The following is a 44,126-nucleotide window of genomic DNA, read 5'->3' as shown; positions in this document are numbered from 1 at the left end:
AATAGTGCATTACATATTTACATATTGTGAAAACTTGTCACAATAATCTTGATTTTTCATGATGCTTCTGCCTATAGTATAAAAAGATTTTGAATTAAAATCGTAGAGAGGAGGTTTGGGCGATGGCAACACACAAGAAAGATGAGAAACCTTGGGATTTTCTTGAGGCTTATAGGGGTAAGCAGTTCAAAGGGACATGGCCTACTGTGGTGGAGATGTTCGAAATCTCAGTAGAACGATTTCCCGATAACAAGTGTTTTACCGCCTTCGTTCCAAAACCAGAGACATTCACATACAAGGAAGTACACGAATATGTCTTATCGGTTGCAGACTATCTTGCTTCCAAGGGTGTGAAGAAAGATGACAAGATTGCCGTAATCGGAAAGAACAGCCCTGAATGGGCTATTGCATATCTGGGGATTCTCTTTGCTGGTGCTATTGTGGTACCACTGGACAACACCTTGAGCAACAAGGATATGTTCACATTCATGAAGTTTGCTGAAGTAAAAATTCTCTTTGCAGATGCTGACCGCGTGAAGGTGTTTGATGCGGAGAACAAGCTCGGTTTAATTGACCGCATTAGCTTGGAGCCGGAAGGAACACTGCCCTTTGTTCTGGATATCAAGGCGGAGCCACAGAATCGTCACAAGGCAGAGAGTGAGGACACCGCCGCAATTCTTTTTACCAGTGGAACCACGGGTACTCCAAAGGGTGTTATGCTGAGCCACCGCAACATGGTTGCAGACTGTTACCTTGCACAGGGTAATATGAAGTTGTATCCCACTGATGTGTTCTATGCGATTCTACCAATCCACCACTCATACACCATGATGGCAGTCTTCTTTGAGGCCATAAGCACAGGTGCTTCCATTGTTTTTGGCAAGAAATTGGTGATTAGCCAAATGTTGAAGGAGCTGAAGGAAGGCAAGGTCACGATGTTCCTTGCTGTTCCGATGCTTTTCAACAAAATGATTGCCGCTTTGATGAATGGCGTGAGAGAGAAGGGCATTGTACTGTATGGAATCATACGGTTCCTGATGGGGATCTCCGGTGTATTGAAGAAGGTTTTCAAGGTGAATGTCGGTAAGAAGATGTTTGGTTTCCTCCTCAAGAACCTCTCCCTTGATACAAACCGTATCTGCATTAGTGGTGGCGGTCCGCTTCCTGCCTCCACCTTCAAGATGTTCAACCAGCTCGGAATTGATTTCGTGCAGGGCTATGGTCTTACTGAGACCAGTCCGATCACACACCTCAATCCCGTGGAAGCGTACATTGAGAGTTCAGTAGGAAAGAAACTACCCCAGACAGAGGTCAAGATTGTGGACCCGGATGCTGATGGCAACGGAATAATCTATATCAAGGGACCCATGGTCATGCAGGGGTATTACAACAACCCTGAAGCAACAGCTGAGGTGCTTGAGGATGGTTGGCTCAATACCGGTGATGTTGGTTACCAGGATGCAAAAGGGTATCTCTACTTGACCGGTAGGGCAAAGAACCTCATCGTAACCGAGGGAGGCAAGAATGTGTTCCCTGAGGAGATTGAGGACCACTTCCAGCTCTACAGCGAGATTGACACCATCTGTGTGCTTGGGTACCTCATTGACAAGAAGAGCAAGAGTGAAGGGATTAGGGCTCTCATTTATCCTGATGAAGGGTACCGTAACACTATGCAGAAGGAGCATGGTGATTCAGCCAAGGAGAAAATCGAAGAGCGGATGCAGCAGATTGTAAACGAGGTGAACAAGGGGTTGCAGTCCTACAAGAAGATTACTCGTGTTACCGTGGTTGATGAGCCGATCGAGATGACCAGTACCAAAAAAATAAAGCGTTTCGTAGTTGCACAAAAGTACAAGGACTAGGTATAGTACTTGCTATGAATAGCAGTGTTAGAAATTTCCTTCGGTCGCAAGCACACTCCCTGAAGCCCATTGTCATGGTGGGCAAGGATGGTGCTGACGACCGTGTAGTGTCCGCTCTGAACGAGGCTTTATCCAGTCATGAACTGGTGAAAGTTAAATTTCAGGCGCACAAGGATGAGATGCGAGCTCTCTGTGAGTTGTTGGCTCAGAAGACGGACAGTGATTTGATCAGCAATATCGGCTTCATTGCTACGTTTTACCGCGATAGCGAGGGGCATCTCATGCATATTCCCAAGGAGCTTTCCCGAAAGGGTGAGTAGATTGGGTATCGTACTCGAAGGCAAGGCTGTTTCCCTGGGAAGCAGCCTTCTTTGATATGGAAAGAAAAAGCAGGCCCGCATTCCAACGGAAGCAAAGCCTGCACTAGAGAAAATCCACCAGAAGGTGGTACCCTATTGGTATCACAGCTTTCTGGTGGAAAGCAAGTGGTCAGGCAACAGGACCTCGATAACAATTGATTGATAGAGCATCACAAACCTTATACAGCAAGGGAATTCTATTCAGTGTTGATTCTTGATTCTGTGGGTTCCATAAACGTTCAGCCAATACCATCAACCGAGGGAAGAGCAAGTATTCTGCTTGCTTTCCACTGGTGATCTTCTCGGTCCATAGATTTCCTTGACTTCCCAGTACACGCCCTCGAGCAGTTTCGTCCTGCAGTCCTGCAAGGGGATCGAACTGAGCTACCTGGGAGATACTGCTAACCCCAAGATTGCCCATCTCTTCCTCATTGTCAGTATGTTGGTAATCAAAATAACATCCATCGGTATTTGGGCACATGATTACCTCATGGCCACGCCCACTCGCCTCGATACCTCCTGCAACCCCACGCCATGACATGACGATCAAGTCCTGTGGGAGGCCGAGAGATTCGGTGCCTTCAAGGACCTCATCCCAGCCGATTGGACGCTTATCTGCCTTGCTTACCATCGCGCAAATGTTACTGGTCATCCAACTCTGCAGTTCCTTTTCGTTCTTTAAGCCTGCTTCTTGCATTCGTTTTTGGCATTTGGGGCAGGATTCCCAGGCAGTATGAGGACATTCATCACCCCCAATGTGGATATAGGGGTCACTGAAGAGCGCAGCCATCTGTGTAATGGCATCCTCCAGAAATTCCAGAACCTTGTCATTCCCTGCACAAAGTACTTCATCAAATATGCCCCAGCGATCCTGGACTTCGTAGGGGCCTCCACTGCATCCAAATTGGGGATATGCTGCAAGCAGAGAGGAGACATGACCTGGGGTCTCTATTTCGGGAACAACCACCATATAGCGAGCATGGGCATAGGCTTGGATGTCCAGGATCTCCTCCTTGGTATACAATCGACCGTAATTTCTTCCATCGGTGTACTGCAACAAGGTCCGTTTGCTTGCAACCTTCTCCAATTCCGGCCAACCCTCGAGAGGGATTCTCCACCCTTGGTCGTCACTCAGGTGCCAATGGAAACGATTGAGATGATACAGTGAGGCAATATCAATCAGTTTCTTTAGGAATGTTGGGCTGAAGTAGTGCCTGCTGCAATCAATCATAAACCCCCGCCAAGAAAAAGAAGGAGAATCCTCAATGAAACAACAGGGAATCCTGTGATCTGATGTGTAGGAGAGGTTTCTGAGTGTGGAGAGGCCGCGGAAGGCTCCCGTCTCCTCACTTGCCTTGATTACTACCTGAGTTTTCCCAATGGAGAGGCTATATCCTTCACTTGAAAAACCTTCTGCCTGCTTGACCAGGATATCTTCACCACCAAGGCGTATTTGCAGGAGGGTTGTAGCGGTATTGAGCAGATTCTTGAATACTGAGTCGACAGCGATGGTAATTCCATCGTGGAAGCGAAAGAAGCCTTCATGGTCTTCTACAGTTCGTGGCATGGGGAACAGAAGTTCACTTGCTTTAGGGGTATGTGTTTTTACCATGACTTTGTCCTACCATGGCTCGAGGCTCAAGTCAAGTACAAAGCTTGTACAAACTAACTGAATTATTGCTTGACAGCAGGAATAGGCGGTGGTACGCTTAGTTTGTACAGAGAGCGAACAAACAAAAACAGAAAGCTTACATACGTGGAGTATACAAAACCAGCATGAGAATCAACAACAACAATTTTCAGAAAAACGCAAATACTTCCTTGGTTGCTCAGTTGATCTGGAAAAGTCCAGGCATCAGCAGGGTTGATATTGCAAGAGAACTAAACCTTTATCGCTCTACCGTTACCAATATCATCAGTGCACTTATTGATGATGAGGTAGTCTATGAAGGAGAAGAAGGAAGTGGGGTGAGCAGGGGAGGAAGGAAGCCGATTCGCTTGAAGCTTAATGAACGTTTTGGCTGTGTCGTTGGTTTCGATATCCAGCCTTCGCACTATCGGGCAGTCATTCTGGACATAACCGGGGGTTTGCTCTATCAAAGCAAAGGTAAATTGCCGGAAGTTGGATTTGATGAAATACTTACTTTCTTGATGGATCTAGTTCTAAAGGAAATTAAAAGACTCTCCATTCCATTGCTTGCTGTTATTGCTGGAATTCCAGGTATTGTGAATGCTGAGGATGGCATTATCCTCTATGCAGAACCCTTTGGGCTTAAGAATTATGATTTCTACGATTTCTTTGCAAAACGCTATGATGTACTTGTGTTTGTAGAGAATGATGCAAACTGTACTGCTTGGCTGGAGATGACAATCAATAGAAACGTGAATCTTGGTGATTTCATGTGCATGATTGCAGATTACCATGAAGGTAACTACCAGTTTGGTGACCGTGCGGGTATCGGCGTTGGTATTGGACTCTCTATTGGGGGCAAAGTATACCACGGTTCGCATCATAGCAGTGGTGAGATTTGTACGCTGAGCTGGAGAGGGCACAACAAGGGGCAAACTGGTTTGCCTGAGGACCTCTTGATCAAGTCGGTCTCTGACGAAACAGCTTGGAAGACCTTCATGAAGGATCTTTTCAGCTCCCTCGTCCCCATTCTTTCTGTACTCGATCCTCGGGTCTTTTTCGTTCATGGAAAACCATTCAGTGATGAAACCAGGATCAGAGAATTTCTCAAGGAGGAGTGTCCGCAGTTCCTTGCTGTCATGGACAAGATTGGATGTAAACTGCTTTTCGATACGAAAGATGAATTTGTGGTGGCAAAAGGAGCTGCGACCATGTTCCTGCAGAAGTTGTTTGCAGTACCAGAGCTTTCAGAAATAGAGAGTCGTACTCATTTTGATTGGGAGGATGTCATCGACCAAGCCTATCCTATGAAAAAAACGTATGAAAAACCAAGAATGGAGGTTATACATGCCTAAAGCACATACGCTGGCAGATGCGAAACGGGAGCAGAGAAGGGCCTACTGGACCTTGGTGCTTCCTGGTTTTCTCGTCTACATTTCAGTTATGGCATTCCCCACGATTTTTTCAATTTTTCTTAGTTTGAGTGATTATAGCGGCGGTAAGCTTTTCGGTGGCAAACCGGTACATCTGGTAGGATTCAAGTGGTATCAGAACCTTTTCGCCGATGAATATTTCTATCTGGCATTGAAGAACAACATGTGGATTGTCCTGGTCTCTGTATTCGGCCAAATCCCCCTTGGATTCTTTCTTGCCTATGTATTATACCGTGGAATTGTGAAATTCGCGGATTTCTTCCAGACCATGATCTATCTGCCTACCGTCATATCGACTGTTGTCATTGGTATTCTCTGGAAATCCTTCTTTGCCCCCTATGGTGCATTCCCTGAACTGGTACGACTCTTCAATCCTCAGTATGAATATGGGATAAGCAACCATCCAATGCTACCGGTTCTCTTTGTGATACTCTGGATGTATACCGGTATGTACCTGATTATTTTTATTGCAAATCTTCAGAAAATTGATAGCGCAGTCATTGAAGCAGCTCGTATTGATGGTGCGACTGAAGGGCAGACGCTTCGTTACATTATTCTTCCTGCACTTTCAGGGGTATTGGTAACCACGGCAATTCTCGCAATCAGCGGATCGTTGAAGAGTTTCGATCTGATTTTCGTCATGACCGCTGGAGGGCCGGCCAACCGTACCAGTGTACTTTCCATCTACATGTTCGATAAAGCCTTCAAGGGAGCTCCGAGATATCCCTTGGCCAATGCGATCAGTACTGTGATGGTAATCATCAGTTTTGTTCTTATCGGCCTGACCAAGTGGGCTGAGAGTAAGTTTGGGGGGAGAGAATAATCATGCGAGATGTCAAAGATACCCGCTCAACCCGAGCTAAAATCAACTTGGGATTAACCTATGCCGTTATGATTTTCTTTACCGTCATGGCAATCTATCCCCTGCTTTGGCTGGCGATGAACTCCTTTAAAACCACTACCGAGTTCCAGTTGAACAAGCTAGGGATACCCAGGGATTGGGTCTTGGTCAACTACAAAGATGCCTGGGTCAGAGGAAAGTTTCCCATTTTGATTCTCAACAGCATCATCTACACCGGTATTACCACGGTGGCAACACTGATATTCTCCTTTATGGCTGGATTTGCCTTTGCAAAGATTCCCAACAAGGCAACCAAGTATATTCATGGTTCCTTTGTTATTGGGCTGTTGCTTACCCTGCAGTCCATCATGGTACCGCTCTTTTTGATCATCAACTGGGTGGGGTTATACAACTCTCGTCTTGGTGTTCTCATCCCCTATATTGGTATAGCGATGCCGATGGGCATTTATTTGGGGACTGAATATATTAAGGCCATTCCTACGGCATTGGTTGAGTCTGCACGTATCGATGGGGCAACCTACATGAAGATATTCATATCAATCATCGTTCCCATGGCGGCTCCGGTCGGTGTGACCGTTGCCATCCTCACGGTCACTGGAACTTGGAATGAGTTCATGTTGATCAACATCCTCACCAGCAGTGATGCGCTGAAGAGCCTGCCGGTTGGCGTACAGAAGTTTGCAGGAGCACTGAGCAGTGACTTTGGAAAGCAATTCGCTGCATTGATGATTGGATTGATTCCAATGTTGCTTTTCTATATGTTCTTCCGCAAGGAAATTACCAAAGGGGTAGCCGCAGGCGCGGTGAAAGGCTGACAGATGGATTTGTTTGACAGCTGTCGATAGTGATGGTACCATTAGTTTGTACAAAGTATGAACTAAAGAATAGTGGTTGCTCCACATCTAGATTATGGTGTGGTGAAACAAGAACCGAGCGGGAGGAGAGACCTGCCGCAGGAAAGTAGGAAAAGTCATTAGGAGGTAGAAATGACTGGTTTAAAGAAAATTTCCGTATTGGCGCTTGCGCTGCTGATGGTAGTAACATCAGTTTTTGCACAAGGTACCAGGGAAGATGCATCCGCATCTGGGAAAGTAGAGCTTACCGTATTGAACTACATTGACATGTCTGAACCAAACAGTGCCAATGAGATCAAGATGGTTTGGGACAAATTCGAGGAAGAGAATCCAGACATCAAATTGGTACGTGAGGATCTGTTCAACGAGCCTTTCCATCAGAAGACTGAGGCCTATGTTGCGAGTGGCCAACTTCCTGATGTTCTGTACATGTGGCCCAGTGGTCGTTCCACCAGCTTGCATACCACACACAGCGTGAAGGACTTGATGCCGTTCCTTGAGAAGGATGGTTTGGTTGACGATTACAACCCGGCAACTATTGCTCCCCAGTTCGCAGGATATCTTGCGGAGCTTCCCAACGGTATCACCACTACACACATGCTCTATGTGAATGCAAAGGTGCTTCGTGAGAATGGTTTTGATATTCCCAAGAGCTATGACGAGATGAAGGCAATGGTAAAGCCGTTGAAGGCAAAAGGTATCGATCTGATCGCCATGGACAACATGGATGCTTGGGTGATGCAGAGCTGTCTCTTCTCCATGGTAGTCGGACGCTATGGTGGTGTTGATTGGTATGATCAGCTCTCTTCGGGTAAAATCGATTTCACTGACGACTGGTTCGTAAAGTCTCTTGCATTGATTGACGATATGTACCGCTCTGGAATGATCAACAGAAACAGCTTGAGCAGCCCCTATGGCTCCTCACGTGGTAGTTTCGCAAGCGGAAAAGCTGCCTTCTACATTGATGGCGATTGGTCCACTGCATCCTTCCAGACTGATATCACCACTGGCAAGGCGCTTATCAGCCCAGAGTCCCAGCAGAAAGATTTTGAGCTCATGGTCATTCCCAACCTTCCTGGTGAAGTTATCAAGAACTCCAACAGTGGTGTTGTAGGAACTGGCTGGGGCATGAGTGCAAACATTCCTGCTGGCTCTGCCAAGGAAGCTGCCGCCTGGAGATTGATCAAATACTTGCAGGGTGAGTATGTCCAGACCTACCGCCTGACCACTGGTGCTTCCTTCCCCTCCAACCTTAAGGTTGATGTTGAAAAGGTTGTAGAAGAGAGGAATCTTGAACCGTTCATTGCCAAGAGAGCTGCGTACTATGCTGCATACACGCCGATTACCCCGGTTATCGATGGTGTCTTGCATAGTGATGTCTACAATGTTATCAATACTGGTTTGCAGGAAATCGGTCTTGGAGACAAGAGTCCTACACAGGTTGCATCTGAAGTCCAGAAGGCTTGGGACAGCTGGAAGAAAAACCAGTAAGTTTCTTAAGCATACAATGTAATGGGGGAGCCGTGAGGCTCCCCTGTTGTTACATCATCCCTGCTGTATTTTCTATGTGGCTCGAGTATGAATATGGTAGAGATCAACGGTGAAGTAAATCATACCCCTGCTTTTCAGCAGGGGTGAAAAGGGTTTTAGTGACTGCTGCTCCAGAGGTCATAGATTTTCAGTTTTTTCTTGAATTCTTCCAGAGTGACTTCACCCCGTGTCTTGAACGTTACAATCTTCTGTGCAGTAGGACGGATTGCGAACAGGTTGTCGCTGAATACACCGCTGATGCCCTCAGCCTCCAGGGCTACCTCGAAAGCAGGATAGGTGCAGCGTACCGTGACAGAAAAACCTCCAGCTGTTTTGGTTACTTCCTTCTTAATCTCAGGATTCCTCAGGTTGCTTCGTTTTGGCTTTTCTAGCATCAGTTGGTTTTCGATGTAAAGCTCATCGCTTTTGAGCTTGAGATAGATGAAGGTATTCTCCCTGTCTATATTCCGTTTTTTGTGGAGGTTGATGGTACACATATGCGTGCTGCTTTTTGCCTTGCAATCCATACGGTATTCCATCTTGCTCAGTTTCTTCCCTTCATAGGTACAGAACTTAACCGAGAGTTTTGCATCCTTGATCTCTTTCGGCCCATCATTTACCACGTAGACCTCTACTATGCCATCTTCCTTCATGAAGGCGATGGGGAGGGCAGGACTGTAGAATCGTTTTGCTGCATAGTGGAGCAGTTTCCAATTTCCCCAATAATCTATTGAGGACCAAGAGGCAACAGGCCAATTGTCATTCAGTTGCCAGTACAGCGCTCCCATGCAGTGGGGCATGGTGGTTCTCCAATACTCGATCGCCATCTTCATCGCTTTTGCCTGCTGTACCTGTGAGAGGTAGAGCATTTGGGCGAAGGAAGAAGGGAAGCGGTAGTACCTGGTGAAGTTTTCCATAATGATGGAGTTGCCCCGCGGGTTTTTCTGGTGGTGTTCCATTACCTTGCTGGTAAGATTACACATCTCTTCTGTGGCATAACTCTTTATGGTATCCAGGAGCGGGAAGCTCTGGAAGCCGAATTCACTTACAAAGCGTGGGTTGATGGAGTAGTACTCCTCAAAGCTTTTTCCTTCATGCCAAACTGACCAGAAGTGCATATCTCCCTTGCTGTCATCATGCCAATTGTCCGAGTAGTCATTTTCTCCTGCACTCGGACTGCTCGGCCACCACTGCCTCTGGGGATCGAGTTCTTTGATAACCCTTCCTACCACTCCCTCATTGAGGCGGTCGTAATCGATGACGTAGCGAACATGGTTCTTGCGGGACTCCTCGTACCAGGAGATGGCACCGAGGTCCTCATTGTTTCCACACCAGAGGGCAAGGCTTGGATGATCCTTCAGTCTTGGCACCTGATAGCGGAGCTCTGCTTCTACACTGGCAAGAAATTCCGGGTTAGAAGGGTACATCGAACAGCTGAACATGCAGTCCTGCCAAACAAGAAGTCCCTTCTCATCACAAAGGTTATAGAACACATCCTTTTCATACAGCCCTCCGCCCCAGACGCGGATCATGTTCATGTTTGCATCAACACAGGACTGCAACAAATACTCATAGCGGTCGGCTGTCAAACGGCTCGGAAGAGCATCGAGAGGAATCCAGTTGGTACCTTTAGCAAAGATATCGCGTCCGTTGACGTTGAATACCATTGGCTTGCCACCATCTCGTTCTGTTTCAGTCCTTACCTGCAAGGTTCTGAACCCAATTCGTTTTTCTACCTTTTGAGTCCCAATCTTCAATTGCAGGGGGTAAAGCGTTGCCTTCCCTTCACCATTAGGCCACCATTGTTTCACCTGCTTACATTGAAGGCGGAACTCTATCCTGTTGAGACCTTGCTTCATCTTGGCTTTCCCTGTTTGTTCCACACCAGCAAGCGTGGCACTGCATGGGAGGCTTTGCTCCTGTTTTGCGTTGTAGATGACTCTCACTACTGCGTCCCATTGGTCTGTTCCCCGTTTATTGGTTTCACAGTTCACCTGTTCGATGATTCCTTCATCAATGAAGGAGAGTTCAATCGGTTCGTAGACACCCATGGCAAGAATGCAAGGACCCCAGTCCCAACCACTGTGGCACTGACTCTTGCGTACCAGGTTTCGGTGCTTGGCACTGACCGGATACTCAGAGTAGGGAATTGGGTAGGGGAGTGTTTCTGCCACCTCCGTGGCTTTCTTCTCCGCACTGGTGAAGGTCAGATTAAGGGTGTTCTCTCCTGCCTTGAGTTTTCCTCCCAGATCAAAACGCCAACGACGGAACTGGTTGTCAGTGCTGCCGACTTCTTCCCCATTGAGATGAAGAGTGATGATGGTGTCTGCCATCTTGAGGGTAAGAATGGGACTTCCCTCAGCAAGTACTGACTTCTCTATGAAAAATGTCTTGCTCAGTACCCAGTCGTGTTGTCCAACCCACTGTATGTCCAGTTCCTGCTGGCCAACATAGGGGTCTGCTATTACATCAGCGTCCAGAAGGGCTGAGTGAATGTCGCCAGGGAGCGTACAAGGAATATATTCATGCTCTGTAAAATACGAGCAATGTGGGGCAATTGCTTTGCTATCCAAGGGGCTCAAACGCCAGATTCCATTCAAATTGAGTGTTTGCATGTTGGGTAAACCTCCAGAGCTGAGTATAGCACAGTCGTATTGTGAGTGGGGCGGAATTGTTGCCTTCTTCTCTTGTGGCTTGCAAATAAGGATCCTATACTGCAAGAAGAAATTCTAAGTTTGCCCAAGTGGAACGATTTCTTGAGGGAGTATGAATGCTGGATATGAAGGCTAATGCAAAGTTGCAATGGAGTTTAAAGGCTTTTGCACTGGCAGCTCTTCTGACCCTGCTCTTATTGCTTACTACCTATGGGCTCTACTCTAGTTGGAAGTCACAGTACATTGAAGAGCGAAAGCAACGTGCCCAGGCAGAACTTCTAAACCTACGTAAGAATTTGTTTCTGCTGCTTGGAAACCAGGAGATGTTCACTACCCTCTATGGTCTGCGACTTGAGGAGAGCTTGCGCGAGGGGACTGTGCCAAATCTGGAAGATTTTAGTTCGTATCTCACTGTATTGGAAGCAGAGAAACAGTCCTTTAGCTTTGCCACCCTCGCAATGGATGGTCTTATCATAGATCAATATCCAGAGGGAGGTGGGCGTCACGTTGGATTCGACCTGAAAACCCTTCCCCTGTATCGCCAGCATGTTGAACACCCCATGAGACAAGGCTCAGTTACCATAGACGGTCCCCTGTATCTGGATGATGGGAAACCCTATCTCGTATTTCGCTACCCACTCATGGTAGAGAACAAGCAAGCTTGGGGACTATTGAGCTTATATTTTGACATGGAGTCATTCCTCCTTGGTGCAGGTCTTGAAGACCTCTCTGAGCAATACCAATATCATTTCTCATTCTCCCACCTTGGAGGGGATGAGAATTACACATGGGGTGTTGAGAGCTTACAGGAGAACAATCCGGTTTCCATGATGTTCTCCTACTCGCTGTTGACTTGGAATATGGAAATTGCCCCTGTAGATTCATGGTACAGCGGTGAAACACTCCTTTTCCTGTATACGATTCTGGGTACCTTGGTTTCCCTGGGTGCAGGAGTATTGAGCTATCTCAGGCAAATCCGTCTGCAGACATTCATGCATCGTTCCCATACAGACAGCCTTACCGGTCTTCTGAACAAACGGGAGCTCCTCGTTCAATTGCAGAATGAATTGAAGGGGGGGAAACCCTTTGCACTTGCACTACTTGATATCGATAATTTCAAACAGCTCAATGATACCCATGGCCACCTCATTGGCGACAAGGCACTGCTTACCCTGGTTTCCAAGTTGAAAGAGCACCTGAGACGTGACGACCTGATAGGCCGTTTTGGAGGGGATGAGTTCATCATCATACTTAGGGGGTGCACCCAATATGAAACCTGTGTCCGCATGCATGAATCCATTTCCCATATTTCTGTTCCCTTGAACGATTGTAGTCTTGCCTTTGCCCTGAGTATGGGAGTCGCTTTCTCCCCTGATGATGGCATTACCAGCGAGGGATTGTTGGAAGCGGCAGACAAGCGACTTTACCAGGCAAAGAGTGAGGGGAAGGGAAGAATTCGTTGCATTGACTGAAAAGAAAAAAACCGGATCACCACATGGCAATCCGGGGTAACCTTGTATTGTTGGATAGGTTACCTAGTCTGTTCCAATGCGAGGGTAACCGTGGTGAGGTCGCAGACCTCTGCCGGGCCGAAGTACTGTACTGCACCTGGGTAGGTGTAACAGGTCTCGCGGGCCCACTTATCACGATGCTCAGCAAAGTACTGGAAAGGCTTACCGTCAAGTTCCACCAAGGCTTTCTTGATAACAGGCTTGTCCTCTCCATGACGTACTTCCATGTTCATCATCATGGTGATGGGGATACCACCGGCCTTCCATTCTTCGGCAGGTGCTGCAAGGTTGGTAACTGATGAGAGATACCCAGAGAGACCACTGCCGATCAACAGGAAAGCATTGTATCCAAGGCTGTAGCAGTAGTCTGCATCAAAGTTGGTCGGGAATGCGCAACGGCCTTCATATCCAAAGAAGTGGGTCATGGAACTGAATTTGCCTGTATAGGTGCCTTCCTTCTTCATGCCTGAAAGCTTCTCTTCCACCATTTGTGCAAGCAATTTGTCAGTCTCTATCCTGGAGACCTGTACGTTCCCATGCGGGTCTCGGTCCATCAAGAGCTGTTTCTGAATTTCTTCCGGAAGAATAGTGAATACCTTGGCTGTTTCCTTGCTGAGTCGCTCTGCAACAAAGGCAATGCGTTCACTGCCGTCAGCAATCTTGTTGAATGCTTTCTCTTCCTTTGCAAGGAGATTGTTGATCTGGCTGATCAGGACCTTGATCTCAGGAATGAATTCAATCAATCCCTCAGGAATAAGAGCCACACCAAAGTTGTTTCCATCTTCTGCACGCTCTGCAACAATCTTCGCAATGTAATCCACAATGCTCACAAGGCTCTGCTCCTTGGCCTCAACTTCCTCGCTAATCAAGCAGACGTTGGGCTGGGTCTCCAGCGCACACTCCAGGGCAATATGACTTGCAGAACGGCCCATAAGCTTTATAAAATGCCAGTACTTCTTTGCACTGTTGGCATCTCGCTCAATGTTGCCGATCAATTCGCTGTAGGTTTTGGTAGCGGTATCGAATCCAAAGGAAATTTCAATGGATTCGTTCTTCAGATCCCCGTCGATGGTCTTGGGACAGCCAATTACCTGGATGCCGTGGCCCTTTGCAAGGAAGTACTCAGCCAAGACTGCTGCATTGGTGTTTGAGTCATCTCCACCGATGATGACCAATGCATCAATCTCATGGTTTTTGCATACCTGTGCGCAGACTTCAAACTGCTCTTCAGTCTCAAGTTTGGTTCTCCCGCTTCCAATAATGTCAAACCCACCGGTGTTGCGGAATGCAGCAAGATATTCTTCATCGATAATACGGTAGGAGTCTTCCAGAATACCGGAAGGCCCACCCTTGAACCCATACAATGTGTTCTCCCTATTGGCTGCCTTCAGTGCATCGAAAATGCCACTGATGACATTATGTCCACCAGGAGCCTGCCCACCGCTGAGGATTACTCCCACGTTCCGCTTCTTGCTGATATCCGTATTCACTCCGGACAAGAACGAAACTCTGGGAAGTCCGTATGTGTTGGGAAAGAGTGCCTTGATCCGATCTGCATCAGACTGTGCACTGGTAGCTTCTCCCTTCTGGGGGGCTACCTTGGTGATGCTCTCCCTCAAAATTGCGGGTAGCTTGGGTTGATAGGCATAACGTACTCTCTGCAAAGGGGAAATATCCATGCTGAACTCCTCTCTCATTTGGTCTCTGGATTTCTTAACCATAGAACAAAAGGGCTCTCAGTTTCAAGCATTGGCGCTTGCTTGGGTCCATTTGCCCTGCTATGCAGAGGTGATGAGGCATAAAATGCATCAGGAATATCCCATCAATGAACGTTGGCTGTTTCATCAGAGCTTCAGTAACACGACAATCGCATAAAAATAGAAATGTCTGGTAGTACGCACAAAAAAAACTTGGGAAATAAGCGGCTTACGCATTGAGCTGATTTGCCTTGTGTTTGTTGCTGTAAACCAGGGGAAAGGAATCCCACGTTCTATTCTGACTACGAATTCCTTTTGAGCTCTTTGAAGATACGGGTATCCTGTGAGCGGCTAGCAGACATGGGTGGTACTTTTTTCAAACAGCAACCGTTTTACTGTGGTGGGTTTGGAGAAAAGCGGTATGGGGCATTGCCGTAAATTCTATTTTTTAAGGTTGACGATTAAAATTTCATGTCCTACAATAAAAACAGGAAGGTCGGTATGTTATGAAGAAGAAACAAAGCAAAACAAAGATTATTGTTACCGCTTTTGAATTGTTTGTAACTGAGGGTTATCGCGTTGGTATTAACCGTATCATCGATAAAGCCGGTGTTTCCCGTGGTGCGCTCTATCATTACTTCAATAGTAAAGAGGATTTGTTTGAGGAGGTGGTGAAAACCTATTTCTTCAAGCAATTCCAAGAGTTGCCGGATATTGTATCGGGTCCTGGAAATTTTCAATCAAAAATCCAGAAAATCATGTACCTTCCACTTTCACCACTGTATGAAGTGGATCAGTGCGGTAATTATCAGCATACTGGTGCTGAGGGATATCTGACTATTGTTTCTGCCATACATCAGAATAAGCGTCTGCTGCAACTTCAGGATGATTATAACAAGTTGTGGGTTGAATCCCTAAAAACAGTGGTGCAGCAAGGCATAAAAGAAGGACAATTAACTCCCCGCCAAACTATAGCGGGCTTGGTAGATGCAATTCGTCTTATTGTAGATGGTGCACTGCTTAATGCCTATAACACCTCGTTGGAAGAGGCAAAGCATAAGCTGCAGCGTTCTGTATCCTATCTTCTTTCCATTAATTTCAAACCTGAAGTCGCTGTTATGAAGCAATAAATTTACTCTTAAGGAGGGTTTTATGAATAATTCAAGAGCTGCCAAAATGGTAACACGGTTGGCCGTTTCAAACAAAATTGTTCAAAAGCAGGTTGTTAAAAAGCTTGACAGCATGTTTTATGAGTCGATTGTAGCAAGCGGTGAAGATGACATTCCTGCTGTAGCGTACAAGAGATATGAGTGGGCTTCTTCATTGTTGTCTAGGGCAGTTGAGAACATCAACAAGGGGTATATCTCAAAGCATGTGATTGATCGTCTGTCTGTGGCTTTGATCGATGGTGCTTTCGCTACTGGACGAAGGGAAGCACGGGAGAAAAAAGTTGCCGAGTATCGAAAAACATATCAGACAAATCCACCAAGCTTTGCCGTCATTTCGCCGACTCAGCGTTGCAACCTGAACTGTGAAGGGTGTTATGCTTCCAGTAACGGAGCTTCTACTCCATCATTGCCGTTTGAGACTGTAGACCAAATTGTTACTGAGCTGGAACAAGATGCAGGCAATCGCTTCGTTGTTATCAGCGGAGGTGAGCCGTTGATGTATGAAGACAAGGGGAAGACGCTTCTCGATCTCTTCGAGAGTCATCCGGACACCTTCTTCATGTTCTACACAAACGGCGTACTTATTGATGATGAAATGGCAAAAAAACTAGAAAAGCTTGGAAATGGAGTACCTGCAATATCCGTCGAAGGATTTGAGAAAGAGACCGATGAGCGTCGAGGAAGAGGAGTATACAAGAAAATTCTTTCTGCCATGGAATCCCTGAGGAATGTGGGTATGCCGTTTATCGTCTCTGTCACCAGTACGAGCAAAAATGCTGATCTCCTTCTTACTGATGAGTTTTATGAAACCTATTTTGACAAGCTGGGAGCCTCATTTATGTGGCAGTTCCAGCTTATGCCGATAGGACGCGGAAAAGAGGTTTTCGAGCTTATGCCTGATCCGGAAACACGTGTCAAACTCTACCGCAAATGGGAATCCTTGATGGCGAAAAAACGCTATCCGATGGCCGATTTCTGGAATAGTGGAGTGCTCACACGGGGATGCATTGCGTACGGGCGAGAAGGCGGTTATCTCTACATTAATTGGAATGGAGATATCATGCCATGTGTTTTCGTACCCTATACCATTGACAACGTAAAACGACTTTTTGCTGAAGGTAAGCATGTCGGAGATGCCCTCATGTCTGACATGATGCGTCGCGGCAGATCCTGGCAAAAAGGTAGCCAGCTAACAGATGCAAAGAATGTTGATAACCTGCTCATGCCCTGTTCCATACGTGACCATTATGCAAATTTCCGAGCAAATATCCTAACCAGTGATGCGCATGGCGAGAATAAAACAGCAGAGGATATTCTCTCAGATGAAACCTATTATAGGGAACTTGTGGCATACGATGAACGGCTTAGTGAACTTACTGAGCCAATCTGGAGAAAGGAGTATATGGAGAGTGCAACTGAGCAACAGCCTCCTGAAAAGTTAGCCAGAGCAAAGTAGAACCTATAGTAATGAAGGCGTCCTTCTCGAGGACGTCTTCATTATGTTCGGTGTGCAAATCGAATTTCACCTAGAATACCAAGAACTGCCTTATTCCCCAACGGAGCGAGAGGAAAGGAATCAGCAGGAAGGTTCCTCTCTGGAGCGAGTGCCGGGAAAGCAAGGTGAGATACCTCGTCCCTTGGGGCGGAAAAGGAGGCAACGCCTCTTGAGTCCGGGGTATTGATACCTTTCATTGGAACTTTACCATGGCCTTGAGTAACCTTATGGGAGGCAAGGAGAACCTTCTGTCCACCTCCTTCCCGATTGTATGAGCATTAGCTTGGAGGAATCGACCTTCGATATGGTCATTGTTCGGGTGGAAGTGAAAAAGGAAGGCAACTGCTTCTCTTGCCTTATATATACGAATTCCTCTCTGTCTCTGTTTCCGGAGTTACACTCCTTCGCAGATGAACACCATAGCCTGTAGTGCAGGCGGGGTAGCTGTGACGGTTTCTTCTCCCGTGGGTGACAAAACCCTGCATTTTGCGGTAGGCTGGAGGCATGTTCACCCTTTATGTAGATGCAGACTCCTGTCCGCGAAACCTAAGACAGATTATTCTCAAGGCAGTAGTTCGACGAAACCTCTCGGTCTACTTTGTTGCAGACCGTGTACTCAAGGATGTGGAGCAAGCCTACCAACAGCACACCAATGCCTTGCGTTATGAGGCTAAGAAACAAGGATTAGATGATCAATCGTCTCTTAGGGAAATAAAGAGCTCCATCAACCAGGTACAGGTGGAGAAGGGTGATGATAGTGCAGATGACTGGATCGTCGACCATGCTGAACCACCCGCCATTGCCATTACCCACGACATTCCTCTTGCTGGTCGCTTGGTAGAGAAGGGCATTACTGTGCTTGATGACAGGGGGAACACCTATACCAAAGAGAATATGGCAGAGCGACTCTCCATCCGAAATACCATGACGGAGTTTAGGGAATTGGGTATTTTCAGTGAACAACACTCCAGAATGAATGGGAAGCAGACCAAGGCTTTCAGTGATTCGTTCGATGCATTGCTTACCAGTATGCTGAAGCAATATTCCTGATGTCTCTTCTTAGGAGAACATGAACCATGAAACAATCTTGCTCTACCATAATACGTTTGAACGGGAAAGAATGCTTAGTAGGCTCGCCAGTTATCCGCAGCTGAGACTGCAAGTGTACCATCTTGGTGCGGTCCCCGCAGGCAATGAGAGCAGAAACTATATTTGTTACTGCTCTGATCTTCCTTCAGCTGTACAAATGAAACGAAGACTTTCATCCCAGAATCTTCTTATCTTCTGTCCAAAACCGATGAAAATGATGTGTTCCTTGCTGGAGGACCAGAGTACAATTGTGCTCTCCCTTACTTGCAGTGAACCGCTCCTTGAGATGATGCTGGGCAGGTTTCTCTCTGGTCCGCATCCCAATGATGGAGTCAATGAACACCCTGTTGTTCTGACCAAGAGAGAAAATCAGGTGCTCACGTTGATGGTGAGTGGGCAGGACACCCGTCAGATTGCTTCTGTCTTGGGGATCAAAATGTCGACAGTCATCGCCCACAAGAAGCATCTGTTTCTCAAGAGTGGTGTCCACACCACCAGTCAATTGATCGTCTGGGCCTTGTTTTCTCTGTATCATTAGAAAAGGCGGCTTGAAGCCGCCTTGAGGTTAGAAGTCCGCCAGTTTGGGAGCCCTAGGATACGGAATGACGTCCCGTATGTTTGCAATACCGGTGACGTACTGTACCAAGCGCTCGAATCCAAGTCCGAAACCGGCGTGAGGCACGGTGCCAAATCTTCTCAGATCGAGATACCACCAATAATCATCAAGATTGAGGCCGAGCTCCTCCATTCGTTTGGTCAATGTGGCAAGATCGGATTCACGTTCACTACCGCCGATAATCTCCCCGAGGCGGGGAACCAGGACATCCATACCACGAACAGTCTTTCCATCCTCATTCAGTTTCATGTAGAAAGCCTTGATCTCCTTGGGGTAGTCAGTCACGATAACAGGTCTCTTGCATACCACTTCGGTAAGGAACTTCTCATGTTCACTCTGCAAGTCACTGCCCCATGAAACAGGAAATTCAAACGTGTCGTTGTGCTTTGAAAGTTCCTCAATCGCCTCAGTGTAGGTCAGGTGGGCAAACGGTGTTTCAACAATGGCCTTGAGTGTTTCCTGTACCCCTGATTGCACAAACTTACTGAAGAAAGCCATATCTTCTGCGCACTCCTCCAACACTGTTTTGAACAAGTATTTAAGGAACGCTTCAGCTACTTCCATATTGCCTTCAAGCGTACAGAATGCCATCTCAGGTTCTACCATCCAGAACTCAGAGAGGTGCCGTTTGGTATTGGAATTCTCTGCTCTGAAGGTAGGGCCGAAGGTATAGATGTTTTTCAGTGCCATTGCATAGGTTTCGCCTTCCAGCTGACCACTTACGGTAAGGAAGGCCTGGCGGCCAAAGAAATCCTTCGAGTAGTCAATCTGACCTTGTTCATTGCGAGGAATGTTGTCCAGATCAAGGGTGGTAACCAGAAATTGTTCGCCTGCTCCCTCACAATCACTTGCTCCGATGATCGGGGTGTTTACATAGGAGAACCCATGTTCCTGGAAAAACGTATGTACAGCATAGCTCAAGGTATTTCTCACACGTGCCACTGCGCCAAACAGGTTGGTTCTTGCCCTGAGGTGAGCAATTTCACGGAGATACTCAATGCTATGGCGTTTTTTCTGGAGCGGATAGGTATCCACCGGACAAGGACCTACTACCTGGACATCGGTGGTTGCCATCTCAACTGCTTGGTTTCCCCCGGCACTTGAAACGATGGGCCCTTTGCAGATGACTGAGCAACCGGTCGTAATCTCGTTGAGTATTGAGGCATCAGAGAGTTGTTCCTTGTCAATGACAACCTGCAGTCCTTTCAGACACGAACCATCATTGACCTCAAGGAAGCATACATTCTTACTATCTCGCTTGGTCCTTACCCAGCCTTCTGCCACAACAAATTCAGCCTGTGGTTCTCTCTTGAGCAATGTAGAAATTCGTTCTTTCATGGGAAAGTCTCTCCTTGTCATATTGCGCCATTATGATTTGTTTCCCCATAAAGAGTCAAGAATCATGACATTTCTGGTTGAATAGGCATCGTTGGGGTGAATTTCTCCACAATACAGGAGAAGGTCTTGTTTATATTTATTCTGACAGATTGACAAATTATGAAAATGTGTATATAAAATAACTAGTACCATACATGGAGGTCATTATGTATAAAACCATACCCCAGATATTTGCAGAGATTGTTACACAGTATCCTGCCTATACTGTCCAGATGAGCAAGGACAAGAACGGCATTTTTCAGTCGATTTCCTATTCTGACTTGTATAGCGAAGTGAACAGTCTTGCTGCCAGCTTGATGAAGCATGGTGTCAAACGCGGAGACTTGGTTGGTTTGATCAGTGACAACCGCCGTGAATGGCTTGCCAGTGACTTGGCCATTCTCAGCCTGGGTGCTGCTGATGTCCCTCGTGGGCGGGATGCAATGCCGTATGAAGTAAGCTTCATTCTCTCTGTAACAGAAGCATCGTTCTGTTTTGTTGAGAACACTGTACAGTTACGTAAGATTCTGAATATTTCCGAGAACCTACCCAAATTACAGCACTTGATCGTCATGGATCGTGAATTTACTCACATCCAACGCGATGAGGCAGCTGCTGCCACCAGGATTGAGATCCTCTGTTACCAGGACCTCGTGGATGAGGGTAGGGCACTGCTGAATAACCGAGCACTTGCCAAACAGGTGGAAAACGAACGAGAGAAAGGAAATAGTGAGGAGATTGCAACGATTATTTTCACCAGTGGTACCACCGGTGATCCAAAGGGAGTTATGCTTACCCATAGCAACTTTGCCTATCAGCTGGAGGCCGTCCCCAAGTTGATTAAGAAGTTAGCCCCTGGCCAGCGGTGGCTCAGTGTGCTTCCCGTTTGGCACTCCTTCGAACGAATCCTGCAGTATGTCATTATCGCCAATGCCTCAACGGTGGCTTACTCCAAACCACTGGGTTCAATCCTACTTGCCGACCTTGTGGTAGTGAATCCTCATTGGATGGGCTCCGTCCCCCGTATCTGGGAAGCCGTCAAGGGAGGAGTGTTTGCCAGCATGAAGAACAAAAGTCCTGTGGCAAAAGGGATGTTCTCCTTCTTTATCAAGATTGCCGGCATGTACAGTAGAAGCAGGGAACTCGTGATGGGCGAAGTTGCAACATTCAAGAAGCATAGCCGTTTCCTTGATGCAGCTGTCGGACTGCTGCCAATGTTGCTGCTCTATCCACTGTATAGGTTGGGAGATCATTTGGTATTTTCCAAAGTCAAACAGAAATTGGGCAAAAATTTCATCGCCGGTGTCAGCGGTGGTGGGTCGCTTAGTGCAGGTGTCGATACCTTCTTCGCTTCAATAGGCGTGAAGTTGCTTGATGGTTATGGATTGACCGAGAGTGCTCCTGTGGTAGCAGTACGTCACTTGATTCATGGGGTGAAACGCACCGTAAGTCCATTGGAAGGAACGGAAGTCCGCATTGTCACAGAACATGGACAGGAAGCCAAACCTGGAGAGAAGGGCGTGGTCATGGTTCGTGGTCCACAAGTGATGCAGGGATATTACAAGCGTCCCGACCTTACCCGGTTGGTGCTGGATGAAAACGGTTGGCTCAATACAGGAGACTTGGGTATCTGGACCCACCGTGGGGAGTTTGCTATCAGCGGAAGAGCGAAGGACACCATTGTCCTGGTAGGTGGAGAAAACCTTGAACCTGTGCCCATTGAAGCAAAACTCTGTGAAAGTGAGTACATTGAACAGGCCATCGTACTGGGACAGGATAAGAAATACTTGGGAGCCTTGATTGTGCTCAACAAGCAACGCATCGAGGAGTACCTCAAAGAGAAGGGCATTCCCTATCTTGCAGACAAAATGTACCAGATGCAGGAAGTCAAAAACCTCATTGAACAAACCATTGGCGATATCATAAACAGCAAGCAGGGGTTCAAGAGTTTCGAACATATTGTGCGCTTCAAACTCCTGGCAAAGAGTTTTGAGGTGGGGAAAGAGTTGAGTGCGAAACAGGAACTGAAGCGATTTGAGATCAACCGCCTCTATCGACGTGAAATCGATGAACTCTTTGTGAGTTGACATATTTCAGCAATCTGTCTGGTTTCTTGCCTTTTTACCCTGTCTACTATACTATGAAGATGTAGTGAGACAACAGGGGAAGGCATGATTCAGATTATCGGAACAAAAAAGTGCAAAGAGACAGCAAAGGCAATCAGGAGTTGCAAGGAGCGCAACCTTGCATTCCAGTTTGTTGACTTGGGACAACGTACACTCTCCGATGGAGAGTGGCGTTCGCTTTTTAGCGCGTATAGCGCAGAAGACCTGCTGGATGAAGCAAGTGCCTACTTTATTAAAGAAGGATATGCCTGGAGAAGTTATGATGCAGCTGAAGAGTTGGTGGCACATCCCCAGCTGTTGAAAACACCGGTGCTTCGATGCAAGGGCAAGGTGCACCTTGGGTATGATCCTGCGGTACTGACAGCATGGGGAGCACTCTGATGGTTCGTTATGCGGTTCTGGGCAGCGGATCCAATGGAAACAGTTATCTTTTTACCGATGGTACGGTCTCTCTCTTGATCGACCAGGGCTACAGCGTCATCGAACTCACCAGACGTCTCCAACGATTCTCTGTGCCACTCTCTTCAGTGCAGGCAGTATTTCTCACCCATCTCCATCCAGACCATGCACGGGGCGTTGGCGTACTCTCCAGAAGACTACCCATACCTGTTTACGCTCACGATGCTATGGTCTCAGAGCAATCTTTGTTGATGGAAAAGCTGGGTATTCCAATGGGAAGACTGCAAACAGTCTGTACCTCAGAGCTTGTTGAAGTCGGCTCCTTCTCCCTGTTCTGTTTTGAAACAAGCCACGACAGTGGGGGGTCTGTGGGGTGGTATATCATGCATCAGAATACCCATTATATGGTATTGACCGATACGGGTGTCACCAGTGAACAGCAAATGTTACTGGCCGGTGATGCCAATATTCTATTTTTAGAAGCAAATTATGATGAGCAGATGTTGAAAACCGGTCCCTATCCTGCAATGTTGAAGCGTAGGATTTCAGGAGATCAGGGACATCTGTCCAATGAACAAGCCTTGCAGTTTCTCTGTACGAGCGGCTTCAAGGGTGAACATGTCTATTTCATCCATCTCTCTGAATGTAACAACGATCCTGCAATCCTAGAGAAGGCAGTCCAGTCTAAAACTGACCTTCCCTTTACGGTGTGCAGGAAGAATCAGTGGTATGGACCAATAAACGAGGTGCAAGTATGAAAAAAAAACAAGCAGAAGTATGGTCCTTGAAGAGAATAAAAAAACTCAAACGCGAAGATGGGCTGACGATGAAGTCCGTTAATAAGTATACAATGGATGCAGTGGTTGATTGTACTGCCAGCCGCAATGGCGGCCGGATTGCCTTACGTACCTACCGTGAGGAAGGCAGTGAGATTACCTATGCCCAGCTGAAGATGATGAAGGATGCCATCTCCATCACGCTCCTGGAAGCGGGATTCTCCCGTGGAGACAAAATTGCGGTAATGGGGGAGAGCTGTCCCACCTGGATGGTTGCATACTTCGGTATTACTTCTATTGGGTGTGTTGCAGTTCCCATCCTCCCGGATTTCTCAACCAAGGAGACCACCCAGATTCTTGAACATGCTGGGGTGAAAGGTGTAGTGGTAAACATCAAGCATTTTGAAAAGGTACAGGGGTATGTCCAAGCCAATGATTCCTATCTGGTAAGGATGGAGGACCTCTTCCACATTCCCTCATATATCGTAAAGGGTCTTGAAGACAAAACGCAATTTGCCGCCGCGCCAGGTAAGGATATCAGCCACCGGAAAATTGATGAGAAAGGAAGGAAGCTACGTGAGGCTTCCCTTGCCCAGGAAGACGACTTGGCATCCCTGATTTATACCAGTGGCACGACTGGTAATAGCAAGGGAGTAATGCTTACACACAAAAACCTTGTATGGAATGCTGACATTTCCACTGATGTCTATGTTGACCTTAATCACAAGTCCAAGGTGCTCTCAATCCTACCGGTGAGCCATGTCTATGAGTTTACTACCGGGCAAATATTGGAGTTGCTCTGTGGTTGTGAGATTGTATTCCTTGGCAAACCCCCTGCCACGTCGATTCTTCTCCCCGCGCTTAAAGAGGTCAAGCCAACGATTGTCATGACTGTCCCCTTGCTTATTGAAAAGATATATCGTAGTGCCGTTCTTCCTGTTACCAAGGGTAATGAGAAGATAAAAAAATGGATGCGCTACTCCTTTACCCGTTCGTTGATCAGCAAGGCTATTGGACGGAAGCTGAAGTTGACCTTTGGTGGGCACCTGAAGTTCTTTGGTATTGGAGGTGCTCCTCTTGACCCAGAGGTTGAACTATTCCTCGCTGATGCAAAGTTCCCGTATGGACAAGGCTATGGGCTGACTGAAACAGCTCCCTTGATTGCGGGAGGCAAGCCCAAGAAGCATCACGTTGGAGTTATCGGGAAATTGGTGGAGCATGTCGATGTCAAACTTGCAGATCCAGATCCGGAAACTGGTGTCGGCGAGATCTTGGTGAAGGGGCCTAATGTCATGCAAGGATATTATGACAATCCTGAGCTGAACAAGGTAAGTTTCACCGAAGATGGTTATTTCAGGACAGGGGACCTTGGTTACCTTGACAAACACGGAAGACTCTCTATCAAGGGACGAATCAAGACCATGATCCTTGGCAGTGGAGGGGAGAATATCTACCCTGAGCTGATTGAGTCGGTAATAAACAATCAGGATTTTGTAACTGAATCGTTGGTCGTTCCAGAGCAAGGTAGCTTGGCTGCTTTGATCAAGATTGATATTGAGGCTTTTGCCACAAAGATGGCTCTGAATGTCAATGAGGCTAAGGATGAAGCCTTGAAATATATCGCAAAAATCCGCGAAGATGTGAATAAGGAATTGAGTGCTTTCAGCCGAATCAGCAGTGCCAAGTTGCAGGAAGAGCCGTTCCAGAGGACTCCAACCCAGAAGATCAAGCGGTTTCTGTACTCCAGAGGCAAGGATGATACGGTAAAGGAATCTGGAAAGGGTTGAGCCTTAACGCGGAGACGTGGTATACCTTCTGAAAGGAATAATCAACATGGCAAACGTAGATATCAGAATAAGGCAGGTTGAACCACTTGCTACGCCGCGGCAGGTCGTTTCCCTGCTGCCGGTTGATGAGAAAACCGCAGAATCCATTCGTCGAAGCCGCCAGACGGTCAACGATATCATCCAGGGAAGGGACCAACGATTGCTTGCAATCATCGGTCCCTGTTCTCTGCATGACCCCGATGCAGCGCTCGAATATGCACAGAAACTCAAGAAGCTTGCAAGCGAAATTGAGGATGAGATGTTTGTAGTGATGCGTACCTACTTTGAAAAACCACGGACTGTAGGTGGTTGGAAGGGATTGATCCTCGATCCAAAAATGGATGGTTCCTATGATATTGGTGGGGGCATTCTGGCTGCCAGATCTCTCTTGCTGGACATAGTCAAGTTGGGATTACCGGTAGGTTGTGAAGTCCTCGATCCCATTATTCCGCAGTATATTGATGAATTGATGAGTTGGTCCTCGATTGGAGCACGAACAACCGAGAGTCAAATCCATCGCAACCTTGCCAGTGGCTTGAGTGTAGCTGTAGGTTTCAAGAACAGCACCAGTGGTGATCTGAATAATGCAATCAACGCCATCAAGAGTGCCCTTCAGCCGGCTTCATTCATTGGTATGGATGGGGAAGGTGCCAGTGCTATTTTCCGGACAACCGGCAATGATTGTTGTCACTTGATTCTTCGTGGTGGGGACCAAAGCCCCAACTACTATGAGGATGATGTGGAGAATGCTAGGTTGTTTATGCAGAAGGAGGGGGTGAATCCTGCAATCATCATCGATTGCAGTCATGCAAACTCCAGGAAGCATTACGAACGACAGAAACGAGTTCTACGCTCGCTCATCGACCAGGTATCCTGGGGAGAAAAAGCAATTCGTGGCTTTATGTTGGAAAGCAATCTGGAACAGGGATGTCAGAAGATTCCTGAAGATTTATCAACCTTGAAATATGGTGTCTCAGTAACCGATGCATGTATCGGTTGGGATGAGACCGAACGAATAGTGCACCATGCTTGCGATCTACTTCGCAAGGCTCGCAGAGAAGGCGGTGTCATTCAACCGCTGTGAAGAATGGAGGTCTTATCATGGTTCCCTCAGTATTGGTAATTTTAGCAGAAGGGTTTGAGGAGGTGGAGGCTGTCACTCCGATTGACCTACTCAGACGGAGTGGTGCAAACGTCACGGTGGCATCCCTTGATACCCTTGCAGTGAAAGGTTCCCACGGTATCGTGGTAAAGGCAGATACCACCCTATCCGCATGCAAGAAGAAACCATTCGATTGCATTGTGCTTCCCGGCGGTGGCCAAGGAGCGAAGAACCTTGCAGCATCTTACGAAGTACTGGAAAAAGTAATTGAAACTGCACAAAGCGGGGTGGTCGGAGCCATCTGTGCAGCACCTGCAGTGGTACTTGGCAAGACCGGTCTGTTGGATGGTAAGCGAGTAACCGGTTACCCTGGGTCCGAAGCAGATTGTCCCGGACTGGTTCTTGAGAACGAGTCATTCATTATTGATGGGTCGTTGGTTACCGGTCAAGGACCTGGAGCTGCCATGCCGTTCTCATTGGCCCTTATTGGTGTACTTTTTGACCAACATACAAAAGAAACCATAGCAGAACAACTGCAATATAAGGGGTAATTAGCGTGCGTGCAATTGGATTTGACAACGAGAAGTATCTAGAGGAGCAACGTCACTATATCCTCGAGCGAGTGAAACAGAGTGATGGGAAGCTCTATCTGGAATGTGGGGGCAAGCTCCTGTTCGACTACCATGCATCGCGCGTGCTTCCCGGATTCGACCCTAATGTGAAGATGCGTGTATTTCAGTCGCTCAAGGAACAGATTGATGTCATTATCTGTATCCATAGTGGAGATATTGAGCGACGAAAAATGCGCAGTGATTTCGGTATCACCTATGATACTGATGTGTTCAAGATGATTGATGATTTCTCAAAGTGGGGATTGAAGGTCTCCCGTGTGGTGATAACCCGATTTGACGAGGAACCTGGCTCGGTCCACTTCAAGAACATTCTTGAGCAACGTGGCATCACCGTCTATACCCATCGCGCCACTCATGGATACCCGAATAATGTAGATCTGATTGTCAGTGATGAAGGATACGGTGCAAATCCCTACATTGAAACCGACCGACCAGTGGTTATCGTAACCGGTCCCGGACCAGGTTCAGGGAAGCTTGGCACCTGCCTCTCCCAGATGTACCATGACTACAGGGCTGGCCGACATAGTGGTTACTCAAAGTTTGAGACTTTTCCCATCTGGAATCTTCCGATTGACCATCCTGTGAATATTGCCTATGAGAGTGCAACTGCTGATATTGGAGACAAGAATCTTATCGACCACTTCCATGCAAGTGCCTACAACCAGATTACCGTCAACTATTCCAGGGATCTGGAAGCCTATCCCCTGCTCAATCGGATATTGAGCAAGATTACCGGCAAGGAGTGTCTCTATAAGAGCCCTACCGACATGGGGGTCAATCGTTGTGGATTTGGCATCATCGATGATGAGGTCGTCAGGAAAGCGGGCGAGCAGGAGATCATCAGACGTTACTATCGGGCGGCCTGTGAATATGTTCAGGGTATCGGTAGCAAGGTTACAGTCGAGCGGAGTCTCTCGATCATGGAGGGGGCCAAGCTGTCGAGTGAAAACCGTAACGTGGTGCCCGCAGCCAAGCATGCTCTCGAGAGAGGTATTGAACGAAACAAGGGCATAAACGGAATAGTTTGTGCTGCGGCTATAGAGTTGCCCGATGGACGGATTGTCACTGGTTGCAACTCACCGTTCCTCCACGCTTCATCAGCCTTGATTCTCAATGCTGTGAAGGTATTAGCGGATATTGATCACGAGATTGATCTCATTTCACCCGCTATTGTGCAATCTGTGACAGCAATGAAGCGTGATGTGCTTAAGGGAAGGGGTGTAAGTCTGAATCTCGATGAGGTGCTCATATGCCTTGCTATGAGCTGTGCAATCAGTGAGAACGCCAAGAAAGCAAGTGATGTACTTCCCCTCCTTCAAGGGTGTGAAGTGCACATGACGCATATTCCAAGTAGTGGGGACTCCTCGGGATTGAGAAAGCTGGTCCTCAATGTCACCAGTGAACCCAGATTTCCTACCTCATCCATGTATAATCCAGCCTAGATACCACCAAAAAGACCGGCTATCAAGGGAAGAACCCCCAGGACCGCCAGGATGCGAAATGTATGCATCAGGACGATTTTGGGGGTCTCTAGTCCCAACTCGTCACTGATTAACCCCATCTCCTGAATTCCTCCTGGAGTGGAAGAGAAGAGACTGGTCGCCCAGTCCAAGTGGCAAATCTTGTGTAGAATTGCCGCAGTGAAAAAAGCCATGAAAAAGAGCTCAATGGTGAGAATCACAGCAGGCAGTAGTAGAATCTTGATGTCAAACAATGTTTGAATGGTAATCCTACTTCCAATGTAGGACCCAGCGGCAATTTGTACCAACATTTTCAAAATTCTTGGGTAGGTTGCCTTGTCACTGGCTAGATTCAAGAGTGCCACCCCAACGATGGAACCGAGGATTGCACCGGCAGGGATTCCTGCAGCATTCAAGAGCAATCCCCCTGCAAATGCACAAGCAATGGTAACAAGGAACCAGTGACTTGGGACAGATTTGGATGATCCAGCACGTGATTTTTCTTTTGCAGGGGAAACTGTTTCATCAATCTTGAGCATCGCCCTGATCATAGGAGGGAATACGATGATTACAGAGACCAAACGGAAGAGTTGCAACAGTGCAACGTGTTCCATCACTGCCCCGAAATCAGTGGCAACAAGCGCCAAATCAGAGACGCCTCCAGGTGCACATGCAAAGAAACTTGTCATGAAACTCAAGCTGGTGAAATGATACATGATGAAGGCGAACAGGAGATTGGTTGTGAGGAGCGTCACCACAAGGATAATGACAGGGAAAACCATGGTTTTCAGCGTTTTGATATCTGCGCGGGTGAATCGGGTGCCTATCACCAATCCACTGAAAATCTGGACAAAGACCCGAAGGTCTTTGGGGTATGTAGTTGCAGTTGACTGAAAACTATTGAGGATCATTACTGCCACAAGGGCTCCGATCAGGGTCCCCGCAGGTATGCGTAACCGCCGTAAGAGTAGTGCTCCTGCCACCCCGGCACCATGCAATATGAGTAATGGAAGTAAATTCATAGGAAATCCTTGATGCATTGCTCCTGCATAGGAGTGTTGTATACCATCTAACTAATGATTATGAGAGCTATTGTAGCACAAATAGGGTGTTTGTTGAACTGTTTGTATACAATTATTGATACCTGTCAGATGCTTGACGTCACGATTACCTACTGATACCTTCTAGATATGAAATTATCGACTAAAGGTAGGTATTCGTTGCAGACCATGGTCTATCTGGCCACTTGCAAGGAGAACTGTAGCATACGCTCAATCAGTGAAGCGACTGGTATCAGCAGTGGATACCTGGAGCAGCTGATGATCCCTCTAAGACGGGCAAAACTCGTCGTTGCAGAACGAGGTGTCCAGGGTGGATACCGAATCGCTCGTAGTGGTATTACTTGCCACGATGTTCTCAGCGCCAGTGAAGGTGACTTTCATCCTGCACCTTGTCAGGATTGTGGGCGATCCGAAGCTTGCAAGACGCACCAGATTTGGTCGTTGCTACAAAATGCTGTAGTAGATTACTCAAAGCAGGTCTATATAGAAGACCTTGCCTCACACTTGGTTGAACAGGAAGTGGGGGGAGGAATATGAAAATATCCACGCGCGGCCGATACGGCTTGAGATTACTTGTAGACTTGGCTGAACATCGGAATGAAGGTCCTGTCGCCCTTTCCCAAGTTGCTCGTCGTCAAGAGCTCAGTGAGAAGTACTTGCAACAGGTGGCACTTATGCTTACTCGTGGTGGGTTCTTGACCTCAGTCAAAGGTTCTGGAGGCGGGTATCAATTGAAGGGCAACCCGGAGAAGATTGCCATCTACGATGTCCTCGATCTTCTGGAAGGAACTATTACCTTTGCAGAAACAGCACCAGGACAAGAATCTGCCATTGAAAGGGTTATCAGGTTGCACTTTTACCAGAATTTGGACCAGGAAGTACGAAAGGTATTTGAAAACATATCGTTAGCCGAAGTGACCAGGGCAGAATGGTTTACCTACATGATTTGATAGCTTGGCCTTGACAAAGGGTTGTGCTTTAAATACTATATAAACTATAATATTACTAGGATATATAGCTAAGGCAATGGAGGTTACCTGATGAGTGGACATATTTACCAGAACATTACAGAGAAAATTGGAAATACTCCTTTGGTCAAGATTCAACGACTGCATGATGGCGATGCAATTGTACTTGCCAAGTTGGAGAGCTTCAACCCGCTTTCCAGTGTCAAGGACCGAGTAGCCCTTGCCATGATTGAGGGAGCCGAACAGCGTGGTTTGCTTACTGCCGATTCCGTCATTATTGAACCCACCAGTGGTAACACCGGGGTAGGCCTTGCCTATGTTGCTGCAGTAAAAGGCTACCGGGTAATTATAACGATGCCTGATACAATGAGTGTTGAGAGAAGAAAACTGCTTTCGGCATTGGGTGCTGAGTTGGTCCTCACTGAAGGTACTCTTGGAATGAAAGGAGCCATTTTGAAGGCGGAAGAACTCGCAGAGCAAATCCCACACGCGTATATTCCAAGCCAGTTTGAGAATCCCGATAATCCAGCTGTCCATTACCGGACCACCGGTGTGGAAATCTGGGAAGATTCCGCGCACCACGTCGATTTGTTTGTTGCTGGTGTCGGTACAGGGGGAACCATTAGTGGGGTAGGAAAGTACCTTAAGGAACAGAATCCCCACGTTAAGATTGTTGCAGTTGAACCCTCCACCAGCCCAGTTTTGAGTGAAGGATATGGTGGCCCCCATAAGATCCAGGGCATTGGAGCAGGATTTGTTCCCAAGAATCTGGACCGCTCGGTTATTGACGAAATTGCGACGGTAGAGGATGCAAAGGCAGGAAAGACTGCACGTTCTCTCGCAAAACAAGAGGGCTTACTGGTTGGTATCTCCAGCGGAGCGGCAATGTATGTTGCACTCCAATATGCTGCAGACCCAGCGTGGAAGGGGAAGACCATTGTTGTACTCCTTCCTGATTCCGGCGAACGGTATCTCTCTACTTGGTTGTTTGAAGACAACTAGAAAAATCAGATGATTGTGGTATAATTACCTATGAGAGCATTGTTCCGATATCCACAAATTGAGGCAGCAAGAACAGCAGCTTCCTACAAGTTGCTCAGTGATGGTGCGCTGTATGCCATGGGGATTGCCTACGTTGAAGAGACCCTTCAGAAGATGGGGTATTCGGTTGTGTTCCGTAGTGGCAGCAGGAACCGATATCCACAGCTCAAGGCGAGAAAGCAAAATGGTAAACTTTGGTGGATTATTGTTGGAGTGGGTATGTACCCCAACCACCCTCACCTTGGTGAGGAGGTGATCAAACAGGTGCTCAAGCATGCACCCGAGGAACAGGCAAAGGTGTATTTTGCTCCTGTGATGTTCATCAACACTCGTTCCCAGAATCTTTCCCTACCGAGCCAAAATGGGTCATTTACGGCCTTGTTCAATGGTTTGGTAGCAGTGACTAACCATTCTCACCCATAAGATAGGTGGGAATGAATCTTCCCTGGCTGTCTCGCTCCAATCCCCAAGCAACTGTAAAAGGTACATCCAGTAGAATTGAAAAAAGATGAGAGAGAAAAAATTCCTCACTGCAGGCAATGCTATGGCATGCATACCGTTTGTCACTATGCTCTGCTTGCTGGAGAAACGGCCGGATATTCTGAAGAAGCTCCAAGAGTTCTTTCTCGGATGATTCATCAATCAATGTTTGTACCAAGGGATCTCCTATGTAGGAAAGCGCTCTTTGCATCAGGTCTTCCTGGGTTTTCCCCAAGGCTAGGATTGTCGTAAAACCGCTTTGATAGTCGATTGCAATCAATGCTTTGCAAATTCCTTTCTTTCCATATTCTATTGCACTATCGAGTACCTGACACTGCTGGGCAAAATCCAGTGTATTATAGACAGCCGATATCTCCGGATAGGCTTGAAGGTGTAGGTCAGCAAAGCTGAACGGGTAGTGCAGTGAAAATGAATCAGCTTCGAGCGTTGCCAGGACCTTTGCAACTGTCTTGATCTGTCCCAGGTCAAAATAAGAGAGAATCGTTCCCTTATTATGGACCATGAATCGATAGCGAGAGCTCAAAATTTCATCGCTTATAGTTGCTCGTATGCCCTGCATTGCTTGATTCATGGAAGGCAGTATAGCACAATGATGCCATAATGGCTAATAGAACTGATGCATACTTTACTTGCAAGATACAAAGAGCTTTGGTATTGTTGCGGCTATGAATGACACCCTCATCAATCTGGAAGCAACGTTGTTCTGCGGACAAACATTTGCCTGGACCAAGGAAGGCAACCGCTATGAAGCGGTGCTGGGAGGGCGTCATGTTATCTTTGAGGAACAGGATTTTTATGCCTTGGTAACTGAAGATGCCATGCTCTCTCACTATTTTGATATGGAATGGGAATACGACGAGGCTGAGCGAGTGCTCAGCGCACGTGATCCGCATCTTGCTGCACGTATCAAACAGTACCGGAGTATCCATATTCTCAATCAGGATCCATGGGAAGTATTGGTCAGCTTCTTGCTGAGCCAGAACAACAATATCAAGCGAATCAGGAGCATGTATCGCTCCCTTTCGGAAGCCTATGGTACCGAGGTTGCCCCTGGTGTGTTTGCCTTTCCCAGGCCCAGTCAGCTTGAAAGTGTCACTGAGGCGGAATTTAGAGCACTGGGAATGGGATTCAGGGCACCGTACCTAGTCAGTACCATCGCTCAATCTGAGTTGCTTGAATCCCTCAATACCTTGGATTATGTATCGGCAAAGGAACAGCTTATAGGTATCAGGGGGGTAGGAGAGAAGGTTGCTTCTTGTATCCTGTTGTTTGGCTACCATCACATGGAGGCATTTCCTCTTGATACCTGGATGCAGAAAGTGATGAAGAAATACTATCCCACAAAAGATAAGACATTTTTTGCACCGTATGCAGCACTGGCACAACAGTATCTGTTCCATGGGGAGCGCCTAGGAGGCAGACTATGATAAGCGTATCGGTTTTGGGAATCCGTTTTGATCAGTTCCCTCCTTCCATCCACACAAAGTTCTCATTCACTGAAGAACAGTTGGCCTCTATTACCATAAAACTCCGTAAGCAAACCCGTAGTGATGCAGTAATCGTACTCTCTACCTGTGACCGTGTGGAACTCTGGTGTGAAAATCCCAAGATTGCAGTCAAAGAACCGTTCTTGAGAGCACTCTCACTTCCAGTGCTCACTTGGTCAGAGCATACCTACAGCATCATAGGGGAGGATGCAATTGACCATCTCTTCTCTTTGACCTGTGGATTGCTCAGTCCACTTTATGGAGAAGATCAGATTATCTCTCAAGTACACACAAGCCTCTTGAGAAGTAGGATACACGGCTGTGCCTCTCCGAGTATGGAGTATCTCTTCAGGGAAGCTATTACCAGCGCCAAAGCGGTACACTCGACAGTGGATCTGCAGATTCCCGATGAGACGGTGGCTATGGCGGTGCTCACGCTCTTGGAGGAGAGGAAGGTGGATAAGCAGGTGCTGCTCATTGGAAGTAGTGCATTGGCACGTTTGGTGGCAAAAATCCTAGCTGAAAAGGGATACCAGGTGACCATGACCTTCAGGGATCTTGAAAAAGCAGATCTCCTGCTTCCAAAAGGTGTGCAGGCACTTGCCTATGAGGAGCGTTTTGATCATTTTGCTTCATTCAGTGTGGTGCTCAGTGCCACAAAGGGAATGGAGTATACCGTTGATCTGGACAGCCCCAGAGTCCCCCAACTTTTTATTGACCTCGCCCCGGTGAGGGATGTCAATCCGTTGCTGGCAGAGCGAAATGGAGTTGAAGTGTTCACCCTGGAAGATTTCTCCGTGCCACTACCCCGTAGGGAGGCAGCAACGGCACAAGCGAAGAGTATGGTCATGGAATACAGGAACCGGGCTGTGCACTATCTCACCTATCGTCATCAGGTGAAAGCAGTGCAGCGTATGGCTGACCAAGCTGCAAATGACCTGATTTTCCGACTCAATGACCTGTTGGCTTCCCAAGATTTACATCTTGATTTCCGTAGGACTCTCTTTGAGACAGCCAGGAAGGCTTTCAGTCATCAGCTCTACCAAGAGCGGAAGCGGGAAGCAACCATGCATCACTATGATCTCTCCAAGCGGTTGGAGAGTGGCCAGGCAAGTTATGCTGGAGACCCCGATACCATCTTGGAACAAGTTCATACCATCGAGAGAGAGGGGTGGAATCTGACAAGGCTCTCTCTTGGCTCCCATACAGGCACCCATATGGACAGTCCAGCCCATCTCTTGAAGACAGGCAAAACACTTGACCAGTACCCAGTATCCAGATTCATTGCCTTGGCGTTTGTGATGGACTGCCGGAATCTTGGAACAATGCAACCAGAAGACCTTCCCGATCTTGATCCTTCCTGTGATGCAGTGTTGTTCTATACTGCAGGAAGCGCCCAACTGAGTGTAGCTTGCGCAAACAGTTTGCTTTCCAGGGGAGTTCGTTTGTTTGGCTTTGACACACCAAACTGTGACCGTAGTGGGGACCTCTCTTTTCCCATACATCACGCACTTTTTGCCAAGGATGCCCTAATTATTGAGAACTTGGTTAATCTTGAAGCGATAGTCTCAACGAAGGTGCAGCTTACCTGTCTCCCCCTCTTCTTCAAGGATGCAGATGGTGCGCCCACGCGGGTAATAGCTACCACAAGGTAGCCTTTTCTCTTTCTTATTCGATGAGGTCACTACACACTTCTCCTTGATATGGTATACTCTAGGTAGTGGAGGAACCTCATATGAGCACAAACACCGTATTTACCATTGGGCGACAGTTTGGAAGCGGCGGACGGCAAGTAGGGAAGAATCTGGCGGAAAAACTGGGAATTCCCTTCTATGACAAAGAACTCATAGCCATCAGTGCACAGGACAGTGGCCTCAGTGAGGCACTCTTCTCCAATGCTGATGAGAAAGCGACCAGCAGTATCTTCTATTCCCTTGTAATGGGCAACTATCCTATGGCCAGCGGGGCCTTGGGTGTTACCGAGATGCCGCTGAATGACCAACTTTTCCTGATTCAGAACAAGACAATCAAGCGGCTTGCATCTGAAGGCCCCTGTGTGATAGTAGGCCGGTGTGCAGACTACGTACTCAGGGAAATGAAGAATACCATCAATATCTTCATTCATGCCGATCTGGAAAATCGAGTAGAACGTGCAATTCGTGTGTATGAGGTTGAAGAAAAGAAAGCTGAGGATGTGTGCCTGAAAACGGACAAGCAAAGAGCGAACTTCTACAACTACTACAGTGATCGCAAGTGGGGTATGTGTCGTACCTATGATTTGAGTCTTGACAGTGGAAAGCTGGGTATTGATGGGTGTGTTGAGCAGATCATCTACTACGAACAGCTTTGGCAGAAAAACAAAGGTAAGGCGATCTGATGCTTGTAGATCTCTTGGATAATCTCGAATGGTATCGTACCCTGCATCCTGCGATGCAGGGTATCATAACCATAATGGATCGCAGTATCCCCTACAATGATGAACCTGGTACCTATACGGTTGATGGCATTTCCTATCAAGTGATGGAGTATGAGAGTGTGCCGAGCGGAGTGTTAGATCAGGCTGAAGGCAACCAGATACACATCCTCTTGGAAGGGGAGGAGCTACTCAGTCTGCAGCGCGGGGCATCAGTAGAGGTGGTGACACAATGCACTACAGGCTTGTTTGTTATGCTTAGGAATGGCGAATCTTTCCGCCATAAGCAGCACCGAATCACACAGACAAAGGTCAAGAAAGTGGTTTTTACCCTTCCTGATCCTGTTTCTTGAATTGATTCCCTACCAAGCGAGTGGGAAGGAATCAGCATGATGGTTCTTGATAGCTGCAACCAGCATTGTATGTTCGTCCAGCCTCTGGATGAAGAGAAAGACCAGTTCCAGATGGAACCGATACTGTAAATCACTGAAAGCTTTTGTACCTGAAAGGGGCTGCGTAAGATATCAGACATGAGATCAATATATCCAAAGAGGGGATGAATACCTAGGGAGTAAAGAAAAGGGCCATGGAATAATTCCACGGCCCGATAAAATCAAAACAATGTACGTTACTTATCAATACCGACGAGTTCAATATCAAAGATAAGCAATGAATTGGGAAGAATGGTATCGGTTCCTGCCTCGCCATAGCCAAGGGATGGGTGGATCCAGGTTCTTACCACACTTCCTGTATTCATGGTCAGAAGCGCTTCAGTAAACCCGTCGATCAAACCATTTACAGGGAAGTGAGCAGTCTCTCCCGTATCATATGAACTTTCAATGACCGTTCCGTCAGCCATTTGCAGCTGGTAGTTAACCTCTACGGTATCGGCCATAGTAGGTTTCTTGCCTTCCGCTGGGGTCAATACCTGATATTGCAAGCCACTGGCTGTGGTGATGACACCATCATTGGTCTTGTTCTGTTCCAGGAAGGCATCAGCTTCTTCAAGATTCGTTACCGCAACTTCAGCAAGCCAAGCATCGTACTCTTTCTCAAGTTTCTGCTGGTACTCGATGAAGGCAGTCTGCATCTCAGCTTCATTCATCAACAACTGATTGCCACTTGCATAGTCCAAGGCTCCACTCGCATAGAGATCGCCATTGACATGGAGGCCTTGGCCGGCCATGTTCAGAGCCAACAGATAACCATAGGTATAGCTGAATGCTTCTGCAATGTTCTCCGGCTTTTTCAGATTTCTGACATCTTCGATGCTGTCATAGGATTTACCGTAATTGGTTTGGGCAAGACCGGTACTCCAGATTTCTGCCTGATACTGCTCAACGTTTGCATACAACTCTTCAAGTGTGTAATAACCGCTTAACGTATCGCTCTGGGAGTCATTATATCCATCCAGGGCGCCCTTTACATAGTATCCTGCATCAAAAAACAATCCCTGATTTGCAAAAGACTGGATCAACATGAATCCATAGGTGTAACTGAAACGATCCTCAAGGCTTTCCAGTGCTGTTGCCTGTGCAGTGCTGATGTTGTAGGGGAGTATACCGGTGGCAACCAAGGGGTTGATGTATCGGATATCTGATGCAATGCCATTATTGACAACTACCTCTAGATAATCCCCACGTGAAATGGATGCAACGGGATATGTTGACTCTGTCATGCTGTTGGTCATGAATACAAAATCCACGTTTTCTAATGTCCTGACAGTAAAAGCTCTCTGGCCTTGCTGGTCGAAAGAGGAAAGTACTCGCACGGTGACGGCATCAGGATGAGCTTCCTTTGCTCCAGCTGCAAACAATGCAGTCGAGATGAGCATCAACACTAACAATGTCACAATAATTCTTGTTCGATTAGGTTTGTTCATAGTAATTCCTTTTTGTATGTTCGTTGCTTTTTACAACTTACTATAATGTACGTGCTCTTTTAAGAAACGTCAATGCAAGAAGATTTCCTACACCATGAAAACCATGCCCTTAGCCATTGTAATGGCACTAGATATGCGTTTCATGAAGTTTTATGTACTTGCATCCGATTGCCAACCAAAGCCGCTCATGATAGGGTAGGAATACAACAAGAGAGGAGCTGAGATGCCTACAATCAAGAGAAGCAAACCCAATAAGCAGGATATAAAGCTGTTGTATGAGACAGTGAGAATTGCCCATCAGGCAAAAGAGAACGGTAATCATCCCTTTGGAGCCTTGCTGGCTGACAAGGATGGAGAGATTCTGCTTGAACAAATGAATGATTATGAGGAAGGCGGGTCTGCCATGCATGCAGAGACCCTGCTGCTCTTCAAGGCAAGCAAACTGTACGATCCAGAGCTCCTTGCAACATGTACGCTATACACCAATGCAGAGCCTTGTGTGATGTGTACCGGTGCAATGTACTGGACTAATGTAAGGAGGCTTGTCTTTGGCATCACGGAGAAGAAACTTCTCGAGTTGACCGGAGCCGACGAGCAGAATCCCACATTCAACCTTCCCAGTCACGATGTCCTCGCCCATGGGCAGAAGGACATGGAGGTGGTAGGGCCAGCAGAGGATGAAGCACTGCTCAAGGCTATCGTGGAAGATCATCGCTCCTTCTGGATACATTGATGATTTCCCTTCCTTATCTCTTGAGGAGTGAGAATATTGTCCGAATAGAGGGGAAACATCTCTTGATCGGGGACAGACGGGTCTACCCGTTTGAGAAACGCTTTGAGCGTTGTTCCTCTGTCCCTGAGATTGCCTCAGCCTTGAAGCGGATGGTTACCCAGGGTGGTGGGCCTTTGGATGTCGCTCTCACTGCCATGGAGTTTGTCTCTAAGCAGATGAAAGAGGGAATCATACAAGAAAATTTTGCTGAGCTCGAGCGTTCAGCTGCATTGCTTATTGCTTCACGGCCAACCAACACTACGATGAAACGGTCCTTGCTTGCGCTTCTTGAAGAGTTGCGAGGGGATCCTGACTTTGTCGCACAAGTGGAGCCTTTGGTGGAAGCCAAGAAAGCTGTTTTTGACCAGCTCTACCACCAGCTTGGGAAAGAAGGCAGTGCTCTCATCCCAGATAAGGCTGGAGTGCTGACCACTTGCTTTGCAGAGCATACCTTCCTCCTCTCCCTTGCGTATGCAAAAGAGGATGGAAAAGATATCACTGTTTTTGTCCCGGAAACAAGACCGTACTTACAAGGAAGCCGGCTTACTGCCCCCTCCCTAGAGGAGATGGGTATCGATGTTCGCGTAATCACCGATGGAATGGGAGCAACCTTCCTTAGTACCGGCGATGCGAATATCTACATGACTGCTGCAGACTTGGTCTGTATGGATGGAACAGTCGTGAACAAGGTGGGGACCCTTGGCAATGCCATTGCGGCACACCGCTACATGGTTCCCTACTATGCCTTCTCTGTCTCTCCTGACCCAACGAAACTGGATGCACGTGACATACAGATGGAGTGGCGTGACGCTGAGGAGGTGACCCAGTGCATGGGAAACCCTACCTCCTCTAATGGAATGCAGGCCCTCTACCCGGCCTTTGACATCATCCCTCCTGATTTGGTAACAGGGGTTGTCACTGGGAAAGGGGTACTAAAACCAGAAGAGATCAAGAGGAATTTTCAATGAAAGCAATTATTGGTGGTACTGGAGTCGATACCTTGGAAGGGATCGATTCAGAGAGACAGGTTGTGAATACTCCCTACGGGGATGTTGCGTTGTTTGTAGGAAAGGGTAAGGATGCTTCCTTGGTCTTTCTTCCCCGCCATGGGTCGGATCACTCCATTCTTCCTCATTTGATCAACTACCGTGCTAATGTGAAAGCGCTTGAGATACTTGGGGTAACTCATGCAATTGGAATATATGCGGTAGGCTCCATTACTGAGAAGCTGGCCCCGGGAAAGGTTGGCTTGGTCAGTGATTTTGTGGATCTTTCCTCCGGGAGGGAACATACCTTCTATACAGGAGGAGAGCGTGGGGTGGTGCACACATCCATGGATGAGGTCTTCGATGCTACGTTGAAAGCCAAAATCTTAAAAGAGGATGAATCCCTCCTCGATTCAGGGGTGTACATCTGTACCAACGGTCCCAGATTGGAAACCCCTGCCGAGATACGCTACCTGCGTTGTATCGGTGGCGATATTGTGGGTATGACCTTGGCAACAGAGGTTTCTCTGCTCCGCGAAGCCAACATATCCACGCTCGCCCTTGCCTACAGTATCAACTGGGCAGCAGGAATCGAGCATGAACACGTTACGTTCATCACCGATGAGCAGATTGCTTCATTGAAGGGAAGTATGACTGAGCTGTGTTGCAATGTACTTCAGTCAAGTTCCTCCAAGTGATAGGGAGTGTTCTGGTAGACATGGTAGTTCAGCCAGTTGTTGAACAAGAGATTTGCATGGCCTCTCCATGTTACCAATATTTCTTGCTCTGGATCATCTCCCTGAAAGTAGTTGACCGGAAGCTGGACATCGGCTCCGGCCGCAATGTCCCTGGTATACTCATCCAGGAGTGTTCTCTCGTCATACTCGCTATGTCCTGTGACAAAGACCTGTCTTCCATTCTGGCTTGCAGCCAAGTAGACTCCCGCTTCCTTGCTGGTGGCTAGGATTTGGATTTCCTTGTGTTTTGCAAGACGCGCTTCATCGAGCGTGGTATGCCGTGAGTGAGGAGCCCAGAATACGTCATCGAACCCTCGAACCAGTGGATGATTCCTGTCTCGCACGGTATGGCTGTAGATGCCTGAGAGTTTTTTGTCCAATACCTGTTTCCCAATGCCGTAGTAATAATAGAGGGCAGCCTGGGCAGCCCAACAGACAAAGAGCGAAGCGAATACATGCTTGTCTGCCCAACGGAGGATTGTCTCCAACTCCTGCCAATAGGCCACCTCTTCGAATGCAAGGGTCTCTACAGGACTCCCTGTGATGATGAGTGCATCATAGTGCTCCTCCTTCACGTGGTCAAAGGTCTTGTAGAATGCTTTCAGATAGGATGAAGGGGTGTTTTTGCTCTGATAGCTTGCAGTGGTCAGAAAGGTAATCTCAACCTGCAAGGCAGTATTGCCAAGTAAACGGAGAAACTGCTCCTCTGTTCTCATTTTGTTTGGCATCAGGTTGAGAATTGCAACCTTGAGCGGGCGGATATCCTGGTGGATTGCGCGCTCAGCAGTCATGAAGAAGATATTCTCTTGTTTGAGGACCTCCCCAGCAGGGAGGTCCTTGGGAATGGTTACTGGCATGATGGATCCTCCCCAAGAGCTTGCGCAAGATCAGCAAGCAGGTCGTCAATGTGTTCACATCCGATTGAAAGACGTACGGTGGTCTCTGTAATTCCCTGGCTTTCCAACTCCTCCCTGGTGAGTTGGGAGTGGGTGGTTGTTCCTGGGTGGATTACCAGCGATTTTACATCCGCTACATTGGCGAGAAGGCTGAAAATCTGCAGTCGGTCAATGAACGCCTTTGCATCTTCCCCAGTCCCCTTGATATCGAAGGTAAAAATCGAGACGCCCCCTTTGGGGAAGTAGTGCTGGTAGAGAGTGTGATAGGGGTTATCCTCCAGACTGGGATGCTGCACCTTGGCAACACGAGGATGACCAGAAAGGAACTCGACCACCTTCAATGTATTCTGAACATGTCTCTCTAGACGTAGGGGAAGGGTTTCCAGCCCTTGGAGGAACAGGAATGCATTCAGTGGGGCAATGCAAGGTCCTGTATCCCTGAGCAGGACCGTACGGGCCTTGGTAATCCAGGCAGCTTTTCCTGCTGCATCCAGAAAACTCAACCCATGGTAACTGTCGTTCGGTTCTGTTACTGAGGGGAACTTTCCGCTCTCTTTCCAATCAAAGTTCCCGCTGTCAATGATGATGCCACCAAGGGACGTGCCATGGCCGCCGATGAACTTTGTTGCCGAGTGAACCACGATATCAGCTCCATGCTCGATAGGACGGAGCAGGTAGGGGGTTGCGAAAGTATTGTCCACCACAAGTGGTATCTTGTGGCGATGAGCAAGTTCAGCCAAGACCTGCAGGTCACACAATGTTGCGTTTGGATTTCCTATGGACTCCACGAACAGGGCCTTGGTGTTTTCTTGGATAGCTTGTTCCACTTCGATGGTGTTTGTAGCATCCACAAAGGTGGTGGTAATCCCCCACTCAGGAAGCGTGTGAGCAAAAAGGTTGTAGGTTCCCCCGTAGATGGTCTTCGCTGAGACAATGTGGTCTTGGTTCTTGGCTAAGTTGAGTATGGTAAGGGTAATGGCAGCCGACCCACTGGCAACAGCCAATGCCCCAATTCCTCCCTCCAGACGAGCCATCCGATTCTCGAATACTTCTTGGGTTGGGTTCCCTAGTCTGGTATAAATGTTTCCGGCCTTGGAGAGGTTGAAAAGCGACTCAGCATCATCACAGTTGTCAAAGACGTAGCTGGTTGTCTGGTATATAGGTACTGCGCGGGATCCAGTTGCGCTATCGGCCTTTTCTTGTCCTGCGTGCAGGGCCAGGGTTTCAAAATGATATGTATTGTTGGTTTGCATGGTAAACTCCTGAATGACGATATTGACCTGGCTACGCCGGGTCTTCTATGTTCTGTTCAGAAGCCTCGCATGTGGTCGGTTACCGACCCACAACGTGGATGTTTAGCATGTTTCATGATGGTTCCTTGAAGGTCTTAGGCGAGTGCGTTTTGGCACATGTCAGATTCAATGCTGTCTTGCATGCTTTGCATCATTGATGTGCCTCCTTCAAGAAATTACCTACCGAATGGCTAGGGATTGAAACTAGTATAGGCAAACTCGGTCATGCGGTCAAGTGGTTATATACAAGAATCATGGAGAGCATAAGAAAACCGGGGGAGTACCCCGGTTTAGCCGCTTAGTCCTCGATGGCCATAAAGGCATCGAACTCCTTGAAAACCTCCTCATCAGGATGTTTCTCAAGCAGACTGAAGATAACCATGCACAGGGAAGCGATGATGAATCCGGGGAGTAACTCATAGACATCAAATAGGCCGCCTGAGAGTTGTTTCCATACAACGACGGTAATACCGCCACCAAGCATGGCTGCAACAGCTCCATTGCGGCTGGCGCGTCTCCAGAAGAGAGATGCAAGGATGACCGGACCAAAGGTCGCCCCGAATCCTGCCCACGCATAACTCACTACATCGAAGATGGAGGAATTTGGATCCAAAGCAAGGAAGATAGCTATGATTGTAATCGCAACTACGGTGATTCTGCTAACCAACAATGTCTCCTTGTCAGAGGCGTCCTTTCTCAGAACTGCCTTGTAGACATCCTTTGAGAAGGCAGAGGAGGCTACCAAGAGCTGGCTGTCAGCAGTGCTCATGCTTGCAGCAAGAATTGCACAGAGGAAGAAACCTGCTATGAAGGTTGGGAAGATTTTCTGCATACTGGCGATGAATACAGCTTCAGCAGCACTCTGGGAGCCATATGCGACTGGAAGCAGGAAGATTTTTCCGACAACACCAACAAGCAATGCTGCTGCCATAGCGATGATAACCCAGACCATTGCAATTCTCCGACTCGTCTTAACCTCATTGTTGCTCCTAATGGACATGAACCGGATGAGGATATGAGGCATGCCGAAGTACCCAAGTCCCCAGGCAAGGGCACTAAGGATTTGCAGGAATCCATAGCTGGTACCAGGAGGGGTAACAAACGGGTTTATGAAGTGCTGGCCGAATTGGCTGAGTTGTTCCAGGGTGTGAGCGGGTCCTCCAATGGTAAAAACTGCAATTATCCCGGTCGTTACCAATGCAAAGAACATCAGGCTTCCTTGCAGAAAGTCTGTTGCGACTACTGCAAGATATCCGCCAAGTAAGGTGTATCCAAGAATGACCAGTACGCCCAAGATGAGTGCAACGTAGTAGTTCATACCAAAAACGGCTGTGAACAGTTTCGCGGACGCTAGGAAGCCACTTGCTGTATATACAATGAAGAACACCAGGATGATAATGGAGCTGATGGTTTGCAACAGCTTGCTCTTATCATGGAAACGATTGGTGAGAAATTCAGGAATGGTAATGGAATCCTTAGCGTGAATGGAATATTTCCTCATCCGCTTTGCAACAAACAACCAGTTGAGGTAGGTGCCTACCAACAATCCAACAGCGGTCCAGAAAGCTTCCTGAAGCCCAGTGAAGTAGGCAAGGCCAGGAAGTCCCATCAGGAGCCATCCAGACATATCA

General features: G+C 47.5%; 40 protein-coding genes (1 of these 40 only partly in view). 29 read left to right on the top strand and 11 right to left on the bottom strand.

Annotated features, from left to right (window positions below; all coding sequences use genetic code 11):
• The first annotated feature begins 122 nt into the window (after positions 1 to 122).
• Positions 123 to 1,862 carry an AMP-dependent synthetase/ligase gene (locus DYP60_RS06395; protein WP_117330061.1) on the top strand — a complete coding sequence of 580 codons (1,740 nt, stop codon included), beginning with the start codon at positions 123 to 125 and terminating at the stop codon, positions 1,860 to 1,862.
• Positions 1,863 to 1,876: 14 nt separating this feature from the next.
• On the top strand, positions 1,877 to 2,182 hold the full coding sequence (locus DYP60_RS06390; protein ID WP_117330060.1) for a YhbY family RNA-binding protein: 306 nt from the start codon (positions 1,877 to 1,879) through the stop codon (positions 2,180 to 2,182).
• 169 nt (positions 2,183 to 2,351) lie between these two features.
• Here the strand turns inward: DYP60_RS06390 and DYP60_RS06385 are convergent, their stop codons facing one another.
• A complete protein-coding gene (locus tag DYP60_RS06385) occupies positions 2,352 to 3,833 on the bottom strand; it encodes a beta-N-acetylhexosaminidase (protein WP_117330059.1) in 1,482 nt (493 codons plus the stop codon).
• Between the two features lie 164 nt (positions 3,834 to 3,997).
• Here DYP60_RS06385 and DYP60_RS06380 point away from each other — a divergent pair, with 164 nt between their 5' ends.
• From DYP60_RS06380 to DYP60_RS06365, 4 genes are all read left to right on the top strand, one after another.
• Complete coding sequence (locus DYP60_RS06380; protein ID WP_117330058.1) at positions 3,998 to 5,206, top strand: ROK family transcriptional regulator; 1,209 nt, start codon at positions 3,998 to 4,000, stop codon at positions 5,204 to 5,206.
• A complete protein-coding gene (locus tag DYP60_RS06375; protein WP_117330057.1) occupies positions 5,199 to 6,107 on the top strand; it encodes a carbohydrate ABC transporter permease in 909 nt (302 codons plus the stop codon). The genes DYP60_RS06380 and DYP60_RS06375 overlap by 8 nt, the downstream gene beginning before the upstream one ends.
• Positions 6,108 to 6,109: 2 nt before the next feature.
• Positions 6,110 to 6,961 carry a carbohydrate ABC transporter permease gene (locus tag DYP60_RS06370; RefSeq protein WP_117330056.1) on the top strand — a complete coding sequence of 284 codons (852 nt, stop codon included), beginning with the start codon at positions 6,110 to 6,112 and terminating at the stop codon, positions 6,959 to 6,961.
• A 171-nt stretch (positions 6,962 to 7,132) separates the two neighbouring features.
• Positions 7,133 to 8,491, top strand: coding sequence for an ABC transporter substrate-binding protein (locus DYP60_RS06365; protein WP_117330055.1), 1,359 nt, complete (start codon positions 7,133 to 7,135; stop codon positions 8,489 to 8,491).
• Positions 8,492 to 8,646: 155 nt separating this feature from the next.
• Here DYP60_RS06365 and DYP60_RS06360 read toward each other — a convergent pair whose 3' ends face one another.
• A complete protein-coding gene (locus tag DYP60_RS06360; protein WP_117330054.1) occupies positions 8,647 to 11,145 on the bottom strand; it encodes a beta-mannosidase in 2,499 nt (832 codons plus the stop codon).
• Positions 11,146 to 11,300: 155 nt separating this feature from the next.
• On the opposite strand from DYP60_RS06360, the gene DYP60_RS06355 reads away from it, so the two are divergent.
• Positions 11,301 to 12,656 (top strand): sensor domain-containing diguanylate cyclase, encoded by a 1,356-nt coding sequence (locus DYP60_RS06355; RefSeq protein ID WP_117330053.1) that lies wholly within the window; start codon positions 11,301 to 11,303, stop codon positions 12,654 to 12,656.
• A 59-nt stretch (positions 12,657 to 12,715) separates the two neighbouring features.
• On the opposite strand, the gene DYP60_RS06350 is transcribed toward DYP60_RS06355, so the two are convergent.
• A complete protein-coding gene (locus tag DYP60_RS06350) occupies positions 12,716 to 14,374 on the bottom strand; it encodes a diphosphate--fructose-6-phosphate 1-phosphotransferase (protein ID WP_117330052.1) in 1,659 nt (552 codons plus the stop codon).
• Between the two features lie 524 nt (positions 14,375 to 14,898).
• Here DYP60_RS06350 and DYP60_RS06340 point away from each other — a divergent pair.
• Positions 14,899 to 15,522, top strand: a complete 624-nt coding sequence (locus DYP60_RS06340) for a TetR/AcrR family transcriptional regulator (protein ID WP_117330050.1) — start codon at positions 14,899 to 14,901, stop codon at positions 15,520 to 15,522.
• 22 nt (positions 15,523 to 15,544) lie between these two features.
• The gene (locus tag DYP60_RS06335; RefSeq protein ID WP_117330049.1) at positions 15,545 to 17,017 is read left to right on the top strand and encodes a radical SAM/SPASM domain-containing protein; all 1,473 of its coding nucleotides are present in this window, start codon (positions 15,545 to 15,547) and stop codon (positions 17,015 to 17,017) included.
• Positions 17,018 to 17,058: 41 nt separating this feature from the next.
• Here DYP60_RS06335 and DYP60_RS06330 read toward each other — a convergent pair whose 3' ends face one another.
• Entirely contained in the window at positions 17,059 to 17,253 is a 195-nt protein-coding gene (locus DYP60_RS06330; RefSeq protein ID WP_117330048.1) for a hypothetical protein, read from the bottom strand.
• A gap of 307 nt (positions 17,254 to 17,560) precedes the next feature.
• On the opposite strand from DYP60_RS06330, the gene DYP60_RS06325 reads away from it, so the two are divergent.
• Positions 17,561 to 18,106, top strand: coding sequence for a YaiI/YqxD family protein (locus DYP60_RS06325; protein WP_117330047.1), 546 nt, complete (start codon positions 17,561 to 17,563; stop codon positions 18,104 to 18,106).
• Between the two features lie 19 nt (positions 18,107 to 18,125).
• Positions 18,126 to 18,683: a LuxR family transcriptional regulator gene (locus tag DYP60_RS06320; RefSeq protein WP_117330046.1), complete on the top strand. Its 558-nt coding sequence runs from the start codon at positions 18,126 to 18,128 to the stop codon at positions 18,681 to 18,683.
• A 27-nt stretch (positions 18,684 to 18,710) separates the two neighbouring features.
• Here the strand turns inward: DYP60_RS06320 and asnS are convergent, their stop codons facing one another.
• The gene (asnS, locus tag DYP60_RS06315; RefSeq protein WP_117330045.1) at positions 18,711 to 20,099 is read right to left on the bottom strand and encodes an asparagine--tRNA ligase; all 1,389 of its coding nucleotides are present in this window, start codon (positions 20,097 to 20,099) and stop codon (positions 18,711 to 18,713) included.
• Between the two features lie 206 nt (positions 20,100 to 20,305).
• Between asnS and DYP60_RS06310 the strand changes: the two genes are divergently transcribed.
• The 7 genes from DYP60_RS06310 (at position 20,306) to DYP60_RS06280 (ending at position 28,441) form a co-directional block, all read left to right on the top strand.
• Entirely contained in the window at positions 20,306 to 22,225 is a 1,920-nt protein-coding gene (locus DYP60_RS06310; protein WP_117330044.1) for an AMP-dependent synthetase/ligase, read from the top strand.
• Between the two features lie 84 nt (positions 22,226 to 22,309).
• Positions 22,310 to 22,645 (top strand): arsenate reductase family protein, encoded by a 336-nt coding sequence (locus DYP60_RS06305; protein WP_117330043.1) that lies wholly within the window; start codon positions 22,310 to 22,312, stop codon positions 22,643 to 22,645.
• Positions 22,645 to 23,421, top strand: a complete 777-nt coding sequence (locus DYP60_RS06300) for an MBL fold metallo-hydrolase (RefSeq protein WP_117330042.1) — start codon at positions 22,645 to 22,647, stop codon at positions 23,419 to 23,421. Before DYP60_RS06305 ends, DYP60_RS06300 begins: the two co-directional genes overlap by 1 nt.
• Positions 23,418 to 25,226 (top strand): AMP-binding protein, encoded by a 1,809-nt coding sequence (locus tag DYP60_RS06295; protein WP_117330041.1) that lies wholly within the window; start codon positions 23,418 to 23,420, stop codon positions 25,224 to 25,226. The genes DYP60_RS06300 and DYP60_RS06295 overlap by 4 nt, the downstream gene beginning before the upstream one ends.
• Positions 25,227 to 25,272: 46 nt before the next feature.
• Complete coding sequence (locus DYP60_RS06290) at positions 25,273 to 26,349, top strand: 3-deoxy-7-phosphoheptulonate synthase (RefSeq protein ID WP_117330040.1); 1,077 nt, start codon at positions 25,273 to 25,275, stop codon at positions 26,347 to 26,349.
• A 17-nt stretch (positions 26,350 to 26,366) separates the two neighbouring features.
• The gene (locus tag DYP60_RS06285; protein ID WP_117330039.1) at positions 26,367 to 26,918 is read left to right on the top strand and encodes a DJ-1 family glyoxalase III; all 552 of its coding nucleotides are present in this window, start codon (positions 26,367 to 26,369) and stop codon (positions 26,916 to 26,918) included.
• Positions 26,919 to 26,923: 5 nt separating this feature from the next.
• Positions 26,924 to 28,441: a DUF1846 domain-containing protein gene (locus DYP60_RS06280; protein WP_117330038.1), complete on the top strand. Its 1,518-nt coding sequence runs from the start codon at positions 26,924 to 26,926 to the stop codon at positions 28,439 to 28,441.
• Here the strand turns inward: DYP60_RS06280 and DYP60_RS06275 are convergent.
• Positions 28,438 to 29,481, bottom strand: a complete 1,044-nt coding sequence (locus DYP60_RS06275) for an AbrB family transcriptional regulator (protein WP_165849522.1) — start codon at positions 29,479 to 29,481, stop codon at positions 28,438 to 28,440. The genes DYP60_RS06280 and DYP60_RS06275 overlap by 4 nt on opposite strands.
• A 168-nt stretch (positions 29,482 to 29,649) precedes the next feature.
• On the opposite strand from DYP60_RS06275, the gene DYP60_RS06270 reads away from it, so the two are divergent.
• From DYP60_RS06270 to DYP60_RS06255, 4 genes are all read left to right on the top strand, one after another.
• Positions 29,650 to 30,057 (top strand): RrF2 family transcriptional regulator, encoded by a 408-nt coding sequence (locus DYP60_RS06270; RefSeq protein WP_117330036.1) that lies wholly within the window; start codon positions 29,650 to 29,652, stop codon positions 30,055 to 30,057.
• On the top strand, positions 30,054 to 30,470 hold the full coding sequence (locus DYP60_RS06265) for an RrF2 family transcriptional regulator (protein ID WP_117330035.1): 417 nt from the start codon (positions 30,054 to 30,056) through the stop codon (positions 30,468 to 30,470). Before DYP60_RS06270 ends, DYP60_RS06265 begins: the two co-directional genes overlap by 4 nt.
• Positions 30,471 to 30,560: 90 nt before the next feature.
• On the top strand, positions 30,561 to 31,490 hold the full coding sequence (gene cysK / locus DYP60_RS06260; protein WP_117330034.1) for a cysteine synthase A: 930 nt from the start codon (positions 30,561 to 30,563) through the stop codon (positions 31,488 to 31,490).
• A gap of 30 nt (positions 31,491 to 31,520) precedes the next feature.
• Positions 31,521 to 31,952 carry a hypothetical protein gene (locus DYP60_RS06255; protein WP_117330033.1) on the top strand — a complete coding sequence of 144 codons (432 nt, stop codon included), beginning with the start codon at positions 31,521 to 31,523 and terminating at the stop codon, positions 31,950 to 31,952.
• Here DYP60_RS06255 and DYP60_RS06250 read toward each other — a convergent pair.
• Positions 31,933 to 32,601: a hypothetical protein gene (locus DYP60_RS06250; protein ID WP_133299302.1), complete on the bottom strand. Its 669-nt coding sequence runs from the start codon at positions 32,599 to 32,601 to the stop codon at positions 31,933 to 31,935. The two genes, DYP60_RS06255 and DYP60_RS06250, sit on opposite strands and share 20 nt — an antisense overlap.
• A gap of 94 nt (positions 32,602 to 32,695) precedes the next feature.
• On the opposite strand from DYP60_RS06250, the gene DYP60_RS06245 reads away from it, so the two are divergent.
• From DYP60_RS06245 to DYP60_RS06230, 4 genes are all read left to right on the top strand, one after another.
• Positions 32,696 to 33,457, top strand: a complete 762-nt coding sequence (locus DYP60_RS06245) for a DNA-3-methyladenine glycosylase family protein (protein WP_117330031.1) — start codon at positions 32,696 to 32,698, stop codon at positions 33,455 to 33,457.
• Positions 33,454 to 35,172, top strand: a complete 1,719-nt coding sequence (locus tag DYP60_RS06240) for a cyclase family protein (RefSeq protein WP_117330030.1) — start codon at positions 33,454 to 33,456, stop codon at positions 35,170 to 35,172. Before DYP60_RS06245 ends, DYP60_RS06240 begins: the two co-directional genes overlap by 4 nt.
• 80 nt (positions 35,173 to 35,252) lie before the next feature.
• Positions 35,253 to 35,894, top strand: a complete 642-nt coding sequence (locus DYP60_RS06235) for a cytidylate kinase-like family protein (protein WP_117330029.1) — start codon at positions 35,253 to 35,255, stop codon at positions 35,892 to 35,894.
• A complete protein-coding gene (locus DYP60_RS06230) occupies positions 35,894 to 36,283 on the top strand; it encodes a NanQ anomerase/TabA/YiaL family protein (RefSeq protein WP_117330028.1) in 390 nt (129 codons plus the stop codon). The genes DYP60_RS06235 and DYP60_RS06230 overlap by 1 nt, the downstream gene beginning before the upstream one ends.
• 275 nt (positions 36,284 to 36,558) lie before the next feature.
• On the opposite strand, the gene DYP60_RS06225 is transcribed toward DYP60_RS06230, so the two are convergent.
• Positions 36,559 to 37,812, bottom strand: a complete 1,254-nt coding sequence (locus DYP60_RS06225; RefSeq protein WP_117330027.1) for an FKBP-type peptidyl-prolyl cis-trans isomerase N-terminal domain-containing protein — start codon at positions 37,810 to 37,812, stop codon at positions 36,559 to 36,561.
• A 223-nt stretch (positions 37,813 to 38,035) separates the two neighbouring features.
• Here DYP60_RS06225 and DYP60_RS06220 point away from each other — a divergent pair, with 223 nt between their 5' ends.
• The 3 genes from DYP60_RS06220 to DYP60_RS06210 are packed head-to-tail and all read left to right on the top strand — an operon-like array spanning position 38,036 to position 40,268.
• Positions 38,036 to 38,545 (top strand): nucleoside deaminase, encoded by a 510-nt coding sequence (locus DYP60_RS06220; RefSeq protein ID WP_117330026.1) that lies wholly within the window; start codon positions 38,036 to 38,038, stop codon positions 38,543 to 38,545.
• Positions 38,545 to 39,552, top strand: a complete 1,008-nt coding sequence (locus DYP60_RS06215; protein WP_117330025.1) for a translation initiation factor eIF-2B alpha/beta/delta subunit family protein — start codon at positions 38,545 to 38,547, stop codon at positions 39,550 to 39,552. Before DYP60_RS06220 ends, DYP60_RS06215 begins: the two co-directional genes overlap by 1 nt.
• The gene (locus DYP60_RS06210) at positions 39,549 to 40,268 is read left to right on the top strand and encodes an MTAP family purine nucleoside phosphorylase (RefSeq protein ID WP_117330024.1); all 720 of its coding nucleotides are present in this window, start codon (positions 39,549 to 39,551) and stop codon (positions 40,266 to 40,268) included. Before DYP60_RS06215 ends, DYP60_RS06210 begins: the two co-directional genes overlap by 4 nt.
• Here DYP60_RS06210 and DYP60_RS06205 read toward each other — a convergent pair.
• The 3 genes from DYP60_RS06205 to putP all read right to left on the bottom strand — a co-directional run.
• Positions 40,247 to 41,164, bottom strand: a complete 918-nt coding sequence (locus DYP60_RS06205; RefSeq protein WP_117330023.1) for a homoserine O-succinyltransferase — start codon at positions 41,162 to 41,164, stop codon at positions 40,247 to 40,249. The genes DYP60_RS06210 and DYP60_RS06205 overlap by 22 nt on opposite strands.
• Positions 41,155 to 42,456, bottom strand: a complete 1,302-nt coding sequence (locus DYP60_RS06200) for an O-acetylhomoserine aminocarboxypropyltransferase/cysteine synthase family protein (protein ID WP_117330022.1) — start codon at positions 42,454 to 42,456, stop codon at positions 41,155 to 41,157. The genes DYP60_RS06205 and DYP60_RS06200 overlap by 10 nt, the downstream gene beginning before the upstream one ends.
• A 337-nt stretch (positions 42,457 to 42,793) precedes the next feature.
• Positions 42,794 to 44,126, bottom strand: the 3' portion of a protein-coding gene (putP, locus tag DYP60_RS06195) for a sodium/proline symporter PutP (RefSeq protein WP_117330021.1). The gene runs 164 nt beyond the window's last position; only the last 1,333 of its 1,497 coding nucleotides appear in the window; its start codon lies beyond the right edge, outside the window; the stop codon is at positions 42,794 to 42,796.

The sequence above is a fragment of the Sphaerochaeta halotolerans genome (assembly GCF_003429665.1).
GTDB classification, from domain to species: Bacteria; Spirochaetota; Spirochaetia; order Sphaerochaetales; family Sphaerochaetaceae; genus Sphaerochaeta; species Sphaerochaeta halotolerans.
The sequence above is the reverse complement of the archived record's forward strand: the minus strand, read 5'-3'. Positions and strand labels throughout refer to the sequence as shown.

Excerpts from the sequence above, each read along its gene's own strand:
- DYP60_RS06395 (WP_117330061.1), top strand. The coding sequence starts at position 123 with ATGGCAACACACAAGAAAGATGAGAAACCTTGGGATTTTCTTGAGGCT.
- DYP60_RS06390 (WP_117330060.1), top strand. The coding sequence starts at position 1,877 with ATGAATAGCAGTGTTAGAAATTTCCTTCGGTCGCAAGCACACTCCCTG.
- DYP60_RS06385 (WP_117330059.1), bottom strand. The coding sequence starts at position 3,833 with ATGGTAAAAACACATACCCCTAAAGCAAGTGAACTTCTGTTCCCCATG.
- DYP60_RS06380 (WP_117330058.1), top strand. The coding sequence starts at position 3,998 with ATGAGAATCAACAACAACAATTTTCAGAAAAACGCAAATACTTCCTTG.
- DYP60_RS06375 (WP_117330057.1), top strand. The coding sequence starts at position 5,199 with ATGCCTAAAGCACATACGCTGGCAGATGCGAAACGGGAGCAGAGAAGG.
- DYP60_RS06370 (WP_117330056.1), top strand. The coding sequence starts at position 6,110 with ATGCGAGATGTCAAAGATACCCGCTCAACCCGAGCTAAAATCAACTTG.
- DYP60_RS06365 (WP_117330055.1), top strand. The coding sequence starts at position 7,133 with ATGACTGGTTTAAAGAAAATTTCCGTATTGGCGCTTGCGCTGCTGATG.
- DYP60_RS06360 (WP_117330054.1), bottom strand. The coding sequence starts at position 11,145 with ATGCAAACACTCAATTTGAATGGAATCTGGCGTTTGAGCCCCTTGGAT.
- DYP60_RS06355 (WP_117330053.1), top strand. The coding sequence starts at position 11,301 with ATGCTGGATATGAAGGCTAATGCAAAGTTGCAATGGAGTTTAAAGGCT.
- DYP60_RS06350 (WP_117330052.1), bottom strand. The coding sequence starts at position 14,374 with ATGGATATTTCCCCTTTGCAGAGAGTACGTTATGCCTATCAACCCAAG.
- DYP60_RS06340 (WP_117330050.1), top strand. The coding sequence starts at position 14,899 with ATGAAGAAGAAACAAAGCAAAACAAAGATTATTGTTACCGCTTTTGAA.
- DYP60_RS06335 (WP_117330049.1), top strand. The coding sequence starts at position 15,545 with ATGAATAATTCAAGAGCTGCCAAAATGGTAACACGGTTGGCCGTTTCA.
- DYP60_RS06330 (WP_117330048.1), bottom strand. The coding sequence starts at position 17,253 with ATGAAAGGTATCAATACCCCGGACTCAAGAGGCGTTGCCTCCTTTTCC.
- DYP60_RS06325 (WP_117330047.1), top strand. The coding sequence starts at position 17,561 with ATGTTCACCCTTTATGTAGATGCAGACTCCTGTCCGCGAAACCTAAGA.
- DYP60_RS06320 (WP_117330046.1), top strand. The coding sequence starts at position 18,126 with ATGAACCATGAAACAATCTTGCTCTACCATAATACGTTTGAACGGGAA.
- asnS (WP_117330045.1), bottom strand. The coding sequence starts at position 20,099 with ATGAAAGAACGAATTTCTACATTGCTCAAGAGAGAACCACAGGCTGAA.
- DYP60_RS06310 (WP_117330044.1), top strand. The coding sequence starts at position 20,306 with ATGTATAAAACCATACCCCAGATATTTGCAGAGATTGTTACACAGTAT.
- DYP60_RS06305 (WP_117330043.1), top strand. The coding sequence starts at position 22,310 with ATGATTCAGATTATCGGAACAAAAAAGTGCAAAGAGACAGCAAAGGCA.
- DYP60_RS06300 (WP_117330042.1), top strand. The coding sequence starts at position 22,645 with ATGGTTCGTTATGCGGTTCTGGGCAGCGGATCCAATGGAAACAGTTAT.
- DYP60_RS06295 (WP_117330041.1), top strand. The coding sequence starts at position 23,418 with ATGAAAAAAAAACAAGCAGAAGTATGGTCCTTGAAGAGAATAAAAAAA.
- DYP60_RS06290 (WP_117330040.1), top strand. The coding sequence starts at position 25,273 with ATGGCAAACGTAGATATCAGAATAAGGCAGGTTGAACCACTTGCTACG.
- DYP60_RS06285 (WP_117330039.1), top strand. The coding sequence starts at position 26,367 with ATGGTTCCCTCAGTATTGGTAATTTTAGCAGAAGGGTTTGAGGAGGTG.
- DYP60_RS06275 (WP_165849522.1), bottom strand. The coding sequence starts at position 29,481 with ATGAATTTACTTCCATTACTCATATTGCATGGTGCCGGGGTGGCAGGA.
- DYP60_RS06270 (WP_117330036.1), top strand. The coding sequence starts at position 29,650 with ATGAAATTATCGACTAAAGGTAGGTATTCGTTGCAGACCATGGTCTAT.
- DYP60_RS06265 (WP_117330035.1), top strand. The coding sequence starts at position 30,054 with ATGAAAATATCCACGCGCGGCCGATACGGCTTGAGATTACTTGTAGAC.
- cysK (WP_117330034.1), top strand. The coding sequence starts at position 30,561 with ATGAGTGGACATATTTACCAGAACATTACAGAGAAAATTGGAAATACT.
- DYP60_RS06255 (WP_117330033.1), top strand. The coding sequence starts at position 31,521 with ATGAGAGCATTGTTCCGATATCCACAAATTGAGGCAGCAAGAACAGCA.
- DYP60_RS06250 (WP_133299302.1), bottom strand. The coding sequence starts at position 32,601 with ATGAATCAAGCAATGCAGGGCATACGAGCAACTATAAGCGATGAAATT.
- DYP60_RS06245 (WP_117330031.1), top strand. The coding sequence starts at position 32,696 with ATGAATGACACCCTCATCAATCTGGAAGCAACGTTGTTCTGCGGACAA.
- DYP60_RS06240 (WP_117330030.1), top strand. The coding sequence starts at position 33,454 with ATGATAAGCGTATCGGTTTTGGGAATCCGTTTTGATCAGTTCCCTCCT.
- DYP60_RS06235 (WP_117330029.1), top strand. The coding sequence starts at position 35,253 with ATGAGCACAAACACCGTATTTACCATTGGGCGACAGTTTGGAAGCGGC.
- DYP60_RS06230 (WP_117330028.1), top strand. The coding sequence starts at position 35,894 with ATGCTTGTAGATCTCTTGGATAATCTCGAATGGTATCGTACCCTGCAT.
- DYP60_RS06225 (WP_117330027.1), bottom strand. The coding sequence starts at position 37,812 with ATGAACAAACCTAATCGAACAAGAATTATTGTGACATTGTTAGTGTTG.
- DYP60_RS06220 (WP_117330026.1), top strand. The coding sequence starts at position 38,036 with ATGCCTACAATCAAGAGAAGCAAACCCAATAAGCAGGATATAAAGCTG.
- DYP60_RS06215 (WP_117330025.1), top strand. The coding sequence starts at position 38,545 with ATGATTTCCCTTCCTTATCTCTTGAGGAGTGAGAATATTGTCCGAATA.
- DYP60_RS06210 (WP_117330024.1), top strand. The coding sequence starts at position 39,549 with ATGAAAGCAATTATTGGTGGTACTGGAGTCGATACCTTGGAAGGGATC.
- DYP60_RS06205 (WP_117330023.1), bottom strand. The coding sequence starts at position 41,164 with ATGCCAGTAACCATTCCCAAGGACCTCCCTGCTGGGGAGGTCCTCAAA.
- DYP60_RS06200 (WP_117330022.1), bottom strand. The coding sequence starts at position 42,456 with ATGCAAACCAACAATACATATCATTTTGAAACCCTGGCCCTGCACGCA.